The sequence below is a fragment of the Acidaminococcus sp. BV3L6 genome (assembly GCF_000468835.1).
Lineage (GTDB): Bacteria > Bacillota > Negativicutes > Acidaminococcales > Acidaminococcaceae > Acidaminococcus > Acidaminococcus intestini.
Window position 1 is genome coordinate 1 of record NZ_AWUR01000018.1, and the last position, 43,814, is coordinate 43,814.

Genomic DNA, 43,814 nt, shown 5'->3' on the forward strand with positions numbered 1-43,814 from the left:
ATTTTTGGTGCGCCCGGCATGGGCGCACTCGTAAGAGTGAAAGTCCCTGGATTGCCCTAGTTGTGGGAAAGTCATGGCCGAACATCAAAGGCAACATCGTAAGGTGGAACCCGAAGGAAGGAGCAGGCAAATCTCTGACCTGACGAACAGAAATCGCATGAGGCCAATTTGGGATGGAGAAGGCCACCAAACAGACTGAATTCCTATAACGCCCCGGAATCCCAAAGGGTAGATGCGGCAGGTGAATGGAGAAAAAAGGATATGATTCTTACCTGGGAAGGCCTCACGGACATGGCTGGAGCCGTGAAGTTGGCGGCCATGGCCCAAACAAGATTTATCGTGAGGAATCAGCCGAGGCCGTAGTACAGGACGGACCGAATCCTAGGAGATGTCAGTCAATGAAGGAAGTCAAACAGGAAATTGAAAGCAGAAAACTTCATGAAGAAGGTTGCCCGCAAAAGGCAGCTGCCAAGCAGCAAGGATATGCGGGAACGCCTACCCATTGCCGAATACAGCGACACCATTGCAACCTTATGAGCGGGCAGTCTGCTGGGGTAACTCTTGACGCAAGACAATTTGAATGCCGCGTTACCACAAGGTAAAACAAATAGCCTCCCTTCGTTACATAACCATGGGGGCCTATTAACGCACGTTTATGAAAACGAGGAAACCATCCGTGTACCAAACGGTACGCACGGTGGTGTGAGAGATTGGGATTTTCATTTGGCAATCCTTCCTACTCGATTATCCGTTGGCATATCTTAGGATACGTTTCAAATTAGCCACTTAATAGGCCCCGAAAATCGTTACCTTACATCCTCTACTTTGTCTTATTGAAGAAATCCATCCAAGGACAGTTTTTGGATTGTTTCTAGGAAGATTTACAGTGATTAAGATAAGGCTGACTATGAGTCTAGCTATGAGACTTGGATTAGACGGATAAGCAAAGGAGCTAGAGTTTCCGGACGGATCTGGATTGAAAATGATAGATTGTTGTGTGGCCATAAAATGATGGCGAATCTTACGAGGACTCAAGTGAAGAAAATCGCCTTGAGTCCTTTTTCGATAGTAAAGGGGTATAGGGGTCATTTTTTAGGTCATAGGGAATACGGGGTGAGGACTTTCATAATTTCGAAATCCATTCGCGTGATACATGGCTTATTGATAAGCAGCGTGCAGAAAACGTAAAGGGGTAACAGCGGTCATCTTACAACTGACTGATTATTCAGAATAAAACAACTTTATTAAGGAAACGTAAGTAAGATGCAACAGAGTGTAAAAAATGACACCTAGTAATCTTGTAATTTTACGATTAAAAAGGTAAAATCTTCCCGTCAAAGAGGTATATACCCAAGTGTTTTTCAGACAATATACTAACCGAGTTTTTGAGGTCAAGGATCATCTTCCTTTATGTCTTTTGGGACTTCAAAAGACTATTTTTTATATAACAAAATAAATTATCTGACTCTTATCAAGAATGAGGAACGAATGCGGCTTGCAAATATTCGAGGAGGTCATTTACAAGATGGGGAATAGGAAAAAGAAAGCAGTTTTGGGCGCGATATTGATGGGCGGAATTATAGTTGTGCCAAGGATTGTCAGCGCGGCAAAAGCCTATGTTGGTCCGGGTACTCTTGATGGAAAGAAAACAGAGGCCAATGAATTTCTTGATCCTACTTCTGTTGTAAAATTGGGTAAGGATGGCAGTGACGTAGAATTTACAACATTTAAGGGCCGTAATTGGGCCATTTATGGTGATGACGCTGGTGCTAAAAGCAATGATGTTCACGTTGACCTCGTAGTGACGGGAAGAAACATCAAGTCTGATGCCGTCATGGCATATGATGGAGCCAATGTTACTGTCGGCAGTGATACTACGGAAAAAATGACCATTGAAACCAGTGTAAATAAGGACGCCGTTCGGTCTATTACCTCGATCCCTTCGAAATATAAGGCTCCCCATCTTACCCTGAAAGCTAAGGAGATTTCTATTACGTCAAACAGGGAATCATGTGGGGCACTTTATGTTCAACATACCACCCAATATGAAACGGTACCGGAAGATGTGGCTTCCATTGCTGTTGTTGCTGACACCATCAAGCTTACGGCTGCAGGGGCTGCTGATACAGCTATTTACGGCTTCGCCAACGGAAAAATCGATATTACGGGCGATACGATGATTACGGCCCCTACGGCTATCGATGCCCGCGAGAATTCGATAGTCAACATCAATGTGGATGGTGCCCATACGACGGTTATTCATGGTGATATTCAATTTGAAACGCTGGACAAGGCAACTGAAGGCAAAGTTGATAAGAGTTTGGTTAATTCTTATATCAACCTGAATCTTTCAGGAAGCAAATCATCCTGGACAGGATGTGCCTACCAGAAGGATGGCCAGGGTGCCGAGAATCTTGCTGCTCCTGACAGTGGGAATCCTTTTTTACGGACCAATCAGTGGCTTTTCTCTTTCTCTCAGCAAAGGGGCTCATTGGAACGTAACCGGTGATTCCTTCGTGAATCGTGTTCATAGCACGGATGGCATCATTAACCTTGGCGACGGAGCAAAGAAAATCATTGTTGACAACGTTTATGGAACTTCTCTTACGGTGAATACGGAATCCTTGGATCATACGATGACCATCAAGAAAAAATCTGATGAAACAGACTTGACCGTTCACGGAACGGGTGGGATGGCCGATGACATCCAGAAGGATCATACAGTTGCCCAAAAGCTTGCTGATATTACACGAAATGAAAAAGGCATAAGTGTAGCTAACCACGTGACGACTGCTGAAGGTGTCCTCGCTGGCAGCTATAAACTTGAGGTGGTGGATGGCAAAGTACAGATGCCACAACCGCCAAAAGAAAAGGATGCAAGCGATAAGGAAGATATCAACCCCAAGGGTGATACAGACGCTCCCAAGACGGATGATGCCGTGAAACCCAAAGACGGAACCGATTCCGGTAAGACCGATGAACAACCGCCAAAAGAAACGGGCTCAAGCGATAAGGAAGATATCAACCCCAAGGGTGATACAGACGCTCCCAAGACGGATGATGCCGTGAAACCCAAAGACGGAACCGATTCCGGTAAGACCGACGAACAACCGCCAAAAGACACGGGCTCAGGAGATAAGGCAGATGCCGATCCGAAGGCGGATACAGACGCTTCCAAGCCGGATGATGCCGTAAAGCCCAAAGATGGAACGGATAAAACTGATCCCGGTAAGACCGACGAACAACCGCCAAAAGACACGGGCTCGGGAGATAAGGAAGATGCTGATCCGAAGACTGATAAGGATGCCCATAAGACGGATGATACAAAGCACGAAGATGGCACGAGTGGTACTGATTCCGGTAAGACCGACGAAAGCGGCGCCGACAGTTCCAAACATAACGCGACGGATGGGAAGGTAAAGTTAACTTATACGCCGAATAAGACGAATGTGGCCATTGCCTCGCTTGCTGCAATGAACCTCATGACCTGGCGTCAGGAAAACAACGATATGTATAAGCGTTTGGGTGAACTGCGTGACAGCAAAGGCCAGCAAGGTCTCTGGGTTCGTATGGTCCGCGGCCAGATAAAATACGGCGTAAGAAGCATGAAGAACCAGTATAGCTACTATCAAGTGGGCTGGGATACGAAAGTCGGCAGCAACTGGACCGTTGGTGCTGCCTACAGCAAGACCGACGGGACGACGTCCTTCTACCGCGGCACGGCGGATAACGACCATGACGGCGCTGCCATCTATGGGTCCTACCTTGCTGATGATGGAAGTTTCATCGACCTTATTGCCAAGTATACCCATATAGATACGGACTATGAAACCTTCCACGGTGCCGGCAGTGCCAGCTACGACAACGACGCCTTCAGTGTCAGTGCTGAATATGGTAAACGGTTCCACGGAAAAGGCGGCCTCTGGATCGAACCGCAGGCCGAACTGACCTATGGGCGTGTCAGTGCAGCTGATTTCTTGACCAAAAACGGCGTCAAAGTCTATAGCGACAGTGCTGGCAGCTTAGTTGGCCGTCTGGGCATGGTCTTAGGTAGGGACATCAAGGCTGGTCACCTCTATGCCAAAGCTTCTTACCTTTACGACTTTGATGGTGACACTATAACGAACATGACCTATAAGGGCGCTAAGGAACGGTTTAGTGATGACATTGGCGGCGGCTGGTGGGAAGTGGGCATTGGCGCCAATTTGAACCTTAACAAAGCAACGTATCTCTACATTGATGCTGAAAAGACATGCGGCGGCAATGTAGCGGCTCCGTGGCAATGGAGTCTCGGCGTCCGTTACAGCTTCTGATTACGAAATAAAATATGATTGTTTAGAAGAGGACTCAAAGCATTTTTCATTGCTTTGAGTCCTTTTGTGCGCCCTTCATGGGGGCACTCTTAATGAACTAAGCGTACCATGTTTCTCGGTAGGTACAGATCATATTTGCATAATAAAGGGGAGACTGCGAACGTTGAAAGCGTGTTGTCCAGACACTGCTTATCGAAACAAAGGAAGGTCTCCCATGGAATCGATTGTCTCTGTCATCAACATAATAAAGGGGGCCAAGAACGAATTTGAGATGAATAAGGGCATCTGAACCTTTCTGCCGCCTTCGCGGCGATTTAACGAGAAACTGGGACAGGCTGAGTCTTCACTTTATGCGCAAGGGACTGGAAAAATCGGTGAGGTGCTATGGGACGCGCGTGAGTAACTACAGACCGTATGCCTACGGGATGAAAAAAGAAGGCCGGTGCTGGGGAAAAGAAGGCTGCTTAGCCATGGCTAGGGTCCTTGCGGGCCTGCAAAATGGTAAGCTGGAAGCCGGCTTTTCAGCAAGGTTACGCCCGTAGAAGTCCCGAAGAGCGCGGCGCTGCGAAAAGCCTTGAGGAGTGCTCTCAAGAAATCTCTTATGGTTCCATATGTGGGAATGAGAAACGGGGGAATTGATGGGGATACGGAAAGCCGCGCAGCCATAGGCCACGTAAGCTCCATTTTCTGTTTGTAATGAGGCTGCGGCACAATCTTATAGGGGTCTTTTGAGAACCTGTTGACATATACTATGATCAAAAGAAATTTATCATAAGCGATTCCATATGTTATAATCAAAGAATAGATAACTAGCAGAAAGAGGTAAAAAAAAGAAGATTTGACATCTTCCAATTGACCTGTTGCTGTAGAGGAGGAAGAAAGATGCAGGGAAGAAGTGGAAAAAGGGGAGCACTGCTGACCTTTGCTATTTTGCTGACCGTATCATCAGGAACTGCGTATGCGGCTGATCCTATCGAAATCAAAGAAACGACAAGCATAGCGGTCAAAGATGGTGCGTCCTATAGCTATGGCAGTGATGAAACAGAGTCCCTTACGATAGCTGTAGAAAATTCGGATGATGGGGCTGCCATTGCAGTTGACGGATCGTCCGCGGCTGGTGGCTCAAAAGCGTCCCTGACCCTTTCCGGCAAAAACATCGCCGTTACCGTACCAAAGGGAATCTTTAACGGAAATACGGAAGGTGGGATCATCCCGTCGAATGACACCGGTACGGCCTATGCAGGCGGCACGGTTCAAATCGGCTCGGAAAGTACGGATGTTGTCAAGGTTTCCGGAGAGCTTCGCACCGTTGGAGCAGGAGCTGCCACAACGCTTCGGGGTTCCCAGATTACAACGGATGCGGTCAATACATATAATGAGGGGGAGACAACCTTCGGTACGGAAGAGACCCGTCTCGTTACCCTTAAGAAAACAAATACGCTAAATCACGCTTCCTTGACTGTGCTGGGAAAACAGATTGTTTTTAAGGATGAAGCAGCAACCGACAGCGGCACGACGAATGAGATAGGACATGAATATATCTATGCAGTAAATGGAAGTTCCGTAACGATTGGCAGTGACGCAACGGAATCCGTTCATGTGGGGGACGGGATTGCAATCCGAGCGTCAGATTTTACAGTCAAAGGCCAGCATATTGTTCTTGGTACAAAAAACCTCGATTATTATCATCAATGGGGTGGAACGGCCACCATCGGTGGCGCTGGGACAAGTTCTGTAGAAAGTCATGGTCCGATTCGTGTATGGAGTCATCCATCTTCACCGAAATTTCTTGAGACAACGATTACCGCTGATGCCGTGACCTTAGATAGCAAGATAGATGCTTATGGAAGCCTGGCATCCCTCATCGTGGATGGAGTAACCATATCCCAGACGGAAGAAAAACCATGGGATTCTTTTATGTCTCCTGTAAGAGCGTCAAGCGGCGGTTTACTGGTCCTTGGCAGCAGCCAAACAGAGTCCCTTTCCGTAACAGGGGAGGTCCAGTCCAGCGAATGGTTCAGCAGTACCGTAAATACCCAAGTGAAGCTCGACGGCAAGGAGATTACCTTAAAAAATGGAGCCAAGGCAGAAGGAAAAGGATCGCTGGTCGCCATCGGTACGGCTGGGGTGACAAAGACCCTGACTGGTGACCTTTTGGCCGATGCTGGTACGGTAACGGCTGTTGTTTCAGATGTCTATACGGGAAACGCGACGGCCAAGTGGGACAGAAAACCTAATGAGATTACAAAAAATGCGGGCACCCTTTCTCTCACAGCGGCTTCTGCCAAGGGCGACCTTAGTGCAGAAGGTCCAGACAGCACACTGACGGCAACTCTTTCGGATTCTCTTGTTGGGAACCTCAAAGCAACGGACCGCAGCCTCATCAAGGCTTCAATCGGTGGGACGCTGACAGGCGATGTAAGTGCCATTGACTCTGATATTACCCTTACTGCGGGCTCTGTCATCGGCAATCTCTATGCCGAAGATGATTCACCTGCTTCCATTACGGCAGACGTAGGAAATGTAACGGGATCTGTCACGGCTGTGAATACGGGAGCAAAGATTACGCTTACAGCGGATACGGTAACAGGCAGCCTCGCGACATTACATGGAGGCACTCTTACGGCGTCCATTGCCAATACGTTTATGGGAACAACTTCGGATGACTCCATCGAAGATCTGGCGACAAACGACCTCGTCTTGAATCTTGCAGGCGGCGCCACGTGGAATTTGACGGATTCTTCTACTGTCAGTACCCTGAACGCAGAGGGGGGGTCTGTTAGCCTTATGGACGGCAGGCTGGGTGAGACGCTGACGGCAGGTTCCTTTGCCGGTGACGGCGCAACGCTCTATCTTGACGCTGATGGGTCGACCAATACGGGCAACGACCATGTCTATGTCATGGGGAGCCATACGGGAACGACGGACCTGCATCTTGAGAGCACGTCCAATACCTGGTCCGGCGCCCTTGGAACGGTCCTTGTGAGCGTTGGCGAGGAACAGGGATCCTTTGTGAGCGACAGCGAAACGGAAGCGGCTCTCTACTACTACAACCTTGAACTTGCAAGTACCAGCGACAACGTGACAGATGGCTACAGCACCGATTGGTACCTCAAGGGCTTTACGAAGGCTCCAACAAATGACGAAGGGCACCACACGACGGTGGTCCGGAACCTTGGCGGCATTACGGGAGGCAACTACCTTCTTTGGAGAAGCGACATGGATACGCTCTTCCGCCGCATGGGCGAAGCGGACGGGTCCCTTACGGACAATACGGATAACGGGATCTGGGCTCGGGGCAAGGGTAAGAAATTCAGCCGCGAGAGCGATTTTCTTGTTGACTCCAAGTATAATGAGTACGAAGTGGGCTACGACTGGCTCCATAAGAAGACGGACACGAAGGAGCACGTCATCGGTGTGGGCTTTGCCTACCTTGATGGCGATGCAACCTACGTGTCAGGGAAAGGGGACCTCAAGGGCTATACCCTAGGCCTTTACGATACGCAAGTCTGGAAAAACGGGCAGTACCTTGACCTCAGCCTCAAAGGGTCACGGTATGAAAATGAATTTGGTTATACCGGTCTTGGCCGATTCATTGACGGTCAGTCGAACAGTACGGGCTTTTCCTTCGGGGCCGAATATGGCTACAAGAAAAAGGACGAAAAGGGCTGGTTTGTGGAGCCGCAGGCCCAGGTTGTCCTGGGACACTTCCGGAATGATGCCTTCACCGATTCGAACGGGGTGCACGTGGAAGGCGAAAGCATGAACACCGCCCTGGGACGGATTGGAGCCCGGGCTGGGTATGAAAGCCCGCGCGTTACGGTCTATGCGAAAGCCAACTGGTACCATGACTTTGGCGGCAACCATGTGACGGTCATGTCCGTGGATACGGACCGGCTGCGCGTCCATGAAGATTATGGCGATACCTGGTTCTCCTATGGACTGGGCGGCGCCTATAAAATCAATGACGGTCTGCAGGCCTATTTCGACCTTGAACGGGGCGATGGTTCCAGCTACGATGAGAACTGGAGCTGGGATGTGGGACTGCGCTGGAGCTTTTGATCAAGAAATCACCCTGCCTCTTTGGCAGGGTGATTTTTTTGCGTTTTGAGCATGAAAGACTGAGCTCAAAAGGTATGGCGCGGCATCTTGACCCTGCCTAAAAAGCGTGACATACTGTATTTGCTAACAGTGCGTCAGGATTCATTTCAAAGGAGTGCGATAGCCATGGAATTCTTGAATCTCATAAAAGAGCGATATTCCTGCAAAAAGTTTGATGGCCGTCCCATCGATGAGAGTGTCCTTACAGCCATCCTTGAGGCGGGGCGCTTAGCCCCAACGGCAAAAAATGCCCAGGCTCAGCGCGTTTACGTCCTTACTTCCCCCAAGGCCCTTGCGGCCCTTGACAGCATAACGCCCTGCCGTTATGGGGCTCCTGTTGTCCTTGCCGTAGCCTATGATCGGAACAGTGTCTTCCATTATCCGGGAGATACCCGCGATTCCGGGGCCGAAGATGCCTCGATTGTGGGCGTCCATATGATGCTTGCGGCAAAAAATGTGGGAGTCGACAGCTGCTGGGTCAATTTCTTTGATCCAGAAAAACTCAAAAAGGCCTTGACCCTTCCGGAAAACGAAGACCTTGTGCTCCTTCTTGATTTAGGCTATAGAGGAGAAGGCGGCGGACCTCTTTTGAATCATACATCAAGAAAACCTCTTGTAGAAACTGTTAGGGTTTTGTGAGAAGGAAGGTGCTTTCCATGAAAAAAATCCTCGTTGCCTATTTCAGTGCAACTGGAACGACACGAAAGGCTGCCAAAGCCCTTGCTGAGGCTGCTGACGCGGATCTTTACGAAATCCGCCCCAAAGTGCCCTACACGGCCAAGGACCTTGACTGGATGGATCCTCGTTCACGGTCATCTTTGGAAAAAAAGGCCGGGGCGCCTTTACCGGAACTTTTGGACCACAATGCTGCGCCCGCGTCCTATGATGTCATTTTTTTGGGCTTTCCGATTTGGTGGTATGAAGCTCCCAAAATCATCACGAGTTTCCTCAAGGCGTACGATTTCAGCGATAAGAAAATCATCCTATTTGCCACAAGCGGCGGCAGTGGTTTTGGAAAGACGTTGGAAAAATTGAAGCCTGCCGCAGGGCCGCATGCAGACCTTATGGAAGGACGGATCCTTAATGGCCGTGTCGGTGAGGGCACACTGAAAAAGCTTCTGGCAGCTTCTGTATAAGAAAGGACGGATCATCATGAATCGAATCATGAAACTAGCAGGCATCCTCTTAATGGGCTTTATTCTGGCCTACATGGGCGGCTGTGCTTCAGCCGGCGGCGAAGAAAAGGCGGCCACCAAGAAGGCAGGCGCAGAGCAGGCAGCTTCACCCAAAGGGCGTCCGGACGTTCTTGTTGCCTATTTTTCCCAGACGGGAAATACGCGGACCGTGGCCCAAAAAATTGCGGCCCTAACGGGCGGCACCCTTTACGAAATTACGCCGGAAATTCCCTACAGCAAAGATGACCTTGACTACAATGTCAAGGACAGTCGGGCCAATCGGGAACAAAACGATGCCTCCGCCAGACCTAAACTGCGGGGAACGCCTGAGCATTTCCAAGATGTGAAAGTCATTTTCCTAGGGTATCCAATTTGGTGGGGGATTGAGCCGCGCAGCATTGATACTTTCAGTGAAAGTCTCGACTTTACAGGAAAGACCATCATTCCCTTCTGCACAAGCGGTTCCAGTGGTATCGAAAAAAGTGAGGAAAACCTTGCCTCCCTGATTCCTGGTGCCAAATGGAAGAAAGGCAGACGATTTTAAAAGACGGTAAGTGAAGAAGACCTTAAAAAATGGATCAAGGAACTGGATCTGTCCCTTCATTGAGAAAAAAGGGGTCCTATGATTGCCTTGGACTGGCTATCATCTAAAAAGCAGGCATCCCATGGGCCTTTTTGCTTACTTTTACTCCATGAATGTTTGATGCGTCTAACAAATATCAATGAAAAGGAATCAGAACATGAAAAAATTAGGCCTTATTGGGGGAACAGGCCCTGAATCAACCCTTATCTATTACAAAACGATTACCTCCCAGGTTGAGAAAAAAACGGGGAAATTTCCTTATCTGACGATAGAGAGCCTGAGTGTTTTTGACGTTCTTCAGTATGCTTCTTCAAATGACCGGGAAGGTCTCACTGAATATCTTCTTGAAGGGTTTCAGCATCTTGCTGGGGCAGGCTGTGAGTTTGCAGCCCTTACAGGAATCACGCCCCATGTAGTTCTTGATGAAATCAGGAAACGGGCACCCATCCCCGTCATCAGCATGATTGATACGACGGCCCAAGCGCTGCTTAAACAAAAAATTTCATCTGTCCTTTTACTGGGAACGAAACCGACGATGTCAGGCACGTTCGTAACGGAACCACTGGAACGCCAGGGTATCCATGTCTTAGTCCCGGAGCCAGACATCCAGGAACAAATCAATGATCATATTGAAAATGAATTGGAACTTGGCCTTGTAAAGGATAGTACCCAGCAATTTTTTAAGACCTATTGTGAGGACACGCTGACAAGGCACTCTGCCCAAGCCATTATCCTTGGCTGTACAGAACTGCCCCTGGCCTTTAAGAATCTTCCTCTTCCCGTCCCTACTGTGGATGTGATGGATGTCCATATCCGCACGCTTATCGATATGATTCTTGCCTGATATGGGGCATCTTGAACCATACTGGAAGATTTCCGCTGCAGCATCATTTCATGGGATTCATGCCGGTGGCAACAGACGGTCATTGGAAAAGTGTGAAACGGGTGCGCGGCATATCCTGATGACGTGGCAGCCATATCGTTCCGTGGACCTTGATGGGTAATAGTCCCAGCAAGGTCTTTTTGTATCTTTTGAAAACCACGCCATAGTGGCGTGATTCCGGAAAGCTTATAGCTATAAAAAAAGGTTCTTTGTCAAATTTGGAGTGCTAAAGTATCTATGCACTCCTGGAGAGGACATGCACTGAGGATAGTGCGTGTCCTTTTTCGTTGCGTGTGTTAATGTACAAAATCCTATTACGAAAGCGCTCAAAATTGCGCAGACCAAATGAGATGCGTTTTAACACTTTGATTTTATTGTTGCAGCCTTCAGTAAAGCCGTTGGAGTAGGGATAGATAAGAGCGCTCTTGATTTCTTCGTACCAGTAGGTAAAGGACTTAACCAGAGAGTTCATTTCCGGTAAATCAGCGCTTTTTACCAGGTCTATCCATGTTGAAAGTGCCCAAGAAATATTGGTGTCATCTTTGAATCGAAGTACTTTGGAAAATGCGTATTTTAGCGCGTAAGCACATCTTAGACGAGGAGAACAGTGAAGGATTCCCTCCAGCTTTATGAGCTCTTCCTTGGTCAATTTCTCATGTGGTTTCATTAAGATTGTCTTGTTGGACACCCCTAAAGAGTCCATTTTGGGAATATAAAAAGGCGCATAATGAAGCATCCTCTGTTAGAATATAGTACTAGACCAAATCCTAGGAGGAATGACACGATGGGCAACACACATTCCACCATAAATGGCACAAAAAGGAAAAACATCTTTCGTACGAGGATCGGATGCTCATCCAAATTCGCCTGAAAGATGGGTATTCCTTAAGAGCCATTGCCAGAGAGCTTACCTGTTCTCCAACTACTATATCCAATGAAATCAAGCGCGGATCCACACTGCTTTATAACGGCACCAAAAGACGGTATAAAGCCTCCAGGGGGCAGAAGGTCTACGAAGAGAACAGAAAGGCCTCCTGCCATCATTACAGCTACCTTGATGAGAAGGCTTTCATCGAGCATATTGAAAATAAGTTCTTTTCCACAGGGTGGTCCCTTGATGTCTGCGTGGGCAATGCTCTCATAGCGGGAGACTTTACCCGGAATCAGGTGGTTTGCGCAAAGACGCTGTACAACTATGTAGACATGGGACTCTTGAATATCAGAAATCACAATCTGCCCATGAAACTGCGCAGAAAAACGAAGAAACATCTGCTTCGTCTGAACAAGCGAAAACTTGGCCGGAGTATTGGAGAAAGGCCTAAAGAAGTCGAGGAACGAAAGGAATTCGGCCATTGGGAATGTGATCTAGTTATTGGCGCAAAGTCCGGCCAAGATGAGGCCCTTCTTACTCTTTTGGAGCGTAAGACCAGGGAGTTCATGATTGTTAAGCTGCCAGACAAATCCGCTAAAAGCGTTATGGCTGCCTTCGAAACACTCTTGGATGAATACGGCGAACACTTCGGAGGAATCTTCAAAATAATTACGACGGACAATGGTTCAGAGTTTGCAGACCTTTCAAACTTCGAAAAAGCTGCAGAGACCCTCTATACTATGCGCATCCCTACGCCTCGTGCGATAAAGGCTCCGTAGAACGTCACAACGGGCTTATCCGGCGTTTTATCCCTAAAGGGAAGCGGATTGACTCCTACACAGCAGAAGACGTCTTTGAAATTGAGCTGTGGTGCAACCGCCTTTCTCGCAAGATTCTCGGCTGCCATAGTCCAGAGGAGATATTTTCAGAGGAACTAGATAAAATCTATAGTCTGGGTGCGGCTTAAGCAGAGCTAGAAGAGTGTCCAACTTGTTATTGCAATTTAGATTACGATATGGTATTATTTATGAGCTATAAAATTTTTAAATAAAAATAATTAAAATTTAATTTGGGGAGTGTACACAATGGGAAAAAGAAAGATGAAAAAAATTCAATTAGTTACAATGTGTCTATTAACTACATACATAAGTCCGTGTATGGGGGGGGTAAAAGCAGAAGATAGTTTTGTAAGAAAAGGAACACAAACAGGGGCAGGCTCGCTAGCGGTCGGAGAACATTCCGAGGCCAACGGTCTTATTGCAACGGCTGTTGGTTACGGAAAGGCGCTGGACACCTATACGATTGCAATGGGCGTCAATGCAAAAGCCGTGCAGGACAATGCCATTGCTATTGGAACATTGGCAGAAGCGGGACTTACGGATGAATCCTATGAAACAGATCCCATTTGGGATAACGGTCACTATACATCCGGTGAAGGCAAAAGCACACGGAACGCCCGTTCCGGGGCTATTGCTGTCGGCAATCTGGCTAGAGCTTTAGGATATCGAAATATTGCGATTGGCGAAGATGCGGTTACTGCCATTATCAACAAAACAGAAGAAAATGGGACTCTAAAAGAAACCTATGGTGCCGGTGTAATCGGCTCCGTGGCTATTGGAGGATATGCGCGTACAGAAGGTAGCCATTCCACGGTTGTTGGAAATGGGGCGTATGCAAAAGAGAATTACTCATCTTCTTATGGTGTTCGAAGTTATACGACAGGAACTTCGTCTGCCGCGTATGGTGATTATTCTACCGTTACAGGAGAGAGAGGAACGGCGGTAGGTTCCCATGCACGTGTCGATTATGATGATTCCGTGGCTTTAGGATCGTATTCTATTGCTGATAAAGCAATCAGTACGTCGTCGATGGTATTAAATGGCAGGGAATATGCTTTTGCCGGAGGAGAAGCTCACGCTACTGTTAGTGTCGGTGGACAGGGTATTAAATCCTATCAGACGCTAGATGCGCAAGGACAGTTACAGTGGTCTGACACGGATCATTATACACGTATTGAAAAACCTCTTTATCGAACGATTACAAATGTTGCAGCTGGCCGGATAAGCGAAACGAGTACCGATGCTATTAATGGGTCACAGTTATATTCTGTAGCCATGGAAACGGCACGAAATGCTGAAACAATAGGAAATGTAAAAAATATTGTAGAACAAAATTCCCGTGACATTCATGATGTACGGGAAGAGTCACGAAAAGGTGATGCTATGAATGCTGCACTGGCTGCGCTCAAACCGTTGCAATTTGATCCTGATGAACGAACGCAGATTATGGCAGGTTTTGGCAGTTATAAAGGGGAACAAGGATATGCGTTAGGTCTGGCCCATTATTTTAATGAGAGTGTTATGGCAAATGTCGGAGCTGCATATAGTAAAGATAATTCTGTGATGTGGAATGCTGGAATTACCATTAAATTGGATAATCCCTCGAAAAAAAGAGAATATATGATGTATACACCGGATAAAGAAGTAAAGCACCATGTAGAACAATTAGAACAACAAGTGGCGTCTTCACAAGAAGAGGTAAAACAGTTGCGTACGGCATTAATCAATTCGCAGAAGGAAATGGATTCATTAAAACAAGAACTTGCGCAAATTCGGACGATGATCCCAAAATAAATTATAGAACCAAAAGTTGAGGCTGAATCTCCGACTTTACTTGATGAATCGCAGACATGGCGTCAAAACCTTATGGATATATTACTCAATATGGACCCATATGCTTTTGAACGCCTCTCTCAACGTCTCTTGAGAGAATGTGAATTTGTCCAGGTCGCTGTCACCAAGAAATCCGGCGATGGTGGCATTGATGGAGCTGGCAAATTAAAAATAAACGGCATTTTTAGTTTTAGGGTCGCTTTTCAGTGTAAACGTTATAAAGGCTCAGTTGGGTCAGCCGAGATTCGAGATTTTCGAAGTTCTTTAACAACAGATATAGAAAAGGGAATTTTCATTACAACCGGTACATCATCTAATGCAGCCAGAGAAGAGGCGGCAACACCCGGTAAAAAGCAAATTGATTTAATTGATGGCGAAGAGTTTATGGATAAAATTGCCGAGTTTGGTATTGGGGTTAAAGAGGTTGTTACATACGAAGTGAACGAAGATTTTTTTGCTAGCATTTAAAAAAGGCCATGGTAGGAGAGAGCGCTTTTCTACCATGGCCTTTTTGGATTTAGAAATAAAAAGCGCTTTGATAATTGAGCCAAAGTACTCAATCCCTTCTGTCTTGTCCTGTTACTTCTAGAAGATTAATTCTAGGAGGATGAATCATCATGACGAAAGCTTTTGCAGCAAGGATTCCACTAAATCAAAAATTTATGCTGACCATCAAGGAAGCAAGCCTCTATTTCAATATCAGCGAAAAAAAGCTCAGAGGGCTTGTTGTAGAACGACCAGAGGCCGAATTTTTTGTTTTCAACGGGAGAAAGTACCTTATCATTCGTGAGGAATTTGAGAAGTTTCTCCTTCAGACTTCGTGCATCTAAATAAGTTGACTTATTCAGCTTTTAGAGTGATGTATATGATGCCAAAACAAGTAGAAAGGAGAAAATCAATGAAAAAACGAATGAAAGCCTGTATCCGCAGGGATAAGAAACGCAGGATTCTGCGAGCGGGCGAAACAGTACGTGCTGATGGGAGATACCAATTCAAGTATACTGTAGATGGGAAAATTAAGTTTTTTATAGCTGGAAATTAGAACCCACTGATCCACTGCCCGCCGGACGCAAGCCTTGTAAGTCATTGCGGGAGATGGAAGCTAGCTTGGAAGTTAGAAATGCAATCTCACCAAATAACGCTGATGATAATATGACTGTTATGGAATTAGTGTTGCGATACCTTTCCTTGAAAAAAGAGGTCAAGCCGAATACCCTAACCAATTATAACTTTGTGGTTAATGCATTGAAGAAGGAACTGTTTTCAAAGAAACAGATTGGCAAAGTCAAAATGTCTGATGCCAAGTTATGGCTTATCAAGATGAAATCAGATGGGAGAGGATATAGTAGTATTCAAAGTATTCGTGGTGTTGTTCGACCAGCATTTCAGATGGCGGTGGATGATGAAATCCTTTTCCGGAACCCTTTCAATTTCGAAATGAAAAACGTGCTCATCAGTGACAGTGTTAGGCGAGAGGCCATCAGCAAAAAAGATATGCGAATTTTTCTTCAGTTCCTTAAAGACGATAATTATTACAAGAGGTATTATGAGGCGGTTTTCATTCTTTTTCATACGGGACTGCGTATTTCAGAGTTTTGTGGTCTGACTCTCAACGACATAGATTTTGAGAACAGGACAATCAACGTCGATAAACAACTGCAGAGGGACTTGCATGGGAAGCGATACATTACTTCTACCAAAACAAAGGCAGGCGCCAGGCTTTTGCCAATGACGGAAGAAGTATATCAATGTTTTTTAGAACTCTTGAGGAAAAGAACGCCCCCGAAGGTAGAGAAGATCATTGATGGTTATGCCAACTTTCTTTATTATGACCTTAACGGGGAACCAGTAGTTGCAATGCACTGGGAACATCGGTTCAAGTCTGCAGTTACAAAATATAACAAAATCTATCGGTACCAGCTCCCTAAGATAACGCCTCACGTTTGCCGGCATACGTATTGCACTAATATGGCCTTGAGCGGCCTCAGTGCTAAAACCTTGCAGTATTTGATGGGGCACAGCGATATAGGCGTCACGCTCAACGTTTACACGCACATCAAATTTGATGATGCACAGAAGGAAGTTGAAATCCTTCAAGCACAACATCAGAAGGAGATGGAAAGGAGTCGCAAAGAGCTGGTCGATATTGGCGCCATCAAGCCAAACGTTATACATTTCAAAAATAAAGCATAAATAGAAAATGAACCCTGTAGCTAGGATTATGACCCGGCGGCAGGGTTCTTTTTTGCCATAAGTGTAAATCTTAAAACGCGTAAGTGGAAAGCGCAATGCTTTGAGGATATTCATTGAACCAAATATACTCGCCGTTTCCAATCGAATTCGACCATTTTTCGTGGAATTTTTCAATCCCATAAGCCGCTTTGAATTCATCAAGTGAATTGTGACTGTTCAATAAGCTTTTATCCAGTTTTCGATCGCCATAGGAATACAGAGTAATGTTGTCAACGATAGAAAAGCTAAATCTGACGGTGAGCCCAATTTTTGAGTAGCCAATTTTAAAAGAACGAGGCCCGTTACTTGAATTCTCAATCATGTCAGGAGTCCCATATAATTTTACGACATCCTGATATGGCATTCCTAAATAAATTCCACCGACCGATTCTCCGTATACAGGCTCTTTTGTTTTTCTGTAGGGAATGCCGTCAATTGCAATATACTGGTGGGGCGTATCCCTACCTAGATCCTGAACGAAGAGGTGACGGGTCCTCATGTATCCATTTTCTACCAGAACCATCTTGCAGCCAAAAGTTGTGCTACCTCCAGCAACATCATCAAAACTTACAACTTGATTCCCTTCAAATTTACCACCGTCAAAGGATACCGTTTGAGACGGGTCCTCTATAGAGTACCAGATACCTTGAAGCCGATTTAATTTTTTTAAAGTCCATTCAAAACTCATTTTGCTTGCGAATGCAGTAGGAGCAAGCATTAGAAGTAAGAATAGTATAGGAAACGTTTTCTTCAAGAATTGTTTCATTGAATCCGTCACTCCTTTGGGTGTCATTTTCTATAGTATATTATTTTTTTTCAGTGGTATCCATGATTTTTTAATCTAAAGTCAAATTTTAGGTAATTAATTTTGTGTTGAAAATCAAGAAAGGGTATGGGGTGATGAAAGGCCTTTTTTCTGGTAGAATAAAGGTGAAAATATTACGGTAGTACGGAAAGCCCGTTTTACTACCATTTTTACTACTAAAGGCGGCTAATTTATGCCACGAAAGGCAACCATATGCAAAGTTCCCGAAAATGACCAATTTTGGGGGAAGACCGCATCATGCGGCTTTACGTGGCCTTTCGTATCCTCAGGAGGACTTTCAAAATGGCTCTAAAAATCCTGTTTGTGTGCCATGGCAATATTTGTAGAAGCCCCGTTGCGGAGTTTGTTTTTAGGGATATAGCCAAAAAGGCCGGTCAGGAGGCAGATTTCCTCATTGCTTCCGCGGCAACGACGACGGATGAAATTGTTGGCGGTGTAGGAAATCCTGTCTATCCGCCGGCTCGGGAGACACTCCTGCGTCATGGCATTGACCCTGTAGGAAAGCGGGCAGTCCTGTTGAGGCGGGCTGATTATGCTTTCTATGATCATCTCATCGGCATGGACGCGGAAAATCTCCATGACATGCGGCGCATCTGTGGTGGGGATAGGGACCATAAACTATCGCTGCTCCTTGATTATACGGATCATCCCCGGGATGTAGCCGATCCTTGGTATACCCGGGACTTTGAAGCAAGCTATCGTGATATTGTGGCTGGCTGCAGGGCTCTTTGGTCATTTCTTCAAAAAAATGCCCTCTCAGCTGACAGAAAGGACTTATTGTGAAACTTGATCCTCTCTATTTTTTCCTACCCATGATTGAGGCCCTTGACCGGGAGGAACATGACCTTGTCGGCGCCACGGTCGGACATGGTAAGCGAGTTGCCTATCTGTCCTACCTGATGACGCGCAGCCTTCCGTGGTCCCCTGATGAGCGGCTGGCCTTTGTCCTTGCTGCTTTGCTCCATGACTGCGGGTCTGTAGAGACCATTCGGGAAATGCGTGATGCTGCCCGAAATAGGAAACCCTTCAGCGGCACTTTTTCCAATGGTCGGGTTGTAGATGACGCCAGTATCCATGCCCAAAAAGGGGAGGACCTTTTGCAGGATATGCCTTTTTATTCCCAAATCAAAGGGGTTGTCATGATGCACCACGAATGGGCCAATGGAACAGGCCCCATGGGGCTTAGGGAAGATGCCATTGACAAGCGGGCCCAAGTACTCTACCTTGCTGACCGCATGGATATCCGTTACGATTTATTGTCCCTGTCGGAAAGCGGATTTAGGGAGATGGTCCGTGATCTGCTTGGGCTCGAACATATCGAATTTTCCCATGATGCCTTGGTCCTTCTTGAAAAGAACCTGACCTATGAGGCTGTACAAAAACTCCAGGAGATTCCTCTAAATAGGCTCCTCAAATCGGTCGTACCAAGCCATGCCTGTGAGTACAGCCTAAAAGATATGCTTACCATCACCCGGTTTTTTGAGCGGATTGTCGATAATAAGTCCTCCTTTACGAAGGACCATTCTCACGGAATTGCCATGAAGGCCCTTGCCATGGCCCAAAAATATGGATGGAATGAAGAAAAGCAGGAACGTTTTCTTCTGGCGGCGAGCCTCCATGATTATGGAAAATTGCAGGTGCCTTCTTCCATCCTTGAAAAAGCAGGGCCGTTGACTGCAGAAGAGTTCCAAATCATGAAGAACCATGTCCGCTGGACCTATGAAGTCCTTGATGAAATCCCTGGGTTTGAAGATATCCGGGACTGGGCCTCTTTCCATCATGAGAAACTGGATGGAAGCGGTTACGTAAAGGGCCTTTGCAGCAAGGAACTTTCCTTTGAAGACCGCCTCATGGCCTGTCTCGATATTTATCAGGCCCTGACGGAAAAAAGGCCGTATAAAGAGGGATTCTCACATGAAAAGACCATTGCCATCATGAGGGAACTAGCCTGTAAAGGAAAAATTGACGGCGCCATCGTGAGGGATCTCGACGCCTTTTTTGAGCCGACTAGGCTTCCTTCCTAATGAAATAAAAGGCAGGGAGCAGAAAGATACTCCAACAAGGTAGGGAGGATTGATGATGGATCTGATTCGAAAGGTACAGGAACAAGACTGGACTGCTATTGAGGACCTAGTAAAGCAGGCTTTTGCCACGGCTTCTTATTCGGATGGGACGGAAGCAGCGCTTGTGGCCCGGCTGCGGCAAGGGCCTGCCTTTCTCCCAGACTTAGCCCTTATGGCTGAACGGGAAGCTCTAAGCCCGCAGGGTTTATCCTTTTTACAAAAGCAAGGGTTTCCCAAGAAGCCATCCTTGCCTTGGCGCCCCTTGCTGTGAAGCCTTGTTTTCAAAAAAGCGGGATTGGGACCGCTCTTGTAAAAAAAGGTCATACGCTTGCCGCAAAGGCGGGATTTGCTTATGCAGCCGTTTTGGGGGATCCTGCATTTTATGGCCGGTTGGGTTATGAAGCGGCAGAAAAATGGGGAATTACGCCGCCAGCAGCTTTTCCTAAAGAATATTTTATGGCCATAAAGCTCATTCCTGATGCGGCTCCGCTTGCAGGGACCATTGTCTACGACAGGGCGTTTGGCCTTTAGGAAACAGAGCAGAAAATGAGACTGGAAAGAAAAGGGATGGAATCATGAAAGAAGCCATCAAGGTCCGCGGTGCGCGGGTCCATAATCTTAAAAATATTGATGTCGATATTCCTCTTGGAAAAATTGTCGGCATTGCCGGTGTGTCGGGATCGGGCAAATCATCCCTTGCCTTAGGCGTCCTCTATGCGGAAGGGTCCCGGCGCTACCTCGATTCCCTGTCGACGTACACAAGGCGGCGCATGAGTTTTTCCCCCAAGGCGGACGTAGATGAAGTCCTTTACGTTCCGGCTGCCCTTGCCATGCACCAGCGTCCCGGTGTTCCTGGCATGCGCAGTACCTTTGGGACAGGAACGGAGCTTCTTAGTAGTCTGCGTCTCCTTTTTTCCCGTCTTGCGGTGCACCGCTGCCCAAACGGTCATGAGGTCCCACCGTCCCTTGCCGTCGCGGCGGAAAAAGAACTTATCTGCCCGACCTGCGGAGCCCATTTTTACGCTCCCTCTGCAGAAGAACTGTCTTTCAACAGCCAAGGCGCCTGCCCGCGCTGTGAGGGGACGGGAAAGGTCAAGACCGTCAATGTGGATGCCCTCGTCCCTGACGAGACCTTAACCATTGATGAAGGGGCCGTCCTTCCTTGGCAGACCCTGATGTGGTCCCTGATGAAGGAGGTTGCCCGCGCCATGGGCGTGCGGACCGATGTTCCTTTTAAGGATCTTACAGCAAAGGAAAAGGACATCGTCTATCATGGTCCTGCCGTGAAGAAACATATTTTTTACAAGGCTAAAAGTACGAACGTTGCCGGTGAACTTGACTTCACGTACTATAATGCCATCTATACCGTCGAAAATGCGCTTGCCAAAGTAAAGGACGAAAAGGGCATGAAGAAAGTCGAACGCTTCCTGACCCAGGAAACCTGCCCGGAGTGCCATGGCACCCGTCTTTCCGAAAAGGCGCGGGCCCCGAAAGTGCGCGGGATCTCCCTTGCTGACGCGACGCATATGACCTTGAAGGACCTCGTCTTGTGGGTCAAAGGAGTTCCCGAAAGTCTTCCTGAAACCATGCGCCCCATGGCCCAAAGCATTTGCGATGCTTTTCTCGAAAACGCCAAGCGTCTTATGGATCTGGGCCTTTCTTATCTGACCTTGGACCGGGAAGCTGCGACCTTATCAAACGGAGAGAGGCAGCGGATGCAGCTGGCTCGGGCTGTACGGAACCGAACGACGGGTGTCCTCTATATCCTTGATGAGCCATCCATTGGTCTTCATCCGGAAAATCTCAAAGGCCTCATGGGTGTCATGCAGGACCTTATCCGCGACGGAAACTCCATCGTTCTTGTAGACCATGATACGCAGGTCCTGTCTACGTGTGATTGGCTCATTGAAATGGGGCCCGGCGCCGGCTCCAAAGGAGGTCGCGTCATCGGAACGGGGACTGTGGCTGATACGGCAAAGCGTCACACTTCAAAGATTGGCCCTTTCCTTCAAAAAGGCGGTCACCACTTAGTCCGTGATGCCTGCGGGAAAAAAGCACTTTTTGAAAAGGGCACCATCCATATGGAAACAAGTGGAATCCATACCGTAAAACCCCTCAGTGTGACCCTTCCCAAAGGCCGTCTTACGGTGGTCACCGGTGTTTCCGGCTCAGGCAAGACAACCATGGTTCTTGAAAGTCTCATCCCGGCCGTCCTTGCCCAAACGAAAGGGGAGGCACTTCCGCCCCATGTGACACGTCTTGACGCGTCAGGCATTCACGGGATTAAACTCATCGACGCATCGCCCATAGGAATCAATGTCCGCTCTACGGTGGCAACGTACGCCGATGTCCATGATGAACTGCGCAAAGTCTACGGCCGCCTGCCGGAGGCAAAGGCACAGGGCCTTAAAGCAGGGGACTTTTCCTATAATACGGGGAGCCTGCGCTGCCCGCTCTGCGATGGCACGGGGGAAATCAACCTTGACGTCCAGTTCCTGCCTGATGTGATCATTACCTGTCCGGAGTGTCATGGAACGAGGTACCGAAAAGAAGCGGACCTTGTGAAAAAGAAGATGCAGAAAAGCAACGCGGCATATTCCTTGCCGGAACTCATGGCTATGGATATCGATGATGCCCTTGAGGCTGCCAAGGGGCTCAAGAAGGTCTCGGAAAAACTGCGCATCCTGAAAGACTTGGGCCTGGGGTATCTGACGCTGAAAGAAGCAACGCCCCGCCTTTCCGGCGGTGAAGCGCAGCGGCTGAAACTTGCCAGCGACATGGGAAAGGGGCAGGAAGATACAATCTTTGTCTTTGATGAACCGACCATCGGCCTTCATCCCCTTGATACGGAGACACTCCTTCACGTCTTTGATGAGCTTGTTTCGCAAGGAGCGACCGTTGTTGTTATTGAGCATGACCTCGACGTCATCCGCAATGCCGACTATCTCATCGACATGGGTCCCGGCGGTGGGGCAGAAGGCGGCACCATCGTTACGTGCGGTACGCCGGGAGAAGTGGCCCAATGCAAGGAAAGTAAAACAGGAAAGTACATCTAAAGAAAGAGCAAAGCAGTTTCCACGAAGTCCTTATGGCTTTAGGGGAACTGCTTTTTTAGAAAGGAGAAAGGATCAAAGGCTCGACCTGATTCTTGTGTCAAAAATGTATTGATAAATCGAAAATTATAGATATCATAAAACCATGAATCAGGTAGAACTTTTTAAAGCCCTTTCCAATCCCATACGGCTCCAGATCCTCACCTGGCTGAAAGACCCCTTTGCCCATTTTCCTCCTCAGGGTCTTCATATCCCCGAAGGAGACAGCTTCGAGAACGCTGTCTGTGTTGGAAGCATCCAAGAAAAGCTGGGTATTTCCCAATCGACTGTTTCCCATTACCTCGATCTGATGCAGCGTTCAGGCCTTTTGGAGTCTGCCCGTTTTGGAAAGTGGACCTATTACCGAAGAAATGAAACGAATATCCAAGCCTTAGCCGAGTTTATCAAGACAGAACTATAAAGGAGGAAAAAGAGCAAGACCATGTAAACTGTCCTCGCAGGCAGTTTATTTTTTACCCTAATATATCGAAAATAAGCGATATATAGATTTAAAAGGGGACACTTTTAGGCATTTTCATGGCCCTGTCATTCGCCCGCCAATAGATGCGGACAGTCTTTTTATCGAAGTCACAGCAGGCTCAACGCATAATGCCCGTACGTTCTGCAATTTCTATCACGATACACCCTTTATGGTAGCGCCTTTATCCCAAATTGAGGCCGATCTCAAAGAAGCAAAGGAGAAATGGCCTGAAGCAAGAAAAATCTGGGCGTCCGGCGGTAATCCCTTTGCTCTCAGCACGGAAAAGCAGATTGCTGTCTGGGATCTCATGCGGACCTATTACCCGAAGGCGCGGATTTCCGCGTATGCCATCATTTCTGATTTTAAGCACAAAAGCGTCGAAGAGATTTGCAAAATCAAGGCCCATGGACTTGATGAAATCATGATCGGTATCGAGAGCGGGGACGATGAAGTCCTTTCCTTTGTCAATAAGGGCTGCACATCGGAAGAAATCATCGAAGCGGGCTGCAAGATGGATGAAGCGGGCCTTCCATATGAAGTAGTTTTCCTCAGCGGATTGGGGGGCGCGGCTACGGTCTCGGACACGCCCAAAAGAGTGCTGACATCCTCAATCAGCTGCACCCTGACAGGATCCTTATTGCAGGACTCACCCTATTACCCGATACGCCGCTCATGAAGGACGTGAGAAGCGGTGTATTCAAGGAGGCAACAGAAGAAGAACGCGTTTTGGAACTGAAGGAATTCCTGACGCGCCTTAAGAATCCGACGCTGATTGACGCGACAAATGCCGCCATCATCACCCCTATCTATGGGAGGATTCCTGAAGAAAAGGATAAGATGATTGCCCAGCTTGACGCCATCTTTATCCGCTATGGGGAAACGGGTCTGCGTCAGGCCCGTGAATCCCTGCCTGCCAGTTAAGATTTTCTGCTTCCAGACGGCAGAAGCCATCCCGCCTTGGCAAGGCAATTTGGAAAAGTTTCGTCATGGTTTTTCTTTCTTTTGCGCAAAGGCCCAACAGCCAATATTGGCTGTTGGGCCTTTGTCATAGACTCATGATAGGGTAGAAAGCGATGCATAAAGGTGGAAAAATGAGCTTATTTCGGGTTCTTTCATCAGTTTTCCCTGCGTCTCCAGACAAGATACAAGACAGCAGCCCCGACAAGTACGGCAGGACAAATGACGCCATACATCATGGCATAGCCCCATTCAGCCGCCGCAAGTCCCAGTAAATAGGCCGCTAGGCCGACACTGATGTCAAGAGCCCAAAAATAAGTGGCTGTGGCGACCCCGGCCCGGGAGGGCGGTGCCATGGTCACGGCAAGGGTCTGAAAAGCCGGTGAGAGGGCCCCAAAACCAAGTCCCAGCACGGCTCCTGAAAGCAGCAGCCCCGTGAGACTTGAAATGGATGCAAAAAGGATGAATCCCAGAAGAAAGACGATGAACCCCGGATAAACGATATAATCCGGGCCCTTTGTATCAAAAAGATGTCCAATGACCGGCCGTGTGACGATGATGATGAGGGCAAAGACAACAAAAAAGAGACTTGTTACAGAAGCCAGTCCAAGGCTTCTGGCATAAAGCGGGATAAAGGTGAGCATACCGCCATAGGAAAAAAAGACCAAGCCCCCAAATAAAGAAGGGATGACGGAGCGGGGTTCAATGAGATCTGTTACTGAAAAAGAGCGGAAGGAGGCACTGGGACGGGTCACAGAGGACGGCAGCGCGTTGCAGATCATAGCAATCAGCGTAAAAAGAGCCCCGAGGATCAAAAAGAAAAAGACTGCGGATGGTCCCCAATACTGCATGAGAAGAAGTCCAACGAGTGGGCCTACAACCATGGCAAGATTGGTTGAAAGGGCAAAGTAACCGATGCCTTCCCCTTTGCGTGAAAGCGGCAGGACAAGAGCTGCTACGGCAGCAGCCGCCGTCGATGTGACGCCAAAAATTGCACCGTGTAGGAAGCGCAGTCCAAAGACGGCCGGCAAGGTTCGTAAAAAGAAAAAGGCCGTCATGATGAGAAGGAACGCACATGATCCCGCCACGAGCAGCCTGTGTTTGTTCAAGGAATCAATGATCTTTCCTGCAAACGGACGGCATAAAACGGTCCCCAGCTGAAAATACGTCATGGCAAGGCCCGCGTCCCTTTCGTTTCCATGAAGTTCTTCCAGGATGTATAACGGCATGGCCGCAACCAGCAGATATTGGGATAGAAAATAAAAGAAATTCCCTCCCCCCATAGTCATGAATTGAGGTGTCCATAAACGATCTTTTGACAAATGAAATCCTCCTTATGAATCAGAAAATACGTTGTAATCCTGTCTTATTGTACTGCATGGAAAGAGCTTGTCAAGATTTTGGGCGCGTAGGGGACGGGAAAACTTCTATTTTATTCTATGAGAAATGCTCTATTTGGGAGTGCATAAAAAAGAGGCCCCATATGGGACCTTTTTGATTTATGATTTACAATTGGATCCAATCTATTTCCCTTGTTGATGAGGCAAAATCTTGGCACTTAGATAGGACGCCAGAAGACAAAACACGATATCGATTCCCCAGATGCCTTGATAGCTTCCTGTTGCAGCCACGGTCATGCCGCCCAAAAATGCACTGAGAAAGGCGCCTAGCTGATGCCCTAAAAAAAGGAGTCCCACAAGTGCTGCCGATTGGGCAAGAGGAAAACGCTCCGTGACGATTCCTGACGTCGGCGTAACTGTGGCCCCGCCGGACATGCCGAGACCTATGCAAAAGAAAAGGGCCGACAGGAAAGTTTTTGGCAGGAAAAAGAGATATATGGCTGTCAAACCCGCACGGAAGCCATAGTAAATGGTCAGAAGACGGTTTTTGGAAACATGGCCGGACAAATATCCGGAAATCAGCGCACCAATGACTGTTGACAGACCATAGGCTGCAAAGGCGTGGGCGGCGCGTGGCCTTTGAAGACCATAGGAGAGCAGCTGTGAGAAAAGATGGGCTTCAATCAGCGCCATATGAAAGCCGCAAGTAGTAAATGCTCCCAATAGATATCGAAATTCCGGCCGCTTTAGGGCTCCTTGAAGGAGGAGGCTAAAAGAAGCTTCGGGAACAGGACCTTTTTCCTGAAGATCCGTTCTTTTTAGGGGCTGCGTCAAATAAAAAAGAAAGGGAAGGGTTCCAATCATGATCAGACTGAGCACAACAGAGACTGTCAGGATTCCGCCTACAAGGGAAAGCCTGGAAAGAAGCGGGGAAAAAAAGGTTGAGCCCAGGCCGGCTGCAGCATTGATAAAGCCCGAAATGAGGGCCCCTTTTTGAGGTCCTACGGCGAAAATGACGGTTTCAAGAAGCAGACCAAATGAGATTGCTCCAGCGCCGCAGCCTAGAAATAGACCAAGGGTGAGCACAAGGCCCCAAAGGGAGCGGAAGAGGGACAGCCCCAGTAACCCTAGAAGGAAAAGCCCCACGCCGCTAAGAAGGACGAAACGGTGGGAACGCCTAGCTGCAAGGAGCCCCCAAAAAGGCTGCGAAAGACCAAAGGAAAGCTGCAGGACCGCAATGGCAAAACTCAGGCCCCCATAAGAAAGGCCTGTAGCTTCCCTGAGTGGCTCCAGAAGGATTCCAATATCGCTGCGGATGCCGCCGCTGATGCCATAAAGGAGGACGGCGGATAACCCGCAGAAAAATAGAGAGGGCCCCGAAGCGGGGTGACTGGGTGCCTGCATAGAAAACCTCCGTTTAGACGCAGTCAGATAGGATAAAGGGGAAAACTTGGATGAAAAGCTTCCTCTAAATGATCAGAGAACCTTTTGGAAGGCAATCTTTGTGCTATTATCAAACCAAATTGTTCCCGTATAGACGAACCCCATCTTTTCGAGGATGTGGCGCATGATTTTGTTGTCCTCATCCGTATCGACACGGATGTTTTGAATCCCTTCACGCCTGGCTAAGTTTTCACAGGCCTTGAACATTTCCTGGGAAAGGCCCTTGCCGCGGATGGTGCAGTCGACAGCCATCCGATGGATGACAAGATAAGGCTCGTCATTGAGCCAGTGACCCTGAAGCGTGTCATAGGCAGCCTCGCCGCGGGCATCGATGCCGGCATAGCCGACAATCCGTCCCTGATCCTTGAGCACATAGCCGATGCCGTCTGATAAATCCTTGTTGATATCCGCCATGGCCGGATATCCCGTCTGCCATTGATTGACGCCCTGACTCCTTAGAAAAGCCTTGGCCTCGTTGATGATTTCCATGATGCGAATGGCATCTGTTCTTTCTGCTTTTACCAGTTTCATGCTGCCAGCCTCCTTATTCATGATTTTTCCAATCAATCTGGATATTGGTCCTCAATTTCTGCATGAGATCCAGCAGGGTCCGGACCTCTTCCTGGGAAAACCCCGCAAGACCCACTGCAATCTGGCGATTTTCCTCTTCAATCAATTTTTCATAAAGTTTCTTTCCGATATCCGTTGGATAAAGATGCCACATCCGTTTGTCCGTCTTTATCTTTCGGCGGCTGATGAGATGTGCGTCCTCAAGCTTTTTTACCGCCTTGGCCGTTGTCCCCTTGTCTACGCTGACGAGCTCAGTCAGGTCTGTCTGACAGAGGCCAGGCGTTTCACAGATGCGGGTCAAAAAGATAAATTGGCCGCGTTTGAGTCCATAGGATTGGAACTTCATATCCATCAGGGAATGGATGACGCGGCTGATGGTGCCCAAATGGCGAAGCAGTTCATTGGTCAGGTTCATGGTTCCTCCTTAATAGTTGAACTTTCAACTAAATATAGGATAAACGAAAGAATCCGCCTTGTCAAGATGAAAAAAAGGACTGCCGAAGCGCCATACAGGTGGGAAAATGACCGTTTTTAGGGTTCTTCCAGGCCCCTCATCCTATTTGCCATAATCAGGATCCATTCAGCTTATTCAGGAACAGCTTTCGCTGCTTTTTCCTAAAAAAAACGGCACCGCCAAGCGGTGCCGTTAGTTTTCTTATTAGAATGTTTCACCCGTAATCTTTTCGTAGGCTTCTTTATACTTTTCAATGGTCTTATCAATGACATCCTGGGGCAGGAGATAGTTGCTGTCAGGATTGGCTTTCAGCCAGTCACGGACATACTGTTTGTCGTAGCTGGGCTGGCTCTTTCCAACTTCGTAGCCAGCAAGCGGCCAGAAGCGGGAACTGTCCGGCGTCAGCATCTCATCGCCAAGGACGATCTGACCATTTTCATCAAGCCCAAATTCAAATTTGGTATCGGCAATGATGATGCCCTTCGTGTAGGCATAATCAGCACATTTTTTATAAAGGGCAATGGTCGCCTCTTTGATGGCTTTTGTGTATTCAGCCCCTTTGCCGGGGAAGCGTTTTTCAAGGTATTCCACACACTGGGCTTCGGAGATGTTTTCATCATGATCACCCAGTTCTGCCTTGGTGCTCGGCGTGAAGATGGGTTCAGCCAGTTTCTGGGATTCTTTCAGGCCTGCCGGCAGGGTGATGCCGCAGACGGTTCCATTTTTTTGATAGGATTCCCAGCCGGAGCCGGTAATATACCCACGGACGATGCATTCTACAGGAATCATGTCGAGCTTCTGGCATTTCATGCTCTTGCCGGCAAATTCCGGTGTGCGGAAGAATTCCGGCATATCAGCAGGATCTACGGAAAGCATATGGTTCGGAATGACATCTTTGGTGAATTCAAACCAGAATTTGGAAAGGCGGGTCAGGACGGCCCCTTTATCGGTGATGGTGTTTTTCAGGATGTGGTCGAAAGCGGAAATGCGATCGGAAGCCACCATGATAAGGCTGTCACCAATGTCGTAGATTTCGCGGACTTTACCAGACTTAAAGGGTTTATATTCCTGCATGATACATCCTCCTTGTATTTTGGTATCCTTATCATAGCACAAGGAACTTTATTTGTCGAATGATATCTCTATTTTCTTATAAAATGTTTGTAAAGAATGAAACAGGTAAGCGCTTGTATGACCTTACACATTTTCTTGTCTTTTTCCCTTTTGGATGATTTCTGGGATGGGGGAAAAAGTATGAAGGAATTTCAAACATTGTTCTGAATCCGTTGAAGAGTTTTCATTCCTATCGTATAATAAAAGAACAACTCTATTTTAGTTCTAGTTAAGGAAGGATGGGAGACCATGCGCATTGTCATGACGATTGTGGGAATTGATAAAGTGGGAATCATTGCTCGGGCCAGTGACCTGTTGGCTAAACATCAAGTGAATATCCTCAATATCAATCAAAATATTACGGATGATTTTTTCAACATGGTGCTGATCGGTGACATGAGCAAAGCCACCATCTGTGTTGAAGACCTAAAGGATAAAGCGGCTGCCTTAGGAAAAGAACTGGGCCTTGAGATCCGCGTCCAGAGTGAAGAAATCTTTACGGCTATGCACCGGATCTGATTGCTGAGGAGGTTTCCATGCTGTACAACACAAACGATATCCTTGAAACAACCCGGATGATCACGGAAAATAACCTGGACGTCCGAACCATTACGATGGGCATCAGCCTGCGCGACTGCGCCGACCCTGATGTAACTGTCTGCGCCCGTAAGATCTATGATAAGATTACACGCTGCGCCAAGGACCTGGTCAAGGTGGGGACCAACCTTGAAGCGGAGCTCGGTGTGCCCATCATCCATAAACGCATTTCTGTAACGCCTATTTCCCTTGTAGGTGAAGCCTGCCAGACCGATACCTACGTGCCGCTGGCCAAAGCCCTTGACGACGCGGCCAAAGCCGTTGGCGTCAACTTCATTGGCGGCTTCAGCGCCCTTGTGGAAAAAGGCTGCACCCATGGTGACTCCATCCTGATCGATTCCATTCCAGAAGCCTTGGCCACAACGGATATTGTCTGTTCTTCCGTGGCTGTTGGCTCCACCAAGGCCGGCATCAACATGAATGCCGTGCGCCGCATGGGGGAAGTTGTCAAAAAAACGGCCGATTTGACCCGTGATCAGGATGCTTTAGGCTGCGCCAAACTCGTTGTTTTCTGCAACCCTGTCCAAGACAATCCCTTTATGGCAGGCGCTTTCCACGGCGTTACGGAACCGGAGACAGTCATCAATGTCGGTGTCTCCGGCCCTGGTGTTGTCAAGCACGCTCTCGAAGGCTGCCGTGGGGCCGATATTGGTGTCGTGGCCGAGACCATCAAGAAAACAGCTTTCAAGATTACCCGCGTCGGACAGCTCGTGGCCCAAGAAGCGGCCAAACGGCTGGGAACCCAATTCGGGATCATTGACCTGTCCCTTGCCCCAACGCCGGCTGTAGGTGACAGCGTGGCCCACATCCTTGAGGAAATTGGTCTGGAATGCTGCGGCGCGCCCGGTACGACAGCGGCCCTTGCCATGCTGAACGATGCGGTCAAAAAAGGCGGCCTCATGGCTTCCAGTTATGTCGGCGGCCTGTCCGGTGCCTTCATTCCTGTAAGTGAAGATGCTGGCATGATCCATGCTGTGGAACAAGGGTGCCTCACCATTGAAAAACTTGAAGCTATGACCTGCGTCTGCTCCGTCGGTCTTGACATGATTGCCATTCCTGGCGATACGACGGCAGAAACCATTTCCGCCATCATTGCAGATGAATCGGCCATTGGCATGATCAATAATAAAACCACGGCTGTTCGCGTCATTCCCGTACCGGGCAAGAGCGTGGGCGATAAAGTTGAATTTGGCGGCCTGTTAGGATATGCGCCTATCATTGCCGTCAATACCTTTAAGCCCGATACCTTTATCCATCGCGGTGGGCGCATTCCAGCCCCAGTTAGGAGCCTGACAAACTGATGCGCAAGAAAGAACGCAATAAGCTCATCTTGGAACGTCTTGAAGAAACCTATAAAGGACAGGGAACGGCCCTGCATTATACCACCCCTTTTGAACTCTTGGTGGCGGTCATCCTTTCTGCTCAGTGCACGGATGAACGGGTCAATATTGTTACAAAGCGCCTTTTTCCAAAGTACAACACGCCGGAGAAGCTGGGCGCCCTGACCCTTGAACAAATGGAAGCCCTCATCCATGACTGCGGCCTTTATCATTCCAAAGCACGCAATATCCTTGCTACGTGCCGAAAACTTATTGATGACTTCCATTCCGAGATTCCTCAGGAGATGAAGGCCCTCTTGAGTCTTCCCGGTGTAGGACGCAAGACTGCCGATGTCATGCTGAGTGTGGCCTTTGGAAAACCGGCCATTGCCGTTGACACCCATGTTTTCCGTGTCTCCCATCGGTTGGGTCTTTCCGCTGGAAAAGATCCCCTGGAGACTGAGCATGACCTGCAAAAGCAGATTCCCAAGGAAAAGTGGGGCGAGGCCCATCACTGGCTCATCTGGCATGGCCGTAAGGTCTGCAAGGCCCCTAAACCCCGCTGCAGTGAGTGCCCCGTTTTGGATCTTTGTCCTTCACGGGTGATGGAATAATCAATTTCAGTTAGGAAATCCCAAATGGATAACGTCTACGATTACATCAACGATTTTTATACGAACGACGACGGCTGGAACATGGTCATACCCCGGGATGACGTTGAAACCTATATCCGCAAATGTGCTTGGCAGGGCATGGATGACAAGGCCCTTCAAAAAGAGTGGGACAATCTCAGCATCTTCTGCATCTATCTGGAAAATGATATGTTGGAGATGCAGGATGTAACGGAGGAAATCCTTGTAGGCTGCGTGATTTGGGCCTGCCGCTATATTGTTGAATTCATGGGGACGTACGACGCAATCAAGGCGTTCCTTGACACACTGGAGCGTTTCTTTGTCCTTATGAAGGAACGCGGCGTTCTCATGAGCGTCCTGGCGCCGCACCTTGCAGCGAAAACCCTTTTAAATGAAGATGGGACCGTGGCCATTGTGACATGCCACGGACAGCTGCAAAAAGGGGAGGAGGAATGGGAAACGTGGGTTGGCCCACCCCCAGAAGGCAACATCTTCCTGCATGCCGGTGTGGGACTTGAGGAAATCATGGGAGAAATCAACATGTTCTTCCAGACAAGCCGCTTTACGCCGGACCTTGACCGCGCCATGCGGCTCTACCGGCATGCCGAAGGCCGCCTGGACCTTGAAGGACCGGAAGAAACGGACTTCTGGAAAGGCTTCTGGGATTACTTTCTTTTTAATTATCGGACCATGGATACGGCCGATACGCCCATTTCATTTTTTGCCGAACACAGCGGCACACATTACGAAACCCTTGCCTATGAACTGAGCCGTGCCCGCCTGCGTCTATTTGTCCTCGGTGAGGTCCTTGATGAAACGCGCTGCCTGGCAGAAGACCTGATGACGGGGGATCACTTTTATGTCAATATGACCCCGGAAATGGCAAGTCATCATGACTTGGGGGACGTCATTTTGGGCAATATCTTCCAGAACCAAAGTTTGTGCATGAACTATGAAAAGAGTTTCCGCCTGTCCCCCCTTTCAAGAAATAAGCTTCATACCATCCTGCAGCAATGTCTGGATTGGTTCCTGATTCAGGGCCCTGATCTTACGTGGAGTGACTTCATGGCGGCCAATCCTCTTTTTGTCCGCAGGATTGTTTCCCTTGTGTCAAATAATCCTGCCGCTGTGGCGTTTCCCTATAAGACGGCCATCAAGGACTATAAGCCGCCCCGCATGACCCCCGCGCTGGACCGGTCGGAACAGGCCGTCAAGGAAATCATGGCCGCTGCGGGTTTTGGCATTACGGAGTTTTATTTTGCTCGCCGGCTGTGGCATGATTTTTTGAAGACGGATCCCAACCTTTCTGCCCTTGGGCCGGAACGCTGGGCCGCCGGTATTTTTGAAAACTTCCTTGAAATCAATGAAAAACGGGCTGCCCAGAAGAAACCTTTCTTCTCTGAATCCCTGGGCCTTCCGCAGCATCATATTGCCGAAGCCTACCAGACCATCCGCAGCGCCCTTTCCCTGGAACCATCCGATCCCCGCTATCTGACGGAAGTGGGGTATATGATGATGTTCAGCAATTTATCGTAGGAGGAAACCATGATCTGTTCTCATTGCGGTTTGGAATATCCCGATCATTTGGCGGAATGTCCCAATTGCCATACGCCCAATGACGATATTGCCGCCGAAGTCCTGACGGAAGATGAACGGGACGCTTTTGAAGGCGTGACCATCGATCAGGTTCCCGATTCGGATACATATCGCGTGATGGACCAGGATGACCTAAAACAGGCCCAGGAAGAAGCAAAACCTTTCCGCTTGCGGGTCCTGAACTTCCTTTTGGGCCATCTGGGACTTGTTGCCGTGGGCATCATCGTCTTTTTGGTCCTTCTTATCCCCGTCTTTCTTTCCCTTATGCTTCCTTTTGTGGGATACTTTATCATCATTGCCGCCATTTTTTTTGTCTTGCGGCTGATTGGACTGCGGTAAAGGAGCCCTGAAGAAATGAACGTGTCATTTCTTCAGGGCTCCTTTTGCGTCTATGCTGAAAAATAGGAAGTGCGGCATAAGCGACATCTGTTAGGATGGATCCGCGCCTTTTTGGCTGGCGAAAAGACCTGCCAGTAACCTGTTTCCGTTACCATCAGATCAATCTTTTTTTTGCTTTTCACGTATATTTGTGGACAAAATGACTACTCACGATTGAAAAAGAGCATTAACTCTTCCAAAATATAAGCGACTGAACCATACGTTGGGAGAAAAAATATCCTTTATTCATTATACGATTCAAAAGAATGCAGAATGGTAAGCTATCATTTACTCTGTTTATGCCAGAAGACCCTTTTGATGGCAGCTAGGAAATAGTAATTTGGAGTGAAAGGAAATATACCGACTGTTGACCCCATCATGGTCAGAAAATGTATTCTGATGAACCATTTGCCAACCTAATCTGCGGTTGTGTATGATTATTGCTGCATGCAGGCTCAATTCGGGTAGGAATAGGTGCAGCAAGATTTGATGAGAATAAAATGCATAGGGATAACGACAACGATATGCAAGAAGCATTAAAAGATGCAATTGCTGCAGATAAACCAGTTTTTGAGAGCGGAGGTCCAAGGAAAAGAAGAGCTGCCGTATGTTGAAGATGGCCCGCTGGTCATTCCTAGCCAATGAAGATAAAATGAATTTCAAGGAAAAAGTAGCATTGCAGGATATCTTGGCCGAACACGAGAACCAGGCAATATGTTATTCCATGAAGGAAGAGATGATAGCCCTTTATGAGTTTAGGAGCTATACAAGGCTGTTGCGGGATGGAAGCGCTGGTTTGAAGCTTCACTAGGCAGCGGAATTCAGGCCCTAGTTCTAGTTAGGGCTGCAAAGATAAAAGCGTCCAAAAGGAGAGCCTGCGGATACGGAGATGGCGAGTACTTTTTCACGTTAATTCGCGCCCTTGAATTCCAACCGAAAGAGGTTTACTTTGGAAGTAAACGTGAAGAAACCAAAAGGGACTGTGAAAAATGAGCACTTCTCATTTCGTCACAGCCCCTTTTAGACACCTTGGAACGACGTTGCACTAAGGACAAAAAGAGAAGTCCCTGCAGGAAAAAGACAGGGAAAGGAAGGGGAGGGGGCCTGTTTTTTTCGCCCTATTCAAGGTTTTTTCTTCGATTTCCTCGTAATTTTCACAATTTTTGGTTTTCCCGTTCCATTCAAATCATAATTAGTGTATAATTAAATACATAAGTGAAACCTGAAAATATGAGCCTTGGTTCATATATGTCCTTACCTGTTAAGGCGGCCTTCACTTATCGGTGAAAAGGTCACCGACAACTTGTTGAAGAAGGGATGATTTAGTTATGCGCGAAGTTGTAATTGCAAGTGCTGTAAGAACGGCTATCGGCAAATTTGGTGGCAGCCTGCTTCCCCTGTCTGCCCCTGAACTCGGTGCAATTGTCATCAAGGAAGCCCTGAAAAGAGCTAATGTCCCTGGTGAAAAAGTTGACGAAGTCATTTTTGGTAACGTCCTCCAAGCTGGACTGGGCCAAAACCCTGCTCGTCAGGCATCCATCAAAGCTGGCCTGCCTATTGAAGTTCCTGCTTTTACTGTCAATAAAGTCTGCGGTTCCGGCCTGAAATGTGTGGAACTGGCTGCTCAGTCCATCCTGGCTGGCGATAACGACATCGTCGTTGCCGGCGGTATGGAAAGCATGTCCAACGCTCCTTTTGTTACCAGCGGCAAAGCTCGTTGGGGTCTGCGTATGGGCGACAGCAAACTCGTCGATGTCATGATCAAGGATGGTCTGTGGGATGCGTTCAATAACTATCACATGGGCATCACTTCCGAAAACGTCGCTGAAAAATTCGGCGTAACCCGTGAAGACCAGGACGAAGTTTCTGCCCGTTCCCAGCAAAGAGCCATTGCGGCCATCAAGAGCGGTGCTTTCAAGGACGAAATCGTTCCTGTTACCATCAAAACCAAAAAGGGCGAGACCGTATTTGATACGGATGAATTCCCGCGTGAAGGAACCACGACGGAAATCCTGGCCAAACTGCGTCCTGCCTTTAAACAAGGCGGCACGGTCACGGCTGGCAACGCTTCCGGTCTGAACGACGGGGCTGCCGCCCTTGTCATCATGAGCGCGGAAAAAGCACAGGAACTCGGCATCAAACCGATGGCGAAGATCCTGTCCTATGCTTCTGCCGGTGTCGATCCTGCCATCATGGGCATTGGGCCTATCCCTGCAAGCCGCAAAGCCCTCTCCAAGGCAGGTCTGGAAGTCAAGGACCTTGACCTCATCGAAGCCAACGAAGCGTTTGCTGCTCAGTTCGTAGAAGTCGGCCGTGAGCTGAACTTCGATCCTGATAAAGTCAACGTCAATGGCGGTGCCATTGCCCTCGGTCACCCGATTGGGGCTTCCGGCGCCCGCATTCTTGTAACGCTTCTGTACGCACTGAAAAACCGCGACAAGAAGCTTGGCCTGGCAACGCTCTGCATCGGCGGCGGTATGGGTACGTCTGCTGTTGTGGAAATGTTATAATCATCAATCACTTAAAAAAAGTGGAGAAAGAGGGAATGATTCATGGATTTTAATCTGACTGAAGACCAACAAATGATTAAGGAGCAGGCTGCTGACTTTGCAGAAAGATTCCTGGCTCCGACCATTGAAGAAAGAGACAAGAACCACGTTTGGGACCGCAAGATCATCAACGAAATGATCGAAAATGGCTTCCAAGGCATCTGCTTCCCTGAAGAATACGGCGGAGCTGGCATGGACGTTCTCAGCTACATCCTGGCTGTTGAAGAAATGTCCAAAGTCGATGATGGTACGGGTATCACCCTTTCCGCTTCCGTTTCCCTGTGCGCAACGCCGATCTACATGTTCGGTACGGAAGAACAGAAACAAAAATACCTGACCCCGATCTGCGAAGGCCGCACCATTGGTGCTTTCGGCCTGACCGAACCGTCCGCTGGTACGGATGCTTCCGCTCAGCAGACCACGGCTGTTCTGAAGGGTGACAAATACATCCTGAACGGCTCCAAGATCTTCATCACCAACGGCAGCGAAGCTGAAACCTATGTCATCTTTGCTATGACCGATAAGAGCGCTGGCGTACACGGCATTTCCGCTTTCATCGTAGAAAAAGGCATGCCTGGCTTCCGCTTCGGCAAGATCGAAGACAAGATGGGCGGTCACACCTCCCTGACAGCTGAATTGATTTTTGAAGACTGCGAAGTTCCTAAAGAAAATCTGCTCGGCAAAGAAGGCGAAGGCTTCAAGATTGCTATGCAGACCCTGGACGGCGGCCGTATCGGCGTTGCCGCGCAGGCTCTGGGTATCGCACAGGGCGCCCTCGACGCTGCTGTGAAATACTCCAAGGAACGTGAACAGTTCGGCCGCAGCATTTGCAAATTCCAGGCCCTGAGCTTCAAGATGGCTGATATGGCCATGAAGATCGAAGCTGCCCGTCTGCTCGTTTATCGTGCAGCTAACCTGAAGAACGAAGGCAAACCGTACTCTGCAGCCGCTGCTATGGCTAAGTGCTTTGCTTCCGACGTTGCCATGGAAGTTACGACTGATGCTGTCCAGATCTTTGGTGGTTACGGCTACACCGTTGACTATCCGGCTGAACGCTATATGCGTAACGCTAAGATCACCCAGATCTACGAAGGCACCAACGAAGTTCAGCGTATGGTCATCTCCCGTGATCTCTTGAGCGACAAAAAGAAGAAATAATCTCGCTCGGCATTCCTGCTGATTGATGACACTTTGATCCCTCGCCCCCTATGGGGACGGGGGATATAAAGTATCGATCGTTCTCTGAAAAGTTGTAAATATCTTTCTGCACATTAGAGGGTGCAGAGGGATCGCTGTGGGTATACTGACAGGACCCGGAAGCTGCGCTTGCTTCCAAAACCTTTCGCGGCACTGTTTCCCATGCAGCTATCCACTGCATGAATTTACCCTAAAAGGAGATATTCAGTTATGGAATTAAAGAAAGTTATGGTTATCGGCGCTGGTCAAATGGGCAGCGGTATTGCACAAGTCATGGCTGCTCATGGTGTAGAGGTTGTACTCCGCGATATCAAACAAGAATTTGTTGACCGCGGGATCAAAAATATTGAAAAGAACCTTACGCGCAGCGTAGAAAAAGGCCGCATCACCGAAGATGAGAAAAAAGCGACCCTGGGCCGTATCACCGGTGTTGTTGAGATGACGAAGGAAACCTGCAACGTTCATCTGGCCATTGAAGCAGCTACGGAAAACGTCAAGATCAAAAAAGACATTTTCCAGACCCTTGATGAACTCTGCCCGGAAGATGCCATCATTGCCAGCAACACGTCTTCCGTTTCCATCACCATGCTTGGCGGGTTCACGAAGAGAGCTGATAAATTCATCGGCATGCACTTCTTTAACCCGGCTCCTGTCATGAAATTGGTGGAAGTCACCCGCGGCCTTGCTACGAGCGACGATACCTTCAAAAAAGTGTATGACCTGGCTGCAGCCCTTGATAAGACCCCTGTAGCCGTCAAGGATTCTGCTGGATTTGTCGGCAACCGGATCATGATCCCTATGCTGAACGAAGCCATCTTTACCCTGATGGAAGGCGTTGCCAGCGCGGAAGACATCGATGCCGTTGCCAAACTCGGCTTCAACCATCCGATGGGACCTCTTGCCCTTGCTGACCTTATCGGCAACGATACGGTCCTTGCCATCATGGAAGTCCTCTACAAGGAATTTGGTGATCCGAAATACCGTCCGTGCCCGCTGCTCCGCAAGATGGTCGAAGCTGGTTATCTGGGACGCAAGACCGGCAAAGGATTCTACGATTACAAGAAATGATGGGCGGTGAACAGGATGTATGAATACAAGAACCTGCTTGTTAATACGGCAGAAGACGGCATCACGACGGTAACCATCAACCGTCCGAAAGCCTTGAATGCCCTGGACACGCTGACCCTGGAAGAAATGAAGGACTGCTTCAATCGCCTGGCTTCTGACGTTGCGACAAAATCCGTCCTCATTACCGGTGCCGGCCCCAAATCCTTTGTTGCTGGTGCTGACCTTGGCGCCATGAGCAAAATGACCGTAACGGAAGCCCGCTGCTTCTCCGTCCTTGGTCATGCTGTCTTTAACGCCATTGAACGCATCCCTGTTGCTGTCGTAGCAGCCATCAACGGATTTGCCCTGGGCGGCGGCTGCGAACTGGCCCTTGCCTGTGATTTCCGTTTTGCTTCCGACAACGCCAAATTTGGTCAGCCGGAAGTCAACTACGGCATCATTCCGGGATTCGGTGGCTCCCAGCGTCTGGCCCGCCTTATCGGGACGGGCGAAGCAAAAGAGATGATTTATACTGGGTCCATGATTGACGCTGAAGAAGCCCTGCGGATTGGTCTCATCAACCGCATTACGACTCAGGAAAACCTCATCCCAGAATGCGAAGCCATTCTCCGCAAGATCATGAGCAAAGCTCCGATGGCCATTGCATCTGCAAAAAATGCCATCAATACGGGCATGAACATGGACCTGCGCAGCGGTCTTGCTTACGAAGCACAGGTCTTCGGATCCTGCTTTGCTACGCGCGACCAAAAAGAAGGCATGGCAGCCTTCCTCGAAAAGAGAAAACCTGTCTTTACCAACCGGTAACAAACATCGCGCAAGCGATGATAAAAAGACCGTGAAGCGTGGTGCTTCATGGTCTTTTTGTATGAGAGGGCAACCCGTTTTGCGTAGCGAGGAAAAGGAATCCTACTTTTCGGTAAGGCCGATTGAACAGGCTTTTCGGTGGGAATCAGCCGCTAGCTGCGCGTCAGGCATCAACCTGGCTGAGAAAGCAGCGCGCCATCAAAGATCAAATCCCTTTCCCTTCATCCTTAACCTGTGTTATACTTTTCTCATCATATTGTGAGGAGGAACATCATGAAAACAACATACAGCAGAACCGAATCCGTATGGCAGCGCATGAATAACAGCGAGAAAAAAGCCGTAATGGCCTATGGCGAGAAATATAAAGCTTTTCTTGACAAAGCCCGCACGGAACGGCAGTCCGTCAATTTCATCATAGAAGCGGCCGAAAAAAAGGGATTCAAGCCCCTCTACGACCTGAAGGCCCTTCATGAGGGAGATAAGGTCTATTGGAACCAAAAAGGCAAATCAGTCATCCTTGCCGTGATCGGCAAAGAACCCGTCAAGGAAGGGCTGAAGATTGTGGGCTCCCATATTGACGCACCGCGCCTTGACCTTAAAGGTAACCCCGTCCATGAGCAGGATGGCCTTGTCTACTTCCGTACCCATTACTACGGCGGCATCAAGAAGTATCAGTGGCCCTGCATTCCCCTGGCCCTGTGCGGCGTCATCTATACGCAAAAAGGCAAGAAGCTCGAGGTCAATATCGGCATGGACGAAAATGATCCCGTCTTTTACATTACGGACCTGTTGATCCACATGGCCCAGGACCAGATGAAAAAGACCATGGCCGAAGGCGTGACTGGGGAACAGCTTCAGGCCATCATCGGCTCCCATGCTGGAAAAGAGGAGAAAGTCAAGGACGCCATCTTGAATCTCCTCAAAAAGACCTATGGCATAACGGAAGAAGATTTCACGACGGCTGAACTCGAATTGGTACCGGCCATGAAAAGCCGTGATGTCGGCTTTGATCGTTCCCTCATAGCGGCCTATGGCCAGGACGACCGTGTCTGCTCCTACGCCAACCTGGAAGCCCTGCTTGCCGCCAAACCGGGGACCAAGACCCAAGTGGCCCTCTTTACGGATAAAGAAGAGATTGGGTCCTACGGGAACACAGGTATGATGAGCTCCTATTTTGTGAAGTTTGTCATGAAGATGCTGGCCCTCCAGGGCAGCGGGGCCCTGCTGGACTTTTACGAAACCATGGAAAAGAGCGAAATGCTCTCTGGCGACGTCAATAGCTGCCTTGATCCCATGTTCCCTGAAGTAACGGAGAAAGATAATTCTTCTCTCTGCGGCTATGGCCTTGCCTTGACCAAATACACGGGGGCTCGCGGTAAAGCCGGCAGCAATGACGCCAACAGCGAATTCATCCAAAAAGTCCGTCAAATCTTTAATGATGGCGGTGTAGCGTGGCAGATTGGCGAACTGGGCAAGGTGGACCAGGGCGGCGGCGGAACCATTGCCTTCATGATGGCTGATTGGGGCTGCGAAGTCGTTGACTGCGGAACCGCCATGCTGAGCATGCATTCTCCCTACGATCTCCTGTCAAAAGCTGATGCGTACGAAACCTACCTGGGCTACAAAGTCTTTTTTGAAAGCAAGTAACTGAACATGACTGAACGAACACTGCTTCTTCGGAGGCAGTGTTTTTTTGATAAGGGAAGGAACTGGGGAAACATAGATAATAATGATTCTTAAAATTATAAAAGCATTAAAAAACAAAATGTTGGGTTTTCTGTGAAAAATGAACTGTAACTCAAAAAGGTATAGTATAATATGTTCATCCATCCACACAAGTTAAACGGTGGATGGATAACCTAACAAATCCAATGATCAAAAGTAGTTTTTATGATAGTGATGCAAACTTGAAAGGAGCATGAACGATGCAAAAAGTCGATCTTTTAAAAGAATATGGTCTGTACATCAACGGTGAATTTGTACCCGCCTCAGACGGAACTACGTTTGCCGCCCATAATCCAGCCAATGGGGAAGCCTTGGCTCTGTGCGCCGAAGCCACCAAACAAGACGTGGACCGCGCCGTCAAGGCGGCCCGTGAGGCACTCCCCAGCTGGTCCAAAACCTCTCCCATTGAGCGTCAGAACCTGCTCCTTAAGATTGCGGACATCATCGATGAGAATAAGGAACGGCTGGCCCTTGTGGAGACCCTCGACAACGGCAAACCCATCCGTGAGACCATGGCCGCTGATATTCCTTTAGGCTCGGATCACTTCCGTTATTTTGCCGGCTGCCTGCGCGCATGGGAAGGCTCTGCCACCATGCTTGACGACAACACCATGTCCCTTGTTCTCCATGAACCTGTAGGTGTCGTCGGTCAGGTCATCCCTTGGAACTTCCCCTTTACCATGGCCTGCTGGAAGCTTGCACCGGCTCTTGCTGCAGGCAATACGGTTGTCATTAAGCCGTCTTCCCATACCTCTTTGTCCCTGCTGGAACTGCTCCGCCTCATTGACGGCGTCCTGCCCAAAGGGGTCGTGAACCTCATTACCGGCAAAGGTTCCCGCAGCGGTCAGTGGCTTCTGGATCATCCGGACCTTGATAAACTGGCCTTTACCGGTTCCACAGAAGTTGGTCACGGCGTCTATCAGGCCGCTTGTGACAAACTGATTCCTGTGACTTTGGAACTTGGCGGTAAATCGGCGAATATCGTTTTTGATGACGCTGACCTTAAGCAAGCCATTGACGGTGCCTGCAAGGGCATCCTCTTCAATCAGGGCCAGGTCTGCTGTGCCGGTTCCCGTCTCTTTGTCCAGGAAGGCATCTTTGATGAATTTGTCAGCCACCTGAAAGACACCTTTGAACATGTCCGGATTGGGGATCCGACAGACCCGAATACCCAGCTGGGCGCCCAGATTTATCGTTCCCAGCAGGAAAAAGTCCTGAACTATGTCAAAATCGGCGTGGAAGAAGGGGCAGAACTTGTGACAGGCGGCGAACGCTACACCGAAAATGGCTGTGATAAAGGCTTTTTCATGAAACCAACCATCCTCATCAGCCATACCAATGACTGCCGCGTCTGCCAGGAAGAAATCTTTGGACCCGTTGTGGTCATCCAGAAATTCAAGACCCTTGACGAAGTGATTGACCTTGCAAACGCCAGTGAGTACGGTCTAGGCGGTGCCGTCTTCACAAAGAACATCGATACGGCCCTCAAAGTGGCCCGTTCCGTCCGCACGGGACGGATGTGGGTCAACACCTATAACGACCTGCCCGCCGGCGCACCCTTTGGCGGCTACAAAAAATCCGGGATTGGCCGGGAAACCCACAAAGTCCTCTTGGAACATTACAGTCAGTTGAAGAACATTCTCATCAACCTGCGTGAAGGGGTGAGTGGGATGTATGACATTAAATAAACTTATGAAAAATATCCATAGTTTATGCGGACTTTGCTGAAAAATCTATTGAAAAGTGAACAAAAAGTGCACAAAAAATCCCCGTGAGTGAATCACGGGGTATTTTTTGTTTGAAGGACCTTATTCAGGAGTGCGTCAAAACGGACTGCCGTTTCCGTTGCAATAGCCTTTGTCACGTGGATATAAATCAATTTCGAGGAGTGCAACCTATTTTGAGTAAATCAGCTATTGCACAAAAAAATTTCATTCTCCATACTTAAGGGAATATAGAAAGATTGGGCATCCTACTGGCGCAGTTACCGCTGAATGCGATGCATACAAGATGACCCAAGACTATGGCTGCTAATTCTTTATCGATATTAACGATGAGGACGAATCTGGGTTCATTGCACAGAGGACAATCGGGGCCCAGATTGCGTCGATTTTCTGCACGAGGGGCCTCCACTGGCTGTTCGACAGAAAAATCTATGGAAACAATGGGGCATGACCTATCGTAACCGTATGAAGGATTGTTCCACGATTTACGATAGGTAACGCATGGGTGCTTTCTTGCCGTCTTTTTTATCCGGAGCCAATAGGGGATGACGCCCGGACCCAAACCGCCCCCTGCGGGGGAACGGGTCCGAACTTAATTCGCCCTCAAACATGTTCTTCGGCTTTCCGCTGCGCTCCAAAGCAGCCTCAGAACTCCGGGCGAATCTGCCTCGCTAACCGCTCGCAAGGAAACGTCACTGGCCTTCCTCATCCACCACCGAAAGGGCATGCTTGCCTCATTAAAATGAGGCAACATGCGGCTTTCGGTCCCCCGCCTTGGCAAGGCGGATCGATGCGGCGCATCGAGTCCTAAGGCAAATGGCTGTACACAGGATGTTCCAGCTGCTATCATGATTTCTATATTTCAAAAGCCCCGTCTTACAATAGCTATAAAAAGCTAAGAGCCCAAAACCGAACCTACGACTGCGTTCGGGTTAGGACTTATCTTGCCGTTTTTTCTTACGGTCTTTTGCCTCCGTGTTTTCGCCATGGAGACGGCGAAAGCCAATCCGCCTTACCAAGGCGGATTGATGCTGCGCATCGAGTCCTAAGGCAAAA

The 43,814-nt window shown here is 48.6% G+C and carries 35 protein-coding genes and 3 pseudogenes; 31 read left to right on the forward strand and 7 right to left on the reverse strand.

Annotated elements, in window-relative coordinates; translation table 11 throughout:
- Positions 1-1,525 precede the first annotated feature (1,525 nt).
- From HMPREF1246_RS10560 to HMPREF1246_RS03855, 7 genes are all read left to right on the forward strand, one after another.
- On the forward strand, positions 1,526-2,509 hold the full coding sequence (locus HMPREF1246_RS10560; protein WP_021736764.1) for a hypothetical protein: 984 nt from the start codon (positions 1,526-1,528) through the stop codon (positions 2,507-2,509).
- Positions 2,403-4,313, forward strand: a complete 1,911-nt coding sequence (locus HMPREF1246_RS03820) for an autotransporter outer membrane beta-barrel domain-containing protein (RefSeq protein ID WP_196800419.1) — start codon at positions 2,403-2,405, stop codon at positions 4,311-4,313. The genes HMPREF1246_RS10560 and HMPREF1246_RS03820 overlap by 107 nt, the downstream gene beginning before the upstream one ends.
- 882 nt (positions 4,314-5,195) lie before the next feature.
- Complete coding sequence (locus tag HMPREF1246_RS10770) at positions 5,196-8,375, forward strand: autotransporter outer membrane beta-barrel domain-containing protein (protein WP_021736759.1); 3,180 nt, start codon at positions 5,196-5,198, stop codon at positions 8,373-8,375.
- Between the two features lie 165 nt (positions 8,376-8,540).
- Positions 8,541-9,053, forward strand: coding sequence for a nitroreductase family protein (locus HMPREF1246_RS03840; RefSeq protein WP_009015528.1), 513 nt, complete (start codon positions 8,541-8,543; stop codon positions 9,051-9,053).
- 17 nt (positions 9,054-9,070) lie between these two features.
- The gene (locus HMPREF1246_RS03845) at positions 9,071-9,550 is read left to right on the forward strand and encodes a flavodoxin (protein WP_016459678.1); all 480 of its coding nucleotides are present in this window, start codon (positions 9,071-9,073) and stop codon (positions 9,548-9,550) included.
- A 16-nt stretch (positions 9,551-9,566) separates the two neighbouring features.
- Positions 9,567-10,133 (forward strand): flavodoxin, encoded by a 567-nt coding sequence (locus tag HMPREF1246_RS03850; RefSeq protein WP_021736772.1) that lies wholly within the window; start codon positions 9,567-9,569, stop codon positions 10,131-10,133.
- Between the two features lie 196 nt (positions 10,134-10,329).
- Complete coding sequence (locus tag HMPREF1246_RS03855) at positions 10,330-11,016, forward strand: aspartate/glutamate racemase family protein (RefSeq protein ID WP_021736765.1); 687 nt, start codon at positions 10,330-10,332, stop codon at positions 11,014-11,016.
- A gap of 274 nt (positions 11,017-11,290) precedes the next feature.
- Here the strand turns inward: HMPREF1246_RS03855 and HMPREF1246_RS10225 are convergent, their stop codons facing one another.
- Positions 11,291-11,791 (reverse strand): transposase, encoded by a 501-nt coding sequence (locus HMPREF1246_RS10225; RefSeq protein WP_369794614.1) that lies wholly within the window; start codon positions 11,789-11,791, stop codon positions 11,291-11,293.
- Positions 11,792-11,839: 48 nt separating this feature from the next.
- Here HMPREF1246_RS10225 and HMPREF1246_RS03865 point away from each other — a divergent pair.
- The 5 genes and pseudogenes from HMPREF1246_RS03865 to HMPREF1246_RS03885 all read left to right on the forward strand — a co-directional run bounded on the left by HMPREF1246_RS03865 (position 11,840) and on the right by HMPREF1246_RS03885 (position 16,791).
- Positions 11,840-12,893: pseudogene (locus HMPREF1246_RS03865) on the forward strand (IS30 family transposase).
- Positions 12,894-13,011: 118 nt separating this feature from the next.
- On the forward strand, positions 13,012-14,559 hold the full coding sequence (locus HMPREF1246_RS03870) for a YadA-like family protein (protein WP_051296781.1): 1,548 nt from the start codon (positions 13,012-13,014) through the stop codon (positions 14,557-14,559).
- A gap of 72 nt (positions 14,560-14,631) precedes the next feature.
- Positions 14,632-15,066 (forward strand): restriction endonuclease, encoded by a 435-nt coding sequence (locus HMPREF1246_RS03875; RefSeq protein ID WP_081690368.1) that lies wholly within the window; start codon positions 14,632-14,634, stop codon positions 15,064-15,066.
- Between the two features lie 149 nt (positions 15,067-15,215).
- The gene (locus HMPREF1246_RS03880; protein WP_021736757.1) at positions 15,216-15,428 is read left to right on the forward strand and encodes an excisionase; all 213 of its coding nucleotides are present in this window, start codon (positions 15,216-15,218) and stop codon (positions 15,426-15,428) included.
- Between the two features lie 68 nt (positions 15,429-15,496).
- A pseudogene (locus HMPREF1246_RS03885) lies at positions 15,497-16,791 on the forward strand (tyrosine-type recombinase/integrase).
- Positions 16,792-16,861: 70 nt separating this feature from the next.
- On the opposite strand, the gene HMPREF1246_RS03890 reads toward HMPREF1246_RS03885, so the two are convergent.
- On the reverse strand, positions 16,862-17,596 hold the full coding sequence (locus HMPREF1246_RS03890) for a hypothetical protein (RefSeq protein WP_021736767.1): 735 nt from the start codon (positions 17,594-17,596) through the stop codon (positions 16,862-16,864).
- Between the two features lie 342 nt (positions 17,597-17,938).
- Here HMPREF1246_RS03890 and HMPREF1246_RS03895 point away from each other — a divergent pair, with 342 nt between their 5' ends.
- From HMPREF1246_RS03895 to HMPREF1246_RS10785, 7 genes are all read left to right on the forward strand, one after another.
- Positions 17,939-18,439 carry a low molecular weight protein-tyrosine-phosphatase gene (locus HMPREF1246_RS03895; protein WP_021736762.1) on the forward strand — a complete coding sequence of 167 codons (501 nt, stop codon included), beginning with the start codon at positions 17,939-17,941 and terminating at the stop codon, positions 18,437-18,439.
- Positions 18,436-19,680 (forward strand): HD-GYP domain-containing protein, encoded by a 1,245-nt coding sequence (locus HMPREF1246_RS03900; protein ID WP_021736747.1) that lies wholly within the window; start codon positions 18,436-18,438, stop codon positions 19,678-19,680. The genes HMPREF1246_RS03895 and HMPREF1246_RS03900 overlap by 4 nt, the downstream gene beginning before the upstream one ends.
- Positions 19,681-19,971: 291 nt before the next feature.
- The gene (locus HMPREF1246_RS10780) at positions 19,972-20,250 is read left to right on the forward strand and encodes a GNAT family N-acetyltransferase (protein WP_021736753.1); all 279 of its coding nucleotides are present in this window, start codon (positions 19,972-19,974) and stop codon (positions 20,248-20,250) included.
- Positions 20,251-20,294: 44 nt separating this feature from the next.
- Complete coding sequence (locus tag HMPREF1246_RS03910; protein ID WP_021736760.1) at positions 20,295-22,775, forward strand: ATP-binding cassette domain-containing protein; 2,481 nt, start codon at positions 20,295-20,297, stop codon at positions 22,773-22,775.
- A gap of 142 nt (positions 22,776-22,917) precedes the next feature.
- Entirely contained in the window at positions 22,918-23,232 is a 315-nt protein-coding gene (locus tag HMPREF1246_RS03915; RefSeq protein WP_021736749.1) for a helix-turn-helix transcriptional regulator, read from the forward strand.
- Positions 23,233-23,392: 160 nt separating this feature from the next.
- On the forward strand, positions 23,393-23,968 hold the full coding sequence (locus HMPREF1246_RS10400) for a radical SAM protein (protein WP_255345414.1): 576 nt from the start codon (positions 23,393-23,395) through the stop codon (positions 23,966-23,968).
- A complete protein-coding gene (locus tag HMPREF1246_RS10785; protein WP_021736771.1) occupies positions 23,965-24,213 on the forward strand; it encodes a hypothetical protein in 249 nt (82 codons plus the stop codon). The genes HMPREF1246_RS10400 and HMPREF1246_RS10785 overlap by 4 nt, the downstream gene beginning before the upstream one ends.
- Before the next feature lie 194 nt (positions 24,214-24,407).
- On the opposite strand, the gene HMPREF1246_RS03930 is transcribed toward HMPREF1246_RS10785, so the two are convergent.
- The 5 genes from HMPREF1246_RS03930 to HMPREF1246_RS03950 form a co-directional block, all read right to left on the reverse strand.
- On the reverse strand, positions 24,408-25,571 hold the full coding sequence (locus HMPREF1246_RS03930; RefSeq protein ID WP_016459669.1) for an MFS transporter: 1,164 nt from the start codon (positions 25,569-25,571) through the stop codon (positions 24,408-24,410).
- Between the two features lie 201 nt (positions 25,572-25,772).
- Positions 25,773-26,993 (reverse strand): MFS transporter, encoded by a 1,221-nt coding sequence (locus HMPREF1246_RS03935; RefSeq protein WP_021736752.1) that lies wholly within the window; start codon positions 26,991-26,993, stop codon positions 25,773-25,775.
- Between the two features lie 72 nt (positions 26,994-27,065).
- Positions 27,066-27,563 carry a GNAT family N-acetyltransferase gene (locus HMPREF1246_RS03940; protein ID WP_016459668.1) on the reverse strand — a complete coding sequence of 166 codons (498 nt, stop codon included), beginning with the start codon at positions 27,561-27,563 and terminating at the stop codon, positions 27,066-27,068.
- 13 nt (positions 27,564-27,576) lie between these two features.
- A complete protein-coding gene (locus tag HMPREF1246_RS03945) occupies positions 27,577-28,017 on the reverse strand; it encodes a MarR family winged helix-turn-helix transcriptional regulator (RefSeq protein WP_009015502.1) in 441 nt (146 codons plus the stop codon).
- 243 nt (positions 28,018-28,260) lie between these two features.
- Positions 28,261-29,130: a phosphoribosylaminoimidazolesuccinocarboxamide synthase gene (locus HMPREF1246_RS03950; RefSeq protein ID WP_009015501.1), complete on the reverse strand. Its 870-nt coding sequence runs from the start codon at positions 29,128-29,130 to the stop codon at positions 28,261-28,263.
- Between the two features lie 288 nt (positions 29,131-29,418).
- On the opposite strand from HMPREF1246_RS03950, the gene HMPREF1246_RS03955 reads away from it, so the two are divergent.
- The 12 genes and pseudogenes from HMPREF1246_RS03955 (at position 29,419) to HMPREF1246_RS04010 (ending at position 42,722) form a co-directional block, all read left to right on the forward strand.
- Positions 29,419-29,688: an ACT domain-containing protein gene (locus HMPREF1246_RS03955; protein ID WP_009016109.1), complete on the forward strand. Its 270-nt coding sequence runs from the start codon at positions 29,419-29,421 to the stop codon at positions 29,686-29,688.
- 17 nt (positions 29,689-29,705) lie between these two features.
- A complete protein-coding gene (locus HMPREF1246_RS03960; RefSeq protein ID WP_021736770.1) occupies positions 29,706-31,067 on the forward strand; it encodes a PFL family protein in 1,362 nt (453 codons plus the stop codon).
- The gene (gene nth, locus HMPREF1246_RS03965; protein ID WP_021736750.1) at positions 31,067-31,699 is read left to right on the forward strand and encodes an endonuclease III; all 633 of its coding nucleotides are present in this window, start codon (positions 31,067-31,069) and stop codon (positions 31,697-31,699) included. The genes HMPREF1246_RS03960 and nth overlap by 1 nt, the downstream gene beginning before the upstream one ends.
- A gap of 24 nt (positions 31,700-31,723) precedes the next feature.
- Positions 31,724-33,253 (forward strand): hypothetical protein, encoded by a 1,530-nt coding sequence (locus HMPREF1246_RS03970; RefSeq protein ID WP_009016112.1) that lies wholly within the window; start codon positions 31,724-31,726, stop codon positions 33,251-33,253.
- A gap of 9 nt (positions 33,254-33,262) precedes the next feature.
- Positions 33,263-33,652 carry a hypothetical protein gene (locus HMPREF1246_RS03975; protein WP_009016113.1) on the forward strand — a complete coding sequence of 130 codons (390 nt, stop codon included), beginning with the start codon at positions 33,263-33,265 and terminating at the stop codon, positions 33,650-33,652.
- 631 nt (positions 33,653-34,283) lie between these two features.
- Positions 34,284-34,502 (forward strand): annotated as a pseudogene (locus tag HMPREF1246_RS03980) (transposase); the annotation flags it as partial.
- Between the two features lie 517 nt (positions 34,503-35,019).
- The gene (locus HMPREF1246_RS03985) at positions 35,020-36,201 is read left to right on the forward strand and encodes an acetyl-CoA C-acetyltransferase (RefSeq protein ID WP_009016121.1); all 1,182 of its coding nucleotides are present in this window, start codon (positions 35,020-35,022) and stop codon (positions 36,199-36,201) included.
- Positions 36,202-36,243: 42 nt separating this feature from the next.
- On the forward strand, positions 36,244-37,398 hold the full coding sequence (locus tag HMPREF1246_RS03990) for an acyl-CoA dehydrogenase (protein ID WP_009016122.1): 1,155 nt from the start codon (positions 36,244-36,246) through the stop codon (positions 37,396-37,398).
- 249 nt (positions 37,399-37,647) lie between these two features.
- On the forward strand, positions 37,648-38,505 hold the full coding sequence (locus HMPREF1246_RS03995) for a 3-hydroxybutyryl-CoA dehydrogenase (protein ID WP_009016123.1): 858 nt from the start codon (positions 37,648-37,650) through the stop codon (positions 38,503-38,505).
- A gap of 15 nt (positions 38,506-38,520) precedes the next feature.
- Positions 38,521-39,309 (forward strand): enoyl-CoA hydratase-related protein, encoded by a 789-nt coding sequence (locus tag HMPREF1246_RS04000; RefSeq protein WP_009016124.1) that lies wholly within the window; start codon positions 38,521-38,523, stop codon positions 39,307-39,309.
- 273 nt (positions 39,310-39,582) lie between these two features.
- The gene (locus HMPREF1246_RS04005; RefSeq protein WP_021736751.1) at positions 39,583-40,956 is read left to right on the forward strand and encodes an aminopeptidase; all 1,374 of its coding nucleotides are present in this window, start codon (positions 39,583-39,585) and stop codon (positions 40,954-40,956) included.
- A 278-nt stretch (positions 40,957-41,234) separates the two neighbouring features.
- On the forward strand, positions 41,235-42,722 hold the full coding sequence (locus HMPREF1246_RS04010) for an aldehyde dehydrogenase family protein (RefSeq protein ID WP_021736758.1): 1,488 nt from the start codon (positions 41,235-41,237) through the stop codon (positions 42,720-42,722).
- Positions 42,723-43,814: the final 1,092 nt, after the last annotated feature.

What these genes read in the sequence shown, in the direction of transcription:
- HMPREF1246_RS10560 (WP_021736764.1), top strand. Translation starts at nt 1,526, where the DNA reads ATGGGGAATAGGAAAAAGAAAGCAGTTTTGGGCGCGATATTGATGGGC.
- HMPREF1246_RS10770 (WP_021736759.1), top strand. Translation starts at nt 5,196, where the DNA reads ATGCAGGGAAGAAGTGGAAAAAGGGGAGCACTGCTGACCTTTGCTATT.
- HMPREF1246_RS03840 (WP_009015528.1), top strand. Translation starts at nt 8,541, where the DNA reads ATGGAATTCTTGAATCTCATAAAAGAGCGATATTCCTGCAAAAAGTTT.
- HMPREF1246_RS03845 (WP_016459678.1), top strand. Translation starts at nt 9,071, where the DNA reads ATGAAAAAAATCCTCGTTGCCTATTTCAGTGCAACTGGAACGACACGA.
- HMPREF1246_RS03850 (WP_021736772.1), top strand. Translation starts at nt 9,567, where the DNA reads ATGAATCGAATCATGAAACTAGCAGGCATCCTCTTAATGGGCTTTATT.
- HMPREF1246_RS03855 (WP_021736765.1), top strand. Translation starts at nt 10,330, where the DNA reads ATGAAAAAATTAGGCCTTATTGGGGGAACAGGCCCTGAATCAACCCTT.
- HMPREF1246_RS10225 (WP_369794614.1), bottom strand. Translation starts at nt 11,791, where the DNA reads ATGCTTCATTATGCGCCTTTTTATATTCCCAAAATGGACTCTTTAGGG.
- HMPREF1246_RS03870 (WP_051296781.1), top strand. Translation starts at nt 13,012, where the DNA reads ATGGGAAAAAGAAAGATGAAAAAAATTCAATTAGTTACAATGTGTCTA.
- HMPREF1246_RS03875 (WP_081690368.1), top strand. Translation starts at nt 14,632, where the DNA reads ATGGATATATTACTCAATATGGACCCATATGCTTTTGAACGCCTCTCT.
- HMPREF1246_RS03880 (WP_021736757.1), top strand. Translation starts at nt 15,216, where the DNA reads ATGACGAAAGCTTTTGCAGCAAGGATTCCACTAAATCAAAAATTTATG.
- HMPREF1246_RS03890 (WP_021736767.1), bottom strand. Translation starts at nt 17,596, where the DNA reads ATGAAACAATTCTTGAAGAAAACGTTTCCTATACTATTCTTACTTCTA.
- HMPREF1246_RS03895 (WP_021736762.1), top strand. Translation starts at nt 17,939, where the DNA reads ATGGCTCTAAAAATCCTGTTTGTGTGCCATGGCAATATTTGTAGAAGC.
- HMPREF1246_RS03910 (WP_021736760.1), top strand. Translation starts at nt 20,295, where the DNA reads ATGAAAGAAGCCATCAAGGTCCGCGGTGCGCGGGTCCATAATCTTAAA.
- HMPREF1246_RS03915 (WP_021736749.1), top strand. Translation starts at nt 22,918, where the DNA reads ATGAATCAGGTAGAACTTTTTAAAGCCCTTTCCAATCCCATACGGCTC.
- HMPREF1246_RS10785 (WP_021736771.1), top strand. Translation starts at nt 23,965, where the DNA reads ATGAAGGACGTGAGAAGCGGTGTATTCAAGGAGGCAACAGAAGAAGAA.
- HMPREF1246_RS03935 (WP_021736752.1), bottom strand. Translation starts at nt 26,993, where the DNA reads ATGCAGGCACCCAGTCACCCCGCTTCGGGGCCCTCTCTATTTTTCTGC.
- HMPREF1246_RS03940 (WP_016459668.1), bottom strand. Translation starts at nt 27,563, where the DNA reads ATGAAACTGGTAAAAGCAGAAAGAACAGATGCCATTCGCATCATGGAA.
- HMPREF1246_RS03945 (WP_009015502.1), bottom strand. Translation starts at nt 28,017, where the DNA reads ATGAACCTGACCAATGAACTGCTTCGCCATTTGGGCACCATCAGCCGC.
- HMPREF1246_RS03950 (WP_009015501.1), bottom strand. Translation starts at nt 29,130, where the DNA reads ATGCAGGAATATAAACCCTTTAAGTCTGGTAAAGTCCGCGAAATCTAC.
- HMPREF1246_RS03955 (WP_009016109.1), top strand. Translation starts at nt 29,419, where the DNA reads ATGCGCATTGTCATGACGATTGTGGGAATTGATAAAGTGGGAATCATT.
- HMPREF1246_RS03960 (WP_021736770.1), top strand. Translation starts at nt 29,706, where the DNA reads ATGCTGTACAACACAAACGATATCCTTGAAACAACCCGGATGATCACG.
- nth (WP_021736750.1), top strand. Translation starts at nt 31,067, where the DNA reads ATGCGCAAGAAAGAACGCAATAAGCTCATCTTGGAACGTCTTGAAGAA.
- HMPREF1246_RS03970 (WP_009016112.1), top strand. Translation starts at nt 31,724, where the DNA reads ATGGATAACGTCTACGATTACATCAACGATTTTTATACGAACGACGAC.
- HMPREF1246_RS03975 (WP_009016113.1), top strand. Translation starts at nt 33,263, where the DNA reads ATGATCTGTTCTCATTGCGGTTTGGAATATCCCGATCATTTGGCGGAA.
- HMPREF1246_RS03985 (WP_009016121.1), top strand. Translation starts at nt 35,020, where the DNA reads ATGCGCGAAGTTGTAATTGCAAGTGCTGTAAGAACGGCTATCGGCAAA.
- HMPREF1246_RS03990 (WP_009016122.1), top strand. Translation starts at nt 36,244, where the DNA reads ATGGATTTTAATCTGACTGAAGACCAACAAATGATTAAGGAGCAGGCT.
- HMPREF1246_RS03995 (WP_009016123.1), top strand. Translation starts at nt 37,648, where the DNA reads ATGGAATTAAAGAAAGTTATGGTTATCGGCGCTGGTCAAATGGGCAGC.
- HMPREF1246_RS04000 (WP_009016124.1), top strand. Translation starts at nt 38,521, where the DNA reads ATGTATGAATACAAGAACCTGCTTGTTAATACGGCAGAAGACGGCATC.
- HMPREF1246_RS04005 (WP_021736751.1), top strand. Translation starts at nt 39,583, where the DNA reads ATGAAAACAACATACAGCAGAACCGAATCCGTATGGCAGCGCATGAAT.
- HMPREF1246_RS04010 (WP_021736758.1), top strand. Translation starts at nt 41,235, where the DNA reads ATGCAAAAAGTCGATCTTTTAAAAGAATATGGTCTGTACATCAACGGT.